Source organism: Curtobacterium sp. NPDC090217, assembly GCF_044746705.1.
Classification (GTDB): Bacteria; Actinomycetota; Actinomycetes; order Actinomycetales; family Microbacteriaceae; genus Curtobacterium.
The window spans coordinates 793,403-849,557 of sequence record NZ_JBIVCR010000002.1 but is presented as its reverse complement, the minus strand read 5'-3'; the positions used below and the strand labels follow the sequence as shown (position 1 = coordinate 849,557).

The 56,155-nt window shown below is 71.4% G+C and carries 53 protein-coding genes (2 of these 53 cut by a window edge); 23 read left to right on the top strand and 30 right to left on the bottom strand.

Going from position 1 to position 56,155, the window contains the following annotated elements; genetic code table 11:
* On the top strand, positions 1-596 hold the 3' portion of the coding sequence (locus tag ACIPJ2_RS11675) for a sigma-70 family RNA polymerase sigma factor (protein WP_402728941.1). It extends 274 nt beyond the left edge of the window; 596 of the gene's 870 nt are visible here — the last part of the coding sequence; its start codon lies beyond the left edge, outside the window; its stop codon occupies positions 594-596.
* A complete protein-coding gene (locus tag ACIPJ2_RS11670) occupies positions 593-835 on the top strand; it encodes a zf-HC2 domain-containing protein (RefSeq protein ID WP_281264820.1) in 243 nt (80 codons plus the stop codon). Before ACIPJ2_RS11675 ends, ACIPJ2_RS11670 begins: the two co-directional genes overlap by 4 nt.
* An 11-nt stretch (positions 836-846) precedes the next feature.
* On the opposite strand, the gene ACIPJ2_RS11665 is transcribed toward ACIPJ2_RS11670, so the two are convergent.
* On the bottom strand, positions 847-2,262 hold the full coding sequence (locus tag ACIPJ2_RS11665) for a LamG-like jellyroll fold domain-containing protein (RefSeq protein ID WP_402728940.1): 1,416 nt from the start codon (positions 2,260-2,262) through the stop codon (positions 847-849).
* A 62-nt stretch (positions 2,263-2,324) separates the two neighbouring features.
* The gene (locus ACIPJ2_RS11660; protein ID WP_402728939.1) at positions 2,325-2,906 is read right to left on the bottom strand and encodes a hypothetical protein; all 582 of its coding nucleotides are present in this window, start codon (positions 2,904-2,906) and stop codon (positions 2,325-2,327) included.
* A 111-nt stretch (positions 2,907-3,017) separates the two neighbouring features.
* Between ACIPJ2_RS11660 and ACIPJ2_RS11655 the strand changes: the two genes are divergently transcribed.
* Entirely contained in the window at positions 3,018-3,458 is a 441-nt protein-coding gene (locus ACIPJ2_RS11655) for a GNAT family N-acetyltransferase (protein ID WP_402728938.1), read from the top strand.
* 25 nt (positions 3,459-3,483) lie between these two features.
* Here the strand turns inward: ACIPJ2_RS11655 and ACIPJ2_RS11650 are convergent, their stop codons facing one another.
* A complete protein-coding gene (locus ACIPJ2_RS11650) occupies positions 3,484-7,242 on the bottom strand; it encodes a multifunctional oxoglutarate decarboxylase/oxoglutarate dehydrogenase thiamine pyrophosphate-binding subunit/dihydrolipoyllysine-residue succinyltransferase subunit (RefSeq protein ID WP_402728937.1) in 3,759 nt (1,252 codons plus the stop codon).
* A gap of 144 nt (positions 7,243-7,386) precedes the next feature.
* Here ACIPJ2_RS11650 and ACIPJ2_RS11645 point away from each other — a divergent pair, with 144 nt between their 5' ends.
* The gene (locus tag ACIPJ2_RS11645) at positions 7,387-8,826 is read left to right on the top strand and encodes a GuaB1 family IMP dehydrogenase-related protein (RefSeq protein WP_402728936.1); all 1,440 of its coding nucleotides are present in this window, start codon (positions 7,387-7,389) and stop codon (positions 8,824-8,826) included.
* Between the two features lie 149 nt (positions 8,827-8,975).
* Here ACIPJ2_RS11645 and ACIPJ2_RS11640 read toward each other — a convergent pair whose 3' ends face one another.
* The 4 genes from ACIPJ2_RS11640 to ACIPJ2_RS11625 form a co-directional block, all read right to left on the bottom strand.
* Positions 8,976-10,016, bottom strand: a complete 1,041-nt coding sequence (locus ACIPJ2_RS11640) for a hemolysin family protein (protein ID WP_281264814.1) — start codon at positions 10,014-10,016, stop codon at positions 8,976-8,978.
* A complete protein-coding gene (locus ACIPJ2_RS11635; protein ID WP_402728935.1) occupies positions 10,013-11,383 on the bottom strand; it encodes a hemolysin family protein in 1,371 nt (456 codons plus the stop codon). Before ACIPJ2_RS11635 ends, ACIPJ2_RS11640 begins: the two co-directional genes overlap by 4 nt.
* 160 nt (positions 11,384-11,543) lie before the next feature.
* A complete protein-coding gene (locus ACIPJ2_RS11630) occupies positions 11,544-12,626 on the bottom strand; it encodes an NADH:flavin oxidoreductase/NADH oxidase (protein ID WP_281264812.1) in 1,083 nt (360 codons plus the stop codon).
* Entirely contained in the window at positions 12,623-13,255 is a 633-nt protein-coding gene (locus ACIPJ2_RS11625) for an HAD family hydrolase (RefSeq protein ID WP_402728934.1), read from the bottom strand. Before ACIPJ2_RS11625 ends, ACIPJ2_RS11630 begins: the two co-directional genes overlap by 4 nt.
* A gap of 24 nt (positions 13,256-13,279) precedes the next feature.
* Between ACIPJ2_RS11625 and ACIPJ2_RS11620 the strand changes: the two genes are divergently transcribed.
* Together ACIPJ2_RS11620 and ACIPJ2_RS11615 are read left to right on the top strand one after the other, a co-directional pair.
* The gene (locus ACIPJ2_RS11620; RefSeq protein ID WP_402728933.1) at positions 13,280-14,125 is read left to right on the top strand and encodes an NAD(P)H-hydrate dehydratase; all 846 of its coding nucleotides are present in this window, start codon (positions 13,280-13,282) and stop codon (positions 14,123-14,125) included.
* A 769-nt stretch (positions 14,126-14,894) separates the two neighbouring features.
* The gene (locus tag ACIPJ2_RS11615; RefSeq protein WP_402728932.1) at positions 14,895-15,677 is read left to right on the top strand and encodes a family 16 glycosylhydrolase; all 783 of its coding nucleotides are present in this window, start codon (positions 14,895-14,897) and stop codon (positions 15,675-15,677) included.
* A gap of 15 nt (positions 15,678-15,692) precedes the next feature.
* On the opposite strand, the gene ACIPJ2_RS11610 is transcribed toward ACIPJ2_RS11615, so the two are convergent.
* Positions 15,693-16,406: a YceI family protein gene (locus ACIPJ2_RS11610; protein WP_402728931.1), complete on the bottom strand. Its 714-nt coding sequence runs from the start codon at positions 16,404-16,406 to the stop codon at positions 15,693-15,695.
* A 61-nt stretch (positions 16,407-16,467) separates the two neighbouring features.
* Here ACIPJ2_RS11610 and ACIPJ2_RS11605 point away from each other — a divergent pair, with 61 nt between their 5' ends.
* The 5 genes from ACIPJ2_RS11605 (at position 16,468) to ACIPJ2_RS11585 (ending at position 21,140) form a co-directional block, all read left to right on the top strand.
* Positions 16,468-17,817, top strand: a complete 1,350-nt coding sequence (locus tag ACIPJ2_RS11605; protein WP_402728930.1) for a hypothetical protein — start codon at positions 16,468-16,470, stop codon at positions 17,815-17,817.
* A complete protein-coding gene (locus ACIPJ2_RS11600; RefSeq protein WP_402728929.1) occupies positions 17,814-18,122 on the top strand; it encodes an MTH1187 family thiamine-binding protein in 309 nt (102 codons plus the stop codon). The genes ACIPJ2_RS11605 and ACIPJ2_RS11600 overlap by 4 nt, the downstream gene beginning before the upstream one ends.
* 191 nt (positions 18,123-18,313) lie before the next feature.
* Positions 18,314-19,333: a hypothetical protein gene (locus ACIPJ2_RS11595; RefSeq protein WP_402728928.1), complete on the top strand. Its 1,020-nt coding sequence runs from the start codon at positions 18,314-18,316 to the stop codon at positions 19,331-19,333.
* Positions 19,334-19,402: 69 nt separating this feature from the next.
* On the top strand, positions 19,403-19,621 hold the full coding sequence (locus tag ACIPJ2_RS11590) for a hypothetical protein (RefSeq protein WP_402728927.1): 219 nt from the start codon (positions 19,403-19,405) through the stop codon (positions 19,619-19,621).
* A 253-nt stretch (positions 19,622-19,874) separates the two neighbouring features.
* On the top strand, positions 19,875-21,140 hold the full coding sequence (locus ACIPJ2_RS11585; protein ID WP_402728926.1) for an MFS transporter: 1,266 nt from the start codon (positions 19,875-19,877) through the stop codon (positions 21,138-21,140).
* Between the two features lie 245 nt (positions 21,141-21,385).
* Here ACIPJ2_RS11585 and ACIPJ2_RS11580 read toward each other — a convergent pair whose 3' ends face one another.
* The 6 genes from ACIPJ2_RS11580 to ACIPJ2_RS11555 all read right to left on the bottom strand — a co-directional run bounded on the left by ACIPJ2_RS11580 (position 21,386) and on the right by ACIPJ2_RS11555 (position 28,906).
* A complete protein-coding gene (locus tag ACIPJ2_RS11580; RefSeq protein ID WP_402728925.1) occupies positions 21,386-22,057 on the bottom strand; it encodes a response regulator in 672 nt (223 codons plus the stop codon).
* Positions 22,058-22,147: 90 nt separating this feature from the next.
* Positions 22,148-23,470 carry a hypothetical protein gene (locus ACIPJ2_RS11575; RefSeq protein ID WP_402728924.1) on the bottom strand — a complete coding sequence of 441 codons (1,323 nt, stop codon included), beginning with the start codon at positions 23,468-23,470 and terminating at the stop codon, positions 22,148-22,150.
* Positions 23,467-24,624, bottom strand: coding sequence for an ATP-binding protein (locus tag ACIPJ2_RS11570; protein WP_402728923.1), 1,158 nt, complete (start codon positions 24,622-24,624; stop codon positions 23,467-23,469). Before ACIPJ2_RS11570 ends, ACIPJ2_RS11575 begins: the two co-directional genes overlap by 4 nt.
* Before the next feature lie 163 nt (positions 24,625-24,787).
* A complete protein-coding gene (locus ACIPJ2_RS11565) occupies positions 24,788-25,987 on the bottom strand; it encodes a homoserine O-acetyltransferase (protein WP_402728922.1) in 1,200 nt (399 codons plus the stop codon).
* A 355-nt stretch (positions 25,988-26,342) separates the two neighbouring features.
* The gene (locus ACIPJ2_RS11560; protein WP_281264797.1) at positions 26,343-27,674 is read right to left on the bottom strand and encodes a bifunctional o-acetylhomoserine/o-acetylserine sulfhydrylase; all 1,332 of its coding nucleotides are present in this window, start codon (positions 27,672-27,674) and stop codon (positions 26,343-26,345) included.
* A 140-nt stretch (positions 27,675-27,814) separates the two neighbouring features.
* Positions 27,815-28,906 carry an acyltransferase family protein gene (locus tag ACIPJ2_RS11555; protein WP_402728921.1) on the bottom strand — a complete coding sequence of 364 codons (1,092 nt, stop codon included), beginning with the start codon at positions 28,904-28,906 and terminating at the stop codon, positions 27,815-27,817.
* Between the two features lie 86 nt (positions 28,907-28,992).
* Between ACIPJ2_RS11555 and ACIPJ2_RS11550 the strand changes: the two genes are divergently transcribed.
* The 5 genes from ACIPJ2_RS11550 (at position 28,993) to ACIPJ2_RS11530 (ending at position 32,475) form a co-directional block, all read left to right on the top strand.
* On the top strand, positions 28,993-29,769 hold the full coding sequence (locus ACIPJ2_RS11550) for an SDR family oxidoreductase (RefSeq protein WP_402728920.1): 777 nt from the start codon (positions 28,993-28,995) through the stop codon (positions 29,767-29,769).
* 91 nt (positions 29,770-29,860) lie between these two features.
* Complete coding sequence (locus ACIPJ2_RS11545) at positions 29,861-30,391, top strand: phosphoribosyltransferase (protein ID WP_281264794.1); 531 nt, start codon at positions 29,861-29,863, stop codon at positions 30,389-30,391.
* Positions 30,388-31,107: a Type 1 glutamine amidotransferase-like domain-containing protein gene (locus ACIPJ2_RS11540; protein WP_402728919.1), complete on the top strand. Its 720-nt coding sequence runs from the start codon at positions 30,388-30,390 to the stop codon at positions 31,105-31,107. Before ACIPJ2_RS11545 ends, ACIPJ2_RS11540 begins: the two co-directional genes overlap by 4 nt.
* Before the next feature lie 8 nt (positions 31,108-31,115).
* Positions 31,116-31,802 carry a uracil-DNA glycosylase gene (locus ACIPJ2_RS11535; RefSeq protein WP_402728918.1) on the top strand — a complete coding sequence of 229 codons (687 nt, stop codon included), beginning with the start codon at positions 31,116-31,118 and terminating at the stop codon, positions 31,800-31,802.
* 58 nt (positions 31,803-31,860) lie between these two features.
* Complete coding sequence (locus ACIPJ2_RS11530) at positions 31,861-32,475, top strand: GNAT family N-acetyltransferase (RefSeq protein ID WP_402728917.1); 615 nt, start codon at positions 31,861-31,863, stop codon at positions 32,473-32,475.
* A 116-nt stretch (positions 32,476-32,591) separates the two neighbouring features.
* Here ACIPJ2_RS11530 and ACIPJ2_RS11525 read toward each other — a convergent pair whose 3' ends face one another.
* Positions 32,592-33,296 (bottom strand): FadR/GntR family transcriptional regulator, encoded by a 705-nt coding sequence (locus ACIPJ2_RS11525; protein ID WP_402728916.1) that lies wholly within the window; start codon positions 33,294-33,296, stop codon positions 32,592-32,594.
* A 202-nt stretch (positions 33,297-33,498) separates the two neighbouring features.
* On the opposite strand from ACIPJ2_RS11525, the gene ACIPJ2_RS11520 reads away from it, so the two are divergent.
* Together ACIPJ2_RS11520 and ACIPJ2_RS11515 are read left to right on the top strand one after the other, a co-directional pair.
* Complete coding sequence (locus ACIPJ2_RS11520; protein WP_402728915.1) at positions 33,499-35,001, top strand: GntP family permease; 1,503 nt, start codon at positions 33,499-33,501, stop codon at positions 34,999-35,001.
* Complete coding sequence (locus ACIPJ2_RS11515; protein WP_402728914.1) at positions 34,998-35,519, top strand: gluconokinase; 522 nt, start codon at positions 34,998-35,000, stop codon at positions 35,517-35,519. Before ACIPJ2_RS11520 ends, ACIPJ2_RS11515 begins: the two co-directional genes overlap by 4 nt.
* Here ACIPJ2_RS11515 and ACIPJ2_RS11510 read toward each other — a convergent pair.
* A complete protein-coding gene (locus ACIPJ2_RS11510; RefSeq protein ID WP_402728913.1) occupies positions 35,512-36,414 on the bottom strand; it encodes a L,D-transpeptidase in 903 nt (300 codons plus the stop codon). The genes ACIPJ2_RS11515 and ACIPJ2_RS11510 overlap by 8 nt on opposite strands.
* Positions 36,415-36,434: 20 nt before the next feature.
* Positions 36,435-38,078, bottom strand: a complete 1,644-nt coding sequence (locus ACIPJ2_RS11505; protein ID WP_402728912.1) for an ABC-F family ATP-binding cassette domain-containing protein — start codon at positions 38,076-38,078, stop codon at positions 36,435-36,437.
* Positions 38,079-38,092: 14 nt separating this feature from the next.
* On the opposite strand from ACIPJ2_RS11505, the gene ACIPJ2_RS11500 reads away from it, so the two are divergent.
* Both ACIPJ2_RS11500 and ACIPJ2_RS11495 read left to right on the top strand, forming a co-directional pair.
* Positions 38,093-38,977 (top strand): oxidoreductase, encoded by an 885-nt coding sequence (locus ACIPJ2_RS11500; protein WP_402728911.1) that lies wholly within the window; start codon positions 38,093-38,095, stop codon positions 38,975-38,977.
* A gap of 21 nt (positions 38,978-38,998) precedes the next feature.
* Positions 38,999-39,736 carry a sulfite exporter TauE/SafE family protein gene (locus ACIPJ2_RS11495; RefSeq protein ID WP_402728910.1) on the top strand — a complete coding sequence of 246 codons (738 nt, stop codon included), beginning with the start codon at positions 38,999-39,001 and terminating at the stop codon, positions 39,734-39,736.
* Between the two features lie 87 nt (positions 39,737-39,823).
* Here the strand turns inward: ACIPJ2_RS11495 and ACIPJ2_RS11490 are convergent, their stop codons facing one another.
* Together ACIPJ2_RS11490 and ACIPJ2_RS11485 are read right to left on the bottom strand one after the other, a co-directional pair.
* Positions 39,824-40,696, bottom strand: a complete 873-nt coding sequence (locus tag ACIPJ2_RS11490; RefSeq protein WP_402728909.1) for a phosphotransferase family protein — start codon at positions 40,694-40,696, stop codon at positions 39,824-39,826.
* A 114-nt stretch (positions 40,697-40,810) separates the two neighbouring features.
* A complete protein-coding gene (locus ACIPJ2_RS11485) occupies positions 40,811-41,476 on the bottom strand; it encodes a YigZ family protein (RefSeq protein ID WP_402728908.1) in 666 nt (221 codons plus the stop codon).
* 77 nt (positions 41,477-41,553) lie between these two features.
* On the opposite strand from ACIPJ2_RS11485, the gene ACIPJ2_RS11480 reads away from it, so the two are divergent.
* On the top strand, positions 41,554-42,993 hold the full coding sequence (locus ACIPJ2_RS11480) for an amidase (protein ID WP_402728907.1): 1,440 nt from the start codon (positions 41,554-41,556) through the stop codon (positions 42,991-42,993).
* A gap of 377 nt (positions 42,994-43,370) precedes the next feature.
* On the opposite strand, the gene ACIPJ2_RS11475 is transcribed toward ACIPJ2_RS11480, so the two are convergent.
* The 6 genes from ACIPJ2_RS11475 to ACIPJ2_RS11450 form a co-directional block, all read right to left on the bottom strand.
* On the bottom strand, positions 43,371-44,150 hold the full coding sequence (locus ACIPJ2_RS11475) for an ABC transporter ATP-binding protein (protein WP_402728906.1): 780 nt from the start codon (positions 44,148-44,150) through the stop codon (positions 43,371-43,373).
* Entirely contained in the window at positions 44,147-44,965 is an 819-nt protein-coding gene (locus ACIPJ2_RS11470; RefSeq protein ID WP_402728905.1) for an ABC transporter ATP-binding protein, read from the bottom strand. Before ACIPJ2_RS11470 ends, ACIPJ2_RS11475 begins: the two co-directional genes overlap by 4 nt.
* Positions 44,962-45,882 (bottom strand): ABC transporter permease, encoded by a 921-nt coding sequence (locus tag ACIPJ2_RS11465; protein WP_402728904.1) that lies wholly within the window; start codon positions 45,880-45,882, stop codon positions 44,962-44,964. Before ACIPJ2_RS11465 ends, ACIPJ2_RS11470 begins: the two co-directional genes overlap by 4 nt.
* The gene (locus ACIPJ2_RS11460; RefSeq protein WP_402728903.1) at positions 45,879-46,829 is read right to left on the bottom strand and encodes an ABC transporter permease; all 951 of its coding nucleotides are present in this window, start codon (positions 46,827-46,829) and stop codon (positions 45,879-45,881) included. Before ACIPJ2_RS11460 ends, ACIPJ2_RS11465 begins: the two co-directional genes overlap by 4 nt.
* 84 nt (positions 46,830-46,913) lie before the next feature.
* Entirely contained in the window at positions 46,914-48,428 is a 1,515-nt protein-coding gene (locus tag ACIPJ2_RS11455; protein WP_402728902.1) for an ABC transporter substrate-binding protein, read from the bottom strand.
* 57 nt (positions 48,429-48,485) lie between these two features.
* Positions 48,486-49,427, bottom strand: coding sequence for an alpha/beta fold hydrolase (locus tag ACIPJ2_RS11450; RefSeq protein WP_402728901.1), 942 nt, complete (start codon positions 49,425-49,427; stop codon positions 48,486-48,488).
* A gap of 98 nt (positions 49,428-49,525) precedes the next feature.
* Here ACIPJ2_RS11450 and ACIPJ2_RS11445 point away from each other — a divergent pair, with 98 nt between their 5' ends.
* Positions 49,526-50,386: a siderophore-interacting protein gene (locus ACIPJ2_RS11445; protein WP_402728900.1), complete on the top strand. Its 861-nt coding sequence runs from the start codon at positions 49,526-49,528 to the stop codon at positions 50,384-50,386.
* Positions 50,387-50,406: 20 nt separating this feature from the next.
* Entirely contained in the window at positions 50,407-51,198 is a 792-nt protein-coding gene (locus ACIPJ2_RS11440) for an ABC transporter ATP-binding protein (RefSeq protein ID WP_402728899.1), read from the top strand.
* Between the two features lie 288 nt (positions 51,199-51,486).
* Here the strand turns inward: ACIPJ2_RS11440 and ACIPJ2_RS11435 are convergent, their stop codons facing one another.
* The 5 genes from ACIPJ2_RS11435 to ACIPJ2_RS11415 form a co-directional block, all read right to left on the bottom strand.
* The gene (locus ACIPJ2_RS11435) at positions 51,487-51,843 is read right to left on the bottom strand and encodes a Fe-S oxidoreductase (RefSeq protein WP_402728898.1); all 357 of its coding nucleotides are present in this window, start codon (positions 51,841-51,843) and stop codon (positions 51,487-51,489) included.
* 3 nt (positions 51,844-51,846) lie between these two features.
* The gene (locus tag ACIPJ2_RS11430) at positions 51,847-53,250 is read right to left on the bottom strand and encodes a dihydrolipoyl dehydrogenase family protein (protein WP_402728897.1); all 1,404 of its coding nucleotides are present in this window, start codon (positions 53,248-53,250) and stop codon (positions 51,847-51,849) included.
* 58 nt (positions 53,251-53,308) lie between these two features.
* A complete protein-coding gene (locus ACIPJ2_RS11425) occupies positions 53,309-54,130 on the bottom strand; it encodes an arginase family protein (protein WP_402728896.1) in 822 nt (273 codons plus the stop codon).
* 55 nt (positions 54,131-54,185) lie between these two features.
* The gene (locus ACIPJ2_RS11420; RefSeq protein ID WP_402728895.1) at positions 54,186-54,911 is read right to left on the bottom strand and encodes a PspA/IM30 family protein; all 726 of its coding nucleotides are present in this window, start codon (positions 54,909-54,911) and stop codon (positions 54,186-54,188) included.
* A 64-nt stretch (positions 54,912-54,975) separates the two neighbouring features.
* Positions 54,976-56,155 carry the 3' portion of a TPM domain-containing protein gene (locus ACIPJ2_RS11415; protein WP_402728894.1) on the bottom strand. Its footprint extends 812 nt past the window's final position, so only the last 1,180 of its 1,992 coding nucleotides appear in the window; its start codon lies beyond the right edge, outside the window; it ends in the stop codon at positions 54,976-54,978.

Here is a 56,155-nt window from a genome sequence, read left to right as displayed (position 1 = left end):
ACCAGCTCTACGGTGCCGCGATGCGCATGACGCGCAATCCCGCCGACGCGTCCGACCTGGTGCAGGAGACCTTCGTCAAGGCGTTCGCCGCGTTCCGGCAGTTCAAGCAGGGCACGAACCTCAAGGCCTGGCTGTACCGGATCCTCACGAACACGTTCATCAACACGTACCGCAAGAACCAGCGGAACCCGTACCAGGGCACGATCGACGAGCTCGAGGACTGGCAGCTCGGCGGCGCGGAGAGCGTCACGCAGTCGATCTCCGCCCGGTCCGCCGAGGCCGACGCCATCGACCACCTGCCGTCCTCCGCAGTGAAGGACGCGCTGCAGGCCATCCCCGAGGACTTCCGGATGGCCGTCTACTTCGCCGATGTCGAAGGGTTCTCCTACCAGGAGATCGCCGACATCATGAAGACCCCAGTGGGGACGGTCATGAGCCGCCTCCACCGTGGTCGCCGGCTCCTCCGTGGGCTCCTGGCGGACCACGCACGTGAGACCGGCATCGTCCCGGACGCAGCGTCGACGGCGACGATGCGCGGGCGGGGCCGGAAGGTTGCTGCGACCACCGGTCGCGACGGACGGAAGGAAGCGCGATGAGCGGCTGCGACTGCTCGAAGGCCAAGGCGGAGCTCGAGGAGTTCCTGCACGACGAGCTCTGCCGCGAGGACGCGGCGGACATCCGCGAGCACATGGACGGCTGCGAGGACTGCACCACCGAGCACCGCGTCAACGTCGTGCTCATGGAGACGGTCCGTCGTGCCTGCAAGGAGTCCGCTCCTGAGCAGCTCCGGAGCGAGATCCTCGCGCGCATCCGGGTGGAGCAGGCGACGCACTGACCTCGGGACGGTCACCGGCCGGCTGCGAAGCGAGCCGTGATCTGCGCAGGACTGAGGATGCCGTGGTGGACGCGTACCGAGTCGATCGCGCCGACGAACGTCGGGTCGGTCGGCGGGTTGGGCCACGTCGATTCGATCCTCCCGTGGCCTGCCCGCCAGTACCCGTTGTAGGACACGGCGGTCAGCACGTCTGTCCGTGACGCCGCGAGGACGCCGTCGACGTGGAGTTCGAGCCGGCCCGCGGTGAACTGCCCCACCGCGTGGTGCCAGGTGCCGTCGTCGATCCGCCCCGGGCTCTGCACGACCTTCGCCACGGACGTGTCCCACACGCCGAACACCAGGCGCCCGTCTGCGCCGACGTAGAAGTTGCGGTCGTACGCGCCCGTGGTCCCCGTCGGTGTCCCGGTGAACCCGAACAGCCTGCCATGGGGGCGGTCGGTCCGGAACCACAGCTCGGCAGCGAACGTCGGCGGCGCTGCCCTCGAACTCGTCGTGTGGACGACGGCGGACTGGGGCGAGCCGTCGGAGAACGTGACGAAGGGGTTCTCGGTGCACGAGCCGTTCGTGCGTGCAGCACCGGCACCCAGGAGTCCGTCGCGGCCGTTGCCGGAGGAGTCCAGCGCCGTCGAGCCGCCGCGTTCCGCGAAGTCCCACGCCAGGGCGGCACCCGCGACACCGCGGTGGAAGCACGGGAACGAGTCCGTCGTGCCGAGTGCGGCATCAGTCGTGGTCGACCCGCTGAACCCGGCGCCGGCCGTGGTCGCGGCGATCGCGACGAGTGCCACGGTCGCGGCGAGAGGGAGCGCGAGCGACGTCCCTCCAGGCGCGTCGGGGCCGGTTCGCACGACGGTCGTGTGCAGGTCCCAGCGGGGCGTCCCGCAGCGGCGGCAAGGAACTCCGGTCCGGAGGTCACGGTCGACGCGCCCCAGCAGGACGAGCGCGATCACCCCGAGGCCCGTCGTGGCGAGCTGCACCCAGTCGCCGGAGCGGAGCCACACGCTCGGGAGCCCGACGACCGGGAAGCGCAGCACGCCGACGCCGAGGACGGTGTCCGCATCGACCGCGGTCCGGTCCGGCTCCGGGTTGGCGTCCCCGCGGAGTCGCAGGGCGCCGTCGGTCTCGATGCGCTCGAGACGGTGGAGTCGCTGGCGGTCCTCGTGGTCGGGGTCCTCGACCAGGAGCACCTGCCCGACGGAGGCCGTCCCCGGTTCGATCGGCATCGCTGCGACCACGTCTCCGGTCCGGATGGCCGGGGCCATGGAGTCCGAGACGACGGTGGTCACGCGCCAGTCGAGTGCGGCTGGGAGCGCGGCCCAGACAGCGAGCAGGAACACGGTGGCGAGGGTCGTGCGTGCTGCGATCCCGAGGAGCAGGAGGACGAGGTCGCCGGTGCACCGGGTGGTGCGACGAGCGGACGTGTGTGCCATCGGGTGCTCCTCGGGATCGTCGGGTCTGGCCGTCGACTTCGGGTCTGGTCGTCCGCTCCGGGTCAGTCGGTCTGCGCTTCCCAGACGAACGTGGTGCCGACCGCGGAGTCCTGCGCGGTGTTCGGGGTGTCCGCGTCGAGGGCGTACGAGAACCGGTAGGTCGTGGAGGACGTCCCGGTCGCCGGCTTCCAGTCGTCGACGCCGTCGCCGAACGACCCGGCGGTGAGCAGTTCGGCGAGCGTGCCGTCGTGCACGGTCGACGCACCCGTGAAGGTGGTGCAGTCCCCGGCGGTGGCGAGGGCGCCGCGCTCGACCGTCATCTGGAGGTGCTGGCCGATGGCGTCCTCGTCCGACTGGGCTGCGGTGTAGAGCCGGACCTCGGACGGGTTCGACGTGGTCGACGTCACCGTGATGCAGTTCGAGCCGGTGCTGCCGGGAACGAGGTCGTCAACGGTGAAGAGCGCCGCTCCGCTGTCGTCGTCGGTGAGCGACACAGCACCGGTGCGCCAAGAGTTCGCGGCGTTGTCGGTGGTGGCGGAGAAGGCGGCGTACGAAGCGGTGGCGATCACGGCCCCGCTCGCGACGACGGCCAGGGGCAGGGCGATCCACGCGGCGGTGCGGCCGTGACGTGTGGTGAGGTGCATGTCGGCTCCAATGGGTTCGAATGGTGCTTGATATGCCAACATTGTATATGAATATCAAGGGTCGGCACAACCGAGTCGTCACGATGCGCGACCAGTCGATAGGGTCGCGGCATGACCCTCTCCGTCGAGTCGATGACCACCTGGTCCGACGCGGACGTCGCTGACGTCACCGCCCTCGTCCGTCTGCTCGGTCACACCGTCGACGAACCCGCGATGCGATCGCGGCTCGCACGGCTCACCCCGGAAGCCGGCCACCGCACGTGGCTGGTGCGTGACGACGACGGCCGAGCCGTCGCCGTCGCCGGTGCGCAGGTCACGTGGGCGTACGCCTCGGACGAGCCGACGGCGCAGCTGTTGCTGCTGGTGGTCGACCCGACGGCCAGGAGGCTCGGTACGGGTTCCGCGCTCATCGGCACGTTCGAGACGTGGGCGAGCGAGCAGGGCGCGCGTCGCCTCTCCGCGGTGAGCGCCGCGGCGACGGACAGCGCGCACCGGTTCTACCAGAAGCGTGGATACCACGAGGCCGGGGTGCGCTACACGCGGATCGTGTAGCGCACCCCGGCCTCGTGGTCGTGGTCTAGCCGAGGGTCTTCGTGATAACCTCGGTGGCCTCTTGTGCGGAGCGCTTCGACGAACCCGTCGCCGGTGCGGCACTCGCGGGGCGGGCAGCCACCGACAGCGGCCGGCCGTCCAGGTGCGGCGAGAGGTTCATGCACACGAACGGCCACGCGCCTTGGTTCTCGGGCTCTTCCTGGGCCCACACGACATCGGCGTTCGGGTAGCTCGCGAGCACCGCGAGGATCCGCTCGAGGGGGAGCGGTGCCAGCTGCTCGAGCCGGACCAGGGCGACGTCGGTCAGTTCACGCTTGTCCGCCTCGGCGCGCAGGTCGTGGTGGACCTTGCCGGAGTGCAGCACGACGCGGCGCACAGCACCCTTGTCGGTGACCTGCACGTCGTCGATGACCTCTTCGAAGGTGCCGCTCGTGAACGCCTCGACCGGGCTCGTCGCCTGACGGAGCCGGAGCATCGCCTTCGGGCTGAAGAGGACGAGCGGCCGCTGCGGGCGTTCCCACGCCTGACGACGCAGCAGGTGGAAGTACGACGCCGGGGTCGACGGGCGGGCGACCACCATGTTGTCCTCGGCGCAGAGCTGCAGGTAGCGCTCGATGCGAGCGGACGAGTGGTCGGGTCCCTGGCCCTCGTAGCCGTGCGGCAGCAAGAGGACGAGGCCGGAGCGTTGCCCCCACTTCTGCTCGGCGGAGGAGATGAACTCGTCGATGATCGTCTGCGCGCCGTTGGCGAAGTCGCCGAACTGCGCCTCCCAGAGCACGAGCGCCTCCGGACGTTCCACCGAGTAGCCGTACTCGAAGCCCATCGCCGCGTACTCACTGAGCAGGGAGTCGTAGATGTAGAAGCGCGCCTGGTCCTCGGTGAGGTTCGACAGCGGCAGCCACTCCTGGCCGTTCACCCGGTCGTGGAACACCGCCTGACGCTGCACGAACGTGCCCCGACGGGCGTCCTGGCCGGCGAGCCGGACCGGCTTGCCCTCGGTCAGGAGCGACCCGATCGCCATGAGTTCCGCCATCGCCCAGTCGACGCCGCCCTTGCGGGTCATGTCGGTGCGCTTCGACAGCAGCGCCTGCAGCTTCGGGTGGATGGAGAACCCGGCGGGCGGGTTGCCGTGCGCGTCGCCGATGAGCTCGACGAGCTCCTTCGAGATCGCGGTCTCGTGGACGTCGTTCTCGGAGTCGTCGCGCTGCGCGGTCGGTCGCTCGAGGCCCTGCACGGCGCCGTCGTCGTCGACGGTGATCACCGGGATGGTGCCGGTCTGCGCCTCGTGCGTCTCCGCGAACGCACGCTCCAGACGGTCCTGGAAGTCGCGGTGCGCCTCGTCGTACTCCTCTTGCGTGATGTCCCCGCGGCCGACGAGTGCCTCGGTGAAGAGCGTGCGGACCGAGCGCTTCGCCTCGATGAGGTTGTACATGAGCGGCTGCGTCATCGAGGGGTCGTCGCCCTCGTTGTGGCCGCGCCTGCGGTAGCAGACCAGGTCGATCACGACGTCGCGGTGGAACTCCTCGCGGTACGCGAACGCCAGGTCGGCCACGCGGGCGACGGCCTCGGGGTCGTCACCGTTGACGTGGAAGATCGGCGCCTGGATCGTCTTCGCGACGTCGGTGGAGTACACCGAGCTGCGTGCCGACTCCGGCGGGGTGGTGAACCCGACCTGGTTGTTGATGACCAGGTGGACCGTGCCGCCGGTGCGGTACCCGCGGAGCTGGGACATCTGGAGCGTCTCCACGACGACACCCTGTCCGGCCATCGCGGCGTCGCCGTGCACGAGCACGGGGAGCACGCCGAACTCGCCGGCGGGCTTCCGGTCCTGCTTGGCGCGGACGATGCCCTCGAGGACACCGTCGACCGCTTCGAGGTGGGACGGGTTCGCGGCGATCGTGATGGGGATCGACGAGCCGTCAGAGGCCTTGAACACGCCTTCGGTGCCGACGTGGTACTTCACGTCGCCGGAGCCCTGGCCCTGCACGGCACCGGGGAGCGTGGTGCCCTCGAACTCGCGGAAGATCTGGCCGTAGGTCTTGCCGGCGATGTTGGTCAGCACGTTGAGTCGACCGCGGTGGGCCATGCCGATCGCGACCTCGTCGAGACCGGCCGCCGCGGCGCCCTGGATCAGGGTGTCGAGGAACGCGATGGTGGACTCGCCGCCCTCGAGGGAGAAGCGCTTCTGGCCGACGTACTTGGTCTGCAGGAAGGTCTCGAACGCCTCGGCCTCGTTGAGCTTGCCGAGGACGCGCAGCTGCTCCTCCTTCGACGGCTTCGAGTACGGCACCTCGATGCGGGACTGCACCCAGCGGCGCTGTTCCGGGTCCTGGATGTGCATGTACTCGATGCCCACGGTGCGGCAGTACGCGTCGCGGAGGACGCCGAGGATGTCGCGGAGCGGCGCGCTCGTGGTGCCGGCGAGCCCACCCGTGACGAACTCGCGGTCGAGGTCCCAGAACGTCAGCCCGTGGCTCTCGATCTCGAGGTCCGGGTGAGTGCGCTGGCGGTACTCGAGCGGGTCGACGTCGGCCATCAGGTGACCGCGGACCCGGAAGCTGTTGATGAGCTCCTGCACGCGGGCCGTCTTGCCGACGCGGTGCGCGAGGTCGACGTTGATGTCGTTCGCCCACTGGATCGGCTTGTAGGGGATGCGGAGCGCCGAGAAGATGCCCTCGTAGAAGTCGTGCTGGCCGATGAGCCGCTCGTGCACCTTCTTCAGGTACTCGCCGGAGCCGGCGCCCTGGATGACGCGGTGGTCGTACGTGCTGGTGAGCGTGATGGTCTTGCCGACGCCGAGCTCGACGAGCGTCTTCGGCGCCGAGCCCTGGAACTGTGCCGGGTACTCGAGCGCACCGGCGCCGATGATCGCGCCCTGGCCCTTCGTCAGGCGCGGGACCGAGTGCACCGTGCCGATGCCACCCGGGTTCGTCAGGGAGATCGTCGTGCCCTGGAAGTCCGTCGGCGTGAGCTTGTTGTCGCGGGCACGCTTGACGAGGTCCTCGTAGGCGGAGAGGAACTGGCCGAACGTCAGCGTCTCGGCGCGCTTGATGCTCGGGACGAGCAGGGAGCGGGTGCCGTCCTTCTTCGGGACGTCGATCGCGATGCCGAGGTTGACGTGCGCGGGCTGCACCACGAACGGCTTGCCGTCGCGCTCCTCGTAGAAGACGTTCTGGCTCGGGAAGTCCTTGAGCGCCTGGACCATCGCCCAGCCGATCAGGTGGGTGAAGGAGATCTTGCCGCCGCGGGCACGGCGCAGGTGGTTGTTGACGACGATGCGGTTGTCGATCATCAGCTTCGCCGGGATCGTGCGGACGCTCGTCGCGGTCGGGACGGTGAGCGAGGCGTCCATGTTCGACGCGAGGGTCTTCGCCATGCCACGGAGCGGGGTGGCCACGTCCTCGTGGGTCTCGTCGTGGTCGTCGGCCTCGTCGTTCGCCTCGGCCGGGATCGGCTGGGGCGACGGCTGCTTGGACGTGGTCTTCGCCTGGATCTGCCCGCCCTTCGCCTCGGCTGCAGGAGCGGCGGGTGCGGGTGCCGCGGATGCGGGTGCTGCGGTCGCGGGCGCCGGTGCTGCTGGTGCTGCGGTCGCGGACGCCGGTGCTGCTGGTGCCGTGCCCGCGCCCTTGCCGGCGGTCTGGTGGTAGCTCTCGAGGACCGGCCACCACGACTTGTCGACCGACTCCTTGTCGGCGAGGAACTGTTCGTACAGCTCGTCCACCAACCACTCGTTCGCGCCGAATTCGCCCGCGGTCTCGTCAGTTCCGGTCAGATGGCTCGACACAGCCGATCGCCCACTCTCCGTCGATTGATGCTCGTGTGTGTCGTGCGGGGCAACCCTGCTCCACACAGGGGTCAAGCGTAGCCGTTTCCACATGTCCGTTCGGTGTCAGACCGAGGCATGTCGCCGAGCCGTACAGTGGGCGGCATGAGGTTCTACGAGACTCGGCCGACGCACGATCTGACCTACTCCGACGTCTTCCTGGTCCCGAGCCGTTCCGCGGTGACCAGCCGCTTCGACGTGGACCTCTCCGCGAACGACGGCAGCGGCGCCACGATCCCGATCGTCAGCGCGAACATGAACTCGGTCACGGGCCCGCGACTCGCGGCGACCCTGGCGCGTCGTGGTGGCCTCGGGGTGCTGCCGCAGGACATGCACCTGCAGGACCTCGACGCCGCGATCCGCTGGGTGAAGGAACAACCGGTGGAGTTCGACACCGCGATCGAGATGGGCGCGGACACCACCGTCGCCGAGACCCTCGAACAGCTCCTGCCGGTCGCCGGACGCGGTGTGGTGGTGCGTGACGGCGAGGGGGAGTACCTCGGGTGCGTGCCGGCCACACGCCTCGGCACGGCCGGCCCCGACGCCACGTTGCGCGACCTGCTGCACGGCGCCTCCACGGGCATCGACGCCGAGGACGCCGGCACCCCGCGCCACGTGTACGACGTCCTCACCGCGGCCGGTGCCGACTTCGCTCCGGTCACCCGGCACGGTCGCGTCGTCGGCACCACGAGCCCGACGAGCGCGATCCGGTCGAGCATCTACCGTCCTGCGGTCGACGCGTCCGGCCGACTCCGCGTCGCGGCCGCCATCGGCATCAACGGCGACGTCGCCGCGAAGGCCCAGGCCCTCGCCGCGGCCGGGGTGGACGTCCTCGTGCTCGACACCGCGCACGGCCACCAGGACGGCATGCTCCGCGCGCTCCGCACCGTCGCGGCGCTCGACCTCGGCATCCCGCTCGTCGCGGGCAACGTCGTCACCGCCGACGCGGTCCACCACCTCGTCGACGCCGGAGCGTCGATCATCAAGGTCGGTGTCGGCCCCGGCGCGATGTGCACCACCCGCATGATGACCGCGGTGGGTCGACCGCAGTTCTCCGCCGTGCTCGAGACCGCCGCGGCTGCGTGGTCCCTCGGCGCGCACGTGTGGGCGGACGGGGGCGTGCGGTACCCGCGCGACGTCGCACTCGCACTGGCAGCCGGCGCGAGCGCGGTCATGATCGGCTCGTGGTTCGCGGGCACGCTCGAAGCTCCCGGGGTCCTCCGTCGCGACGCGAAGGGCGCCGCGTACAAGGAGAGCTGGGGGATGGCGTCGGCCAAGGCGGTGCGCGAGCGCTTCGAACGGCTCGACCCCTACGAGCGGGCGCGCAAGGCGCTCTTCGCCGAGGGCATCTCGTCGTCGACGATCTACCTCGACCCGGAGCGTCCGAGCGTGGAGGACCTGCTCGACATGATCACGACCGGTGTCCGCAGCTCCGCCACGTACGCCGGGGCGACGAGCCTGGCCGAGTTCTCCGAGCGTGCGCTCGTCGGCATCCAGTCCGCCGCGGGGTACGAAGAGGGCAAGCCGCTCCCCGTCAGCTGGTAGCGGCCACGGACGGACGGGAGGCCCGGTGCCAGCTGGCACCGGGCCTCCCGTCCGTCTGTGCGCCCGTCTCTGCCACGAAAGCGACAGTTCGCTGGGACATGCCCGCGTGAATCTGTCGCTTTCGCGGGCGAAACGCGCGGCGCTGGCGGTCAGCGGCGTCTGGTCGCGTCCTCGACGGTGCCCACGAGCTCTTCGAGGATGTCCTCGAGGAAGAGCACGCCCGTCGTTCGACCGTCCGCGTCGAACGCCCGCGCCACGTGGCGCCCGGCCGCGCGCATCGTCGCGAGTGCGTCCTCGAGGTCCATCTCGGTCCAGAGCGAGATGAGCTGCCGGATGCGCTTCGGCGGGACCGGGTCGTCGAACTCGTCCGGACGCAGGTCGATGACGTCCTTGACGTGCACGTACCCGGTCGGCTCGCCCGTCTCACCGATCAGCACGTAGCGGGAGAAGCCCCGCTGCGCGACGGCACGCTCGACGTCGCCGGGCGTGGCGTCCTCGGGCAGGGTGACGAGTTCGGACATCGGCACGGCGATGTCCCTGACCTTCTTCTCGGTGAACTCGAACGCCATCTTGAGCGTGCCGCCGTCGTCGGACAGGGTGCCCTCGCGACGGGACTGCTCGACGATCGTCTGGACCTCTTCGACGGTGTAGGCGCTGACGGCCTCGTCCTTCGGCTCGACCTTGAACAGCCTGAGCACGGCGTTCGCGACCTCGTTCAGGCCGACGACGACCCAGTGCAGGCCGTGCCCGATGTACCAGAGCGTCGGCACGAGGAGCAGGGCGGCGCGGTCGGGCATCGAGAACGAGATGTTCTTCGGGACCATCTCGCCGAACACCACGTGCAGGAACGAGACCAGCAGCAGGGTGAACACGAACGCGACGATGCCGATGACCTCGACGCTCCACCCGGTGAGGTGCAGCGGGACCTCGAGCAGGTGGTGGATTGCCGGCTCGGAGACGTTGAGGATGAGCAGCGAGCAAACCGTGATGCCGAGCTGGGTGGTGGCGAGCATGCGGGTGGCGTGCTCCATCGCCCACAGCGTCATCTGTGCGGCGCGGGAGCCCTCCTCGGCGCGGGGCTCGATCTGGGAGCGGCGCGCGGAGATGACGGCGAACTCGGCCGCGACGAAGTAGGCGTTGCCGAGCAGCAGCACGACGAGCCAGAAGATGCCCCACCAGTCGGAGCTCATCGCGAGGCCTCCTTCTGCTTGTGCTTGGTGGGCGAGTTCGGGATGGTGACGCCTCCTGGCGGGGTGTCGGTCGGGGTCGGGGTCCAGCGGATCCGATCGATCCGGCGTCCGTCGAGGCGTTCGACGCGGAACACGCCGTCCTCGAGCGGGACCTCGTCGCCGACGACCGGCAGCCGGCCGAGCGTCGCCATGATGAACCCACCGACGGTCTCGTACGGGCCGTCTTCGGGGACCTTCACCCCGGCGCGGTCCTCGAGCTCGTCCGGGCGGAGGAGCCCGGGGAACGTCAGCCAGTTGCGGGAGCGGACCACGTCGATGCGTGCCCGGTCGTGCTCGTCGGACACCTCGCCGACGATCTCCTCGATGAGGTCCTCGAGCGTGACGACCCCTGCGGTGCCGCCGTACTCGTCGACGACGATCACCATCTGGTAGCCGCGACCCCTGACCTCGGTGAGGAGGGTGTCGCCCGGCATCGTCTCGGGAACCCGTTCGGCGTCGGTCATGAGCGCCCCGACCGGGACCTCCGCGCGCTTCTCGCGCGGGACGGCGACGGCCTGCTTGACGTGCACGATGCCCACGACGTCGTCCGCGTCCTCCTCGATGACGGGGAAGCGGCTGAAGCCGGTGCGGCGTGCGAGCGCGATGACGTCCTCGGCGGACTCGGACACGCGGATGGTCGAGAGCCGGGGGCGCGGGGTCATCACGTCGCTGGCGTCGAGCTCGGAGAACGACAGCGTGCGCTGCAGGAGCGTCGCGGTGTCCTGTTCGAGCGAGCCCTCCGACGCGGAACGGCGGAGCAGCGAGGTGAGCTCCTCGGCGCTGCGCGCACCGGAGAGCTCTTCCTGGGGTTCGATCCCCATCGCGCGGAGCACGGCGTTCGCGGTGCCGTTCAGCACGGCGACGGCCGGCTTGAACACGGTCGTGAAGGCGATCTGCAGCGGCACGACCAGGCGCGCGGTCTGCAGGGGCAGCGCGAGCGCGAAGTTCTTTGGCACGAGCTCGCCGAGGATCATCGACAGCAGGGTCGCGATGACCAGCGCCACGATCGACCCGACCGTCTCGACGATGCCCTCCGGCAGGTTCATCGCGAGGAACGGGGCTTCGAGGAGCTTGGCGATCGAGGGCTCGAGCAGGTAGCCGGTCAGCAGCGTGGTGAGCGTGATGCCGAGCTGCGCGCTCGACAGGTGCGTCGAGGTGACCTTGAGCGCACCGATGACGGGTGCCAGGCCGGCCTCGCCGCGGTCGCGGCGTGCTTCGACGTCGGCGCGGTCGAGATTCACGAGCGCGAACTCGGACGCCACGAAGACGCCGGTGCCGAGCGTCAGCAGGATGCCGCCGATCAGCATGACGATGTCGACGACGCTCATCGGGTCCACCCCCGCGGGGAAGCGGTGCGGGCACACGACGAGTCAGGGCAGCTCACCGAGTGAGCGCCGGATGAGTGATGGGGCGAAGAAGGATTCGGAGGATCGTCCACAGTGTCTGCAATCGTAGTGCCGCGCCGGGCGGCCTTTCCGAGAATCCGCCCTACTTCGTGACGGTTGCTCGGTGGTACTGCTGCGGCTCGTAGTCGACCTGCACACCGAGCTCGCGGGCTGCCCGGAGCGCGAACGACGGGTCGCGGAGGAACTCGCGCCCGACCATCACGACGTCGGCCTGCCCGGTCGCGACGATCTGCTCCGCCTGGAACGCGTCCGAGATCATCCCGACCGCGATCGTCCCGATGCCGGCGCCCTGCTTGACCGCGGCCGCGAACGGCACCTGGTAGCCGGGGCCGACGGGGATCGGCGCGCTCGCGACGTTGCCGCCGGTCGAGACGTCGGCGAGGTCGGCGCCGTGCTCCGCCGCCCAGCGGGCCACCTGGACGACCTCGTCGAGCGTCAGCCCGCCGTCGGTCCAGTCCGTCGCCGAGAACCGCACGACGACGGGGAAGCCGTCACCGACCTCGGCGCGGACGGCGTCGACGACGTCGAGCAGCGCCCGCGCGCGGTTCTCGAGCGACCCACCGAAGTCGTCGGTGCGGTGGTTACTCAGCGGCGAGAGGAACTCGTGGAGCAGGTACCCGTGCGCGGCGTGGATCTCGATGAGGTCGAACCCGGCCTCGATCGCACGACGGGCCGCGGCGGCGAAGCCGAGCGCGACCAGACGGATGTCCTCGACTCCGAGCTCGCGCGGGACGTCGTAGCCGGGGAACGCGACGGCCGACGGTGCCACGGCGGTCCATCCACCGTCCGAGGCCGGCACGGTGCCCTGCGTCGGCGACCAGCTGCGGTACGTCGAGGCCTTGCGCCCGGCGTGCGCGAGCTGCACGCCGGCGGCGGCGCCCTGCGAGTGGATGAAGTCGACGATCGGCCGGAACGCGTCGCGCTGTTCGTCGTTCCAGAGGCCGAGGTCCTGCGGGCTGATCCGGCCTTCCGGCACGACGCCGGTGGCCTCGACGACGACCGCACCCGCGCCGCCCTTCGCGAACCCGCCGAGGTGCACGAGGTGCCACGGCGTCGGGACACCGTCCTGCTGTTCGACCGAGTACTGGCACATCGGGGAGACCCAGATGCGGTTGCGGACCGTCAGGTCGCGGATGGTGATCGGTTCGAACAGGGCGTGCGTCACGCGGTGGCTCCTTCGGTCTCCGACAGGCGCTCGAGGAAGCTCCGCAGCCCGGCCGGTGAGGTGTAGTGGTGGCCGACCGCACCGATCGCTTCCGCACCGGTGGCGTTCTCGGCCCTGTTGTCCACGAACACCATCTGCGCCGGGGTGATTCCCAGCCGGTCGCACGTGGTGCGGTAGATGGACGGGTCGGGCTTCAGCACGTGCTCCTCCGCGCTGACCACGACGGTCTCGAACATCGACGCCATCGGGGAGCGGCGGTAGGGGTCGCCGAAGTCGAACCCGGCGTTCGACAGGAGGGCGATGCGGGTCCCGGCCTCGTGCAGCTCCTCGACGAGGTCGAGCACGTCGGGGTCGACCTCGAACCAGCCGGTGAAGTCGAGGGCCCAGAAGCGGTGGATCTCGCTGACCGACCAGGTCCGACCGGTGCGGGCGGCGATGGCGCGCCAGTAGTCGAGCACCGAGAGGTCGCCACGGTCGAGGTCGTGACGGAGCTCCTGGTACACGGGGAAGAGCTCGTCGGCGGCGAGCCCCGTCGCTGCGAGCAGGGCGTCCCTGGCGGCGTGCGGTGTCCGGCTGATCACCTCGCCGTAGTCGAAGACGACGACACGACCAGGCAGGAACAGGCTCATGCGCTCCACCGTAACGTGGGGGTGGTGAACGACTTCGTCCCCGTCTCCCCGTCCGATGCCGCCTCGTGGATCACGGTCCCGACCGGCGACACGACGAAGTACCGGCGGGGGGTCCTCGGCGTCGCGACCGGCTCCGCCGCCTACCCGGGCGCCGCGGTCATGGGTGTCGACGCCGCCGTGCACACCGGGGTCGGCATGGTCCGGTACGTCGGGCCGACCCGTGCGACGGACTCCGTGCTCGCGCGCCGCCCCGAGGTCGTGTCCGGTGTCGGTCGTGTCCAGGCCTGGCTCGTCGGGTCCGGCATCGCCGCGGACTCCCTCGACGACCTCGACGAGACCACCGCCGACGCGTTCCGGCACGCATCGGACGACGGAGTCCCGGTGGTCGTCGACGCCGGGGCCATCCCGCTCGTCGACCTCGGCCCGCTCGCGGTGCTGACCCCGCACGCCGGCGAGCTCGCTGCGCTGCTGCAGGTGTCCCGGGATGCCGTCGAGGACGACCCGCGGGGGTCGGCACTCCGCGCCGCCGAGCGGACCGGGAGCGTCGTGCTCCTCAAGGGATCCGACACGCACGTCGTGACGCCGGACGGTTCGGTGCGGCTCGTGGCGTCCTCCGCCACGCCCTGGCTCGCCGCCGCGGGCGCCGGAGACGTCCTCGGCGGGGTGCTCGGTGCGCTCGTCGCCGGCCGGGCCGGTGAGGGCGAGGTCGGTCCTGAGGCGCTCGCGCACCTCGCTGCCGCCGGGGCCGTCGTGCACGGTACCGCGGCGCGGCGTGCGTCCGGGGGCGGGCCCTTCACGATGACCGCCCTGATCGAGGCCCTGCCCGGCGTGGTCCGCGACCTCGCCGTCACCGGGGACGCCACGGCGTGACGCACGCCATCGGCTGATTCGTGCGGGTCGGCTCGCGTGCGCTCGTGTGCACTTGTGCGCTTGTGCACCGATCGGAGCCCGACTCGGAACGACAGCGTCGCTGTCGTACGACGTCCGCGTTGTCGTCGCACCGCGCGCGCAACTGTTGCGGGCGCGGGGTTGCGACAGCATCGCTGTCGTACGACAGCGACGCTGTCGCTCGTTGCGGACGCGACGGGACGCGCGGAGCCGAGCCCGCGAGGGGACGCGCGGGGCCGAGGCAGCGTCGCGGGTTGCGGAGGCGACGAGTGCGCGGTGCGGCGGCGCGCACTCGTCGCGACCACGGCCGGACGGGAGGCTCGGTGCCGGACGTGTGTCGAGCCTCCCGTCCGATGGATGGCGGTGGACGCGACTCGAAACGACAGGATCGCTGTCGTACGACGTCCGCACTGTCGCCGCACCGCGCGCGCAACTGTTGCGCGCGCGGTGTAGCGACACTGTCGCTGTCGTACGACAGCGACAGTGTCGCGGCTCGCGCGCGTCACGGCGCGGTTGCAGCCGCGCGTGCAGGGTCGCGGGAACACGCAACCGCAGCGTGAACACGCACCGCACGTGGGAGCCCGCACCGATCCCGCCAGCGGTGGCGCAGAGCCTCGTGGGACCGCCGGAGAGCGCGTAGACAGACAGCCGAGGGACGACACCCGACCGATCAGACACGGTGGTCCGTCCCCGGAAGGCGATCCACGACCATGCAGTACGCACAGCACCCCGTCCAGCTCCGGGACGACCGATGAAGGTCGCTCGGACGCTGCTCGTGTTCTCCGCCGTCATCGCCGCCGCGGTGACGCTCGGCGCCGTCACGACCGCCGACGCGCGCACGTGGGCCGGGGACCCCGCGTCGCCCGCGCCGACCGTCGCCGGAGCGCCGACGCCCACGCCCCCTGCCGGTGGTGCGGCCCCGACGTTCTCGGAGGACTTCGACACCCCGGCGGCCGCCGGCGGACAGTTCGCCGCCACGTACGCCGGGTCGTGGCAGCCCTACCCGGACGGCATGAGCGGGAAGTACTGGTCGGGCGAGGTGATCAGCGCCCACGACGGGATCATGGACGTCGCGATGGACGGGAAGCGCGGGGCCGCCGGCACGTTCGGCACGCCGGACGGAGCCTGGTCGCACGTCGGCGGGACCTTCAGCGTGCGAGCCCGCGCGAGCGGTGGGGACGGCAACGGCGCCGCCTTCATGCTGTGGCCGACGTCGAACGTCTGGTCGGAGGGGGAGCTGGACTTCCCCGAGGGGACCTTCCAGGGCACCGTCGGGGCATTCAGCCACTCGATGGTGCCCGGTCAGGAGCGGAACGCGATCGGCCTGCACACGGACGCGACCTGGCGGCAGTGGCACACCTACACGACCGAGTGGATCCCCGGCGTCTCGGTCCGGTACTTCGTGGACGGCGAGCTCGTGCTCACGGTCACCAAGCACGTGCCGACCACCGCGCACCGATTCATGTTCCAGATCGGGGACTACGGGAAGCCCGGGCACCTCGAGATCGACTGGGTGAAGACCTGGGACCGGTGAGGCGGGGCGGGTGCTCTACCCGGCGGGTGTCGCATGGACGAGGAACTCGACCGCGCCGTCCGCATCGACCTTCACGAACCCGAGACTCGGTGCCTGCACGCCGTAGTCGGCGAACGTGATCGGGATCGAGCCGGAGATGTCGACGCCGTCGCCGTTCAGGCCGACCTGCAGCGTCGCGGTGACCGACTTCGTCACGCCGTGCAGCGTCAGGTCGCCGGCGGCCTGCACGGTCGTGGTCCCACTCCCGGACGGGACGGCATCCGCGATCGGGCTCGTCAGCGTGAAGGTCGCCTTCGGGAACGCCGCGGTGTCGAGCGCGGAATCGCGGAAGTACGAGTCCCGCTGGGCGGAGTCGGTGGCGATGTCGGCGACCTCGACCTCGATCGACGCCGCCGTGATCGACGAGCCGTCGACCGTCGCGGTCCCGCTGACGCTGTCCGTCCGCCCGGTGACGGTCACGTCGGAACCGTTCAGGACCTCGTGCAGCCGGTAGCCGGCCTCGGAGCCGCTGCCGACGGTCCAGTCGCCGGTGAGATCGCTCGCGTCGAGTGTCGACGGGGCACGACTCGCGGCGACGCTCGGCTCCGCCTCTGCCTTGGCGTTCTCGGTGTTCGAGTACACCGTCGTACCGATCACGGTCCCGACGACGCCGAGGACCACGACGGCTGCCGCGATCGAGATCCAGATGGTGGCCCTGCGCTTGCCGGTGCGCTTGCGTGGAGTGGTCACCCTCAGACGGTGACACGTCATCCTCGGGAAGTCCTGGGGATCGCGCCGCTACGATCCTGGGGTGCTGAGGTCCAGGTGGTTCGAGGTCGTGGGCTTCGCCGTCGCGTTCGTCGCGGTGCACGCCGTGCTGTGGTGGCTGACCGCGACGACCGCGAACCTGCCGCTCGGCGACGTCACGATCACCTACCGACGGTGGATCGAGACCGGGCTCACGTCCCACTACTGGGTCGGCATGGACTCGGACTGGGTGTACCCGATCCTGGCGATCGTCCCCATGGCCGCAGCCGCGATCGGCGGAGCGGCGTCGATCGGCACCGGGTGGCTCGTCCTGATGGTCCTGCTCGACGCCGCCGCGTGCGCGTTCCTCTGGCGGTTCCGGGCGCTCGGCGTGCGGGTCGTCTGGTGGTGGCTCGTGTTCCTCCTCGCGCTCGGGCCGATCGGCCTGGGGCGGATCGACACCGTCGCGACCGCGGTGGCGATGGTCGGCGTGTGCTTCGTCGCGTCCCGGCCGGCGGTGGCCTCTGCCGTGTTCACCGCCGCCGCGTGGATCAAGGTGTGGCCGGCCGCGCTCGTCGGTGTGCTGCTCGTCGTGCGGCGCGGGCACCGGCGCGGGGTCGTCGTCGGAGCGCTCGTCGTCACCGCGCTGGTCGTCCTCGTCGACGTGCTGTTCGGCGGTGCCGCCCACCTGCTGTCCTTCGTCGGACAGCAGAGCGGTCGGGCGCTCCAGATCGAGGCGCCGCTCGCGACGCCGTTCATGTGGGCGGCCGCCGCGCACGTCCCGGGGGCCGCGGTGTTCTACGACCGGGAGATCCTGACCTTCGAGGTCTCGGGGAACGGCACCCACCTGGCCGCAGCCGCCTCCACGCCCCTGATGGCGCTCGTGGTCCTCGGCGGCATCGCGCTCGCCGCGTGGGCAGTCGTCCGCGGCGCCCGTCGAGCCGAGGTCGCGCCGCTGCTCGCACTGGTGCTCGTCGCGGCGCTCATCGCCACGAACAAGGTCGGGTCCCCGCAGTACATCGGGTGGTTCGCGGTGCCGATCGTGTGGGGACTGATCGCCGGCCGGGGGAGTGCACGACGGTTCCTGCCGATCGCGATGGCGGCGCTGCCCATGGCGTTCCTGACGCAGCTGATCTACCCCGCCTACTACGACCAGGTGCTCACCGTGCAGCCGTGGATCCTCGTCGTGCTCACGATCCGGAACGCCCTCGAGGTCGCGATCCTCGTCTGGGCCCTCGTGCTCGTCGTCCGGATCGGGCTCCGGGCGCGGCGAGGTGCGCTCGCCGGGTCCGGGTCGGGCGTCGCTGGGTCCGGGCCGGGCGTCGCTGGGTCCGGGCCGGGCGTCGCGGGGTCCGGGCCTGGCGTTGCGGGGTCCGGGCCGGGCGTCGCCGCAGAGGGCAGGATGGACCCATGATCGTCGCCTTCTCCCTCGCCCCGTCCGGTGGTCCTTCAGCCTCGTCCGACGGGTCCGTCCACGACGCCGTCGCCGCGGCCGTCCGTGTCGTCCGCGAGTCGGGGCTGCCGAACCGCACCTCGTCGATGTTCACCGAGATAGAGGGGGAGTGGGACGAGGTCATGGACGTCGTCAAGCGTGCGACCGAGGCCGTCGGCGCGTACGGCACCCGGGTGTCCCTCGTCCTGAAGGCCGACATCCGCCCTGGCCACACGGGCGAGCTCGACGGCAAGCTCGCGCGGCTCGAGGCTGCGCTCGACTCCTGACGGCGTCGGGTCCGTCCGTCCGCTCCTGCGTCCGTGCCCCGATCTGGGGGCGCTCCGGAGTTGGGTCGGCGTTCAGCCATCTCCTAGCCTCGGCTCGGGGGATCTGGACGCATCCCGGGGGATCTGTCCCCGCTGGCGTCCTGGACGCGTGACATTCGGTCGCGCACGGGATCAGGAAGCGCTGGTGGGGCATGGCCTACAGCAACGACGAGTTCGGCCGGGACATGGGGGCTATCCGCAGCTCGCAGGCGTCGTCCGCGGCATCGCTCCAGACCATCGAGTTCACGAACGCAGCGAGCGCCGTGGCGAACACGTTCACGATGTTCAACACCGCTCGGGCGGCCCGCAGCGCCGCCGAGCAGGTGGCACTCCAGCAGGAGCAGCTCGCGCTGCAGCAGGAGCAGCACGCGCTCCAGCAGGCGATGGCGGAGCAGACCGCCCGGCACGAGTTCTCGATGTGGCGGCAGACGCCGGAGGGTGCGGCGTTCGTCGACTGGCAGCAGCGCGCGATCGTGCTCATCCCGATGCTCCGGCACCGTGAACGGTCCTGGCGAGCGGCATGGTCGCAGGCGATCGGGCGTGCCCGCGCCGAGGTGCCCGCAGACGAGCAGCGTCGGGTCGCGCTGCAGCCGGCGCGACTCAGGCAGACCGCCCTGAAGGTGCTGTCGATCATCGCCTTCGCACTGGCCGTCCTCCCGCTCCTCGGGCTCGGGATGGCCGCGATCTCGTCGTCCTTCGACGACGGACGGCAACAGCAGTACGAGGCGTGCCTGCGCAACGTCAGCGAGATCCTCACCCGCGCGGAGTGCGAGGCGATCAAGCCCGGAAACCCGTTCGTGGGCCCGGTCGTCTGGCTCGTGATCCTGATCGGGCTCGGTGTCCTCTGCACGGTCCTGCGTGTCCTACGTCGCCGATCGGCCCGGACTGACCGCCGGCTCGCGGAGGAGTCGTCCGCGCGCGCTGCGCACTGGGGGTTCGACCCGCTGCACACACAGGGCGCGTGGTACGACTGGCACGAGTCCGATGCCTTCCGCGGCTACACCGACCGCGTCGAGCACATGGTCCGGAACGGGGCCACGACCCGTCCGATGCCGTCACAGCTCATCCAGCTCGGGGTGCCGGTCCCGCGCCAGCCGGGCGATCACCTGCCGGTCGAGGTGAACGACTTCCTCGACGCCGTGCAGCGCGAGAACGCCGCGCTGACGGACTGATCGCTGGGCTCCGCGACACGCCGTCGTCCTCCCGGGGATGTCGGTGGTCGGGTGTGTCATGTTTCGCAGATGGTCGCACCGGGCGGCCACCGACGTGACGAGGAGATCGTGATGATGCACGACGGCTGGTGCCCCGACTGCGACCTGCGAACGGTCGTCATCGACGTGGACTCCGACGACCAGAACGCCTGGGCCACCTGCACCGAGTGCGGTGCCGGGTGGGTGCACCGCGACGATTCCCCCGCGCCCGTGGTCGTCCACCGGCAGCCGGAGCGACGCGCCGCCTGAACGGCGGGCATCGAATCGATTCGGCTCGGCGGGTTCCGTTGATGGTTTGGAGCGGTCTACACTGATCCGACCGGGCCGCGCAGTCGGACCGGTCTCTCCCGTTCACCGTCGAGCGGACCGGCGAACGCCGGTCGCGACGACGCCGTCCCGGACGGGAGGCCCGGCGCGCTCCGCCACGCGCCTCACCTCCAGCCCCTCCTCCGTGAGCTCCGCGGCTGGTCCCGAACCGTCCATCACGTCCGAAACAGGCACCATGTCCCAGCTCTCGCCTGCGCGTCGCGCGCTCGCGCTCATCGCCCTCGCCCTCGGTGGGTTCGCCATCGGGTCGACCGAGTTCGTCGCGATGGGGCTCCTCCCGAACATCGCCGAGGCGCTCCTGCCGACGCAGTACGCCGCGAACCCGGACGCCGGCATCGCCCACGCCGGATGGCTCGTCAGCGCCTACGCGCTCGGCGTGGTCGTCGGTGCGCCGACGATCGCCGCGATGTCGGCGAAGTTCCCGCGCAAGGGGCTCCTCATGGTGCTGCTCGTCGGGTTCGTCGTCGCCACGATCGCCAGCGCGCTGCTGCCGTCCTTCGGGCTGGTGCTCGTCGCCCGGTTCGTCGCGGGCCTGCCGCACGGTGCGTACTTCGGCATCGCCTCGATCGTCGCCGGCGACATCATGGGTCCCGGCAAGCGCGGCAAGGGCATCGCGATGGTGCTGCTCGGCCTGTCCGTCGCGAACGTCATCGGCGTCCCGGCGATCACGTTCATCGGGCAGAACGCCGGCTGGCGTGTGGCGTACGGCGTCGTCGCCGTGCTCTTCGCCGCGACGTTCTTCGCGGTGTCGGCCTTCGTCCCGCGCTCGGCCCGCGACGAGCACGCGTCCATCGGCCGTGAGCTCCGGGCGTTCCGCGTGCCCCAGGTCTGGCTCGTGATGGGGCTCGGCGCGGTCGGGTTCGGCGGGTTCTTCGCGGTGTACTCGTACATCTCGCCGCTCGTCACCAACGTCACGGGGCTGTCGGAGTCCGTGGTGCCTCTGGTGCTCGTGGTCGTCGGCCTCGGCATGGTCGTGGGCGGTGTCCTCGGCGGGCACCTCGCCGACCACAGCGTCAAGCGCACGATCTACGTCGGCATGTTCGCACTCATCGGCGCGCTGCTCGTGACGGTGCTCACCGCGCAGTGGGCCGTCGGCGTGTTCGTCGGGGCGTTCCTGCTCGGAGCGACCTCGTCGGCGATCCCGCCGGCGGTGCAGTCGCGCCTGATGGACGTCGCCGGAGACGCGAAGACGATCGCCGCGGCGCTGAACCACTCGGCGTTCAACATCGGGAACTCGCTCGGTGCTGCCCTCGGCGGCGCGGTCATCGCCGCCGGGTTCGGCTTCGTGGCACCGGGGTGGCTCGGCATCGTGCTCGCGCTGCTCGGTGTGGTGATGACCTCGATCAGCTACGCCGTCGAGCGTCGGTCGAACCGCCGCGCGGCCCTGTCAGCTCCGCACCCCACGACCGGCCCGATCACGTCCCCGATCCCGCTCGTCTGACGCGCGCGGGCCGGGCCCGGGGCACCGAGATCGGGGTACCGGGCATCACATGCACGAGCGAGTGCGCAGAAAGTGTGGCCTCCGGGGGTATCCGGACGCTTTTTCTGCGCTCTCGACGTTGCGGCCCAGCCGGAGCGCCGGAGCGAGTGCGCAGAAAGTGTGGCCTCCGGGGTTGTCCGGACGCATCTTCTGCGCACTCGATGGTCAGGGGATGGCCCGCGCGGACGCCCGCGCCCGACAGGGACCTACAGGCCGTGGGGGCTGCCGTCCTCGAAGATGATGCCGTCGGTGATCGCACGCTTCCGGAGGGCGACCTTCGTGCCGACGTCGAATCCGGCCACGCGGTACTTCTCACGGATGCGCTTGAGGTAGCTCTTCGCGGTCTCCTCGGAGATGCCGAGCTGGTACGCGACGCTCTTCACCGGCTCGCCACCGCCGTAGAGCGCCATGACGCGGCGCTCCTGCGCGCTGAGCTTCGGCACGCCACCGACGTCACCGGAGTTGATCGCCAGGTCGAGCTCGGCGGACACATACTGCTCACCGCGCTGTGCCGAGCGGATCGCCTCGACGATCATCTCGGCGTCCTCGCTCTTCACGAGGTACCCGAGGGCACCGGACCCGAGGGCCTCGCGCACCACGTTCGGCTCGGAGTACGTGCTCATGACGACGGTCTTCACGCCGGCCGTCTTGAGCGTCGAGATCTTCAGCGAGACCGGGATCGAGTCCTTGAGGTCCAGGTCGAGCAGCACCACGTCGACCGGGAACGACGGGCTGGTGAGCAGCTCGGGCCAGGTCGTGACGGCGGCGACGAGCGTGATGTCGTCGGCAGCGCCACGGATCCACTCCGTCAGGGCGCCGAGCAGCATCTTGTGGTCGTCGACGAGTGCGAGTCGGATCGGTTCCTCTGGAGTCGCCATGCTGGCGTCCTTTCTCGTGGTCTGCGTGGCAGAGCCTAGGTGGTGGGCCCACTCGGCGAGCGCAGGCTGGTCAGGGTGTCCGACAACCCGTCACATCGTGGGATGTCGGCTCACGACGCAGTGGGCGACGATGTGCAGCGCCCCGTCCCGCACCGTGTCGGTGTAGCTCCCGATGCGGGCGAGTCCGCTCCAGGCCGTCGGGCCGAGCCGTCGGCGCGGGACGCCGCGGGACTCGATGACGATCGGCACGTCCATCTCCTCGTCCGAGACCGGGTGCCCGTCCGAGCCGACCGGCCCGAGCGTGACGGAGACCATCGGGACGCCGGGCTGCAGCCCGCGGCCGTCGCCGACCATCTGCCAGAGCGCCTGGAGCAGTCCGTCGCGCTGTGCTGGGGAGAGGTGCCCGGCGAGCGACCCGGGGTCGGCGACGCTGACGGCACGGCCGAGGTGGTCCGACTCGGTGATGGCGTGGTACAGCCAGGTCTCGCGGCGGCCCTCGATGAGGTGCAGGCGGAGCTCGGTGGCCAGTGACGCCGCCACCGACGAGGACGCGTCCGAGAGGGGGAGCGGGTCGGTGCCGTTCGCGACGGCGTCGAGGAGCTTCTCGGCGGCGAGGTCGAGTCGGGCGAGTTCGTCGGATGCGAGCATGCCGACGGCGAACTGCGGCGCGGAGACGTTCGACTGCACGAGCACCCGGTCGAGTTCACGCTGCACGAGCTGCCGGAAGCGGTGCGTGACGAAGATCGCCACGGACGGCGGGACGATCACGAGCGCCAGCAGCGAGAACAGCCCGGGGATGGTGTCGGTCGTGATCGGGGTCGACGCGACCGCCATGCCGATGAACGCGAGCCCGAGCACCGTGATCGCCGCGGCGACCTCGCGAGCCGGGCGGAGCGTCGCGACGGGGAGCAGGGCGAACCCGGCGGCGATCGAGGCGCTGGCCGTGTGGGCGAGGTCGTGCTCGGGCCAGATGCCGATGAAGTCGAGGGTGACGACGCATCCGAGGACGACGCAGATCAGCACGAAGGCCAGCCCGGTGAGTCGTTCGCCGTAGCTCAGGACGCTCAGGCCGACGCCGACCGCCGCGATGACGAAGAGCATCCACGCGGCAGCGGGGAGCCAGGGGTCGGAGAAGTCCGTCCAGTGTGCGAGGAAGAAGACGATGCCCGCGATCGCCTCGAGTGCGGTGAGCACCGCCGCGCCGAGCCCGAGGTGCCCGGCGCCGAGCGATGCTCCGGGCTTCGCGGCCTGCCGCAGCGACCGCGCACCGGTGGAGGTGGAGGGGAGGCCGCGCGCCTGCCGACGTTCCGTGCCCCGGTACCGTTCCCGAGCCTCCCGTCGGGTCCGCGGGGCGGGCTGCTGGGTCTCGCCGGGGAGTCCGCGGCCGATCGTGTCCTCGGGGACGCGACTCATCGGGGTGCCTCCAGGACGACGGTGGTGCCCGATCCGGGCGCGGAGAAGAGGCGTGCGTCCCCGCCGACCTCGCGGAGGCGGTTCACCACGCTCTCCTTGAAGCCGAGACGCTCTTCGTCGATGGCGCCGAGTTCGAAGCCGACGCCGGAGTCGGTGACCATCGCGCGGACCATGTCGTTGTCGTGCACGATCGTGACGTGCGCCTCGGCGACACCGGCGTGGCGACGGACGTTCTCCAGGCACTCCGCGAGGGCGAGCAGGAACGCGTCGAGGACGTTCGACGGCAGGAGGACCTGCCCGGTGCCGTGCCAGCTGACCTCGAGTCCCATCCGGCCGAAGCGCTGCTTCACGGACTCGAGCGTCTGGCCGAGCGGTGACTCCTCGGTGCGGGTGAGCGAGTAGTCGCCGGACTGCTGCGGTTGCGGTGTCGCGCCGAGCCGGAGGTGCCGCAGGAGCCTGGCGTCCTCGGCGGCCTGCTCGCGCATCGCCTGCTCGGAGACGCCGACACCGGAGTGGGCGAGGAGAGTGAGCGTGGCGAGGACGGTGTCGTGGAGCAGCCGCGCACCCTGGCGGCGCTGCGCCTCGGTCTCGCTGGCCTGGCGTTCCGCACGGTGCGCGGTGCCGATGCTGTAGATGCGACGCGCGACGCGGGGGATGCTCCGGGAGATCCAGTACGCGACCACGGCGGTGAGGACCCAACCGAGGACGGTCCCGCCGACGGCGTTGGAGACGAGTCCGCCGGCGGCGAAGGCCATCACGATGATCGACGCGACGCCGCCGAGGATGGTCAACCCGAGTCCGACGAGGTGTCCGCGCTGCGCCATGAGGAGCGAGGAGAGGCCGCCGGCGGCGAGGGGGACGAGCGCGCTCGCGAGCACCGTGCGCTCGAGCCCGTCGACGCTCGTCGTGAGGAGGACCATGGCGCCGAGGCCCGCCACGAGCGTGAGTGCGGTCCACCACGTCGAGCCGTTCCAGCCGAACGCGACGAGCGCACCGATCATCACCGCCATGCAGGCGACGCCACCGGCGAGCGGACCGGCCGGGACGGCGAACGAGCAGAGGACGCTGACCAGGCTGATCAGCGTGCAGGCGATCCCGACGACACGGGTCGTGGACCGGAGGAGCCGGTCACGTTCCTGTGCGATGAGTTCCATCGGTTTCCTGGTGCTGTTCTCGTGTGCGTGCAGGGAAGAAACCGACGGTTGATCGGTTCGCAGCCATCATTCCACGGGCGGCACCCGTTGGGGGGTGTTCGGCACGCCCAGTCGTTCCGATTGGAAACGGTTTTGTTATAGCGAATGCGATGAAAAGGTCGGTTCAGCCCAGCAGACGACGGAGGTGCGCACCGACCGCCGCGTGCTCGATGAGGAACCCGTCGTGGCCGAATTCGCTGTCGATGACGGCCGCGTGGTCGCCGTCGAGGGTGTCCGGGATGCCTGCGGCGATCCGGTGCTGGTCCTCGAAAGGGAAGAGCCGATCGCTCGAGATGCCGACGACGAGCGTCCTCGCCGTGATGGCACCGAGGGCGGACGCGACGCCGCCTCGTCCGGCACCGACGTCGTGCGAGTCCATTGCGTGCGTCAGCGTCACGTACGTCGATGCGTCGAAGCGCCTGGTGAACTTGTTGCCGTGGAAGTCGAGGTAGCTCTCGACCGAGAAGCGGCCGTCGTCGCCGAGCGGGGACACGTCCGACTGCCATGAACGGTCGAACCGCCCGTTGAGCTCGTCGGACGCGCGGTAGGTCATCATCGCCATCCGCCTGGCCAGTGAGAGCCCCCTGGACGGCCCGTCGCCGGGTTCGGCTTCGTAGTAGTCGCCGCCCGCGAAGCCCGGGTCCATCTGGATCGCGGCGCGCTGCAGCGAGTTCGCCGCGATCTGGTCCGCCGTGGTCTGGGCCGTGCTGGCCAGGATCGCCAGTCGGGCGACACGGGACGGGGCCGACGCCGCGAACTCGAGCGCGTGCATGCCGCCCATCGACCCGCCGACCACCGCGGCGAACCGGTCGATGCCGAGCGCGTCGGCGAGCTGCACCTGTGCGGCGACCTGGTCGCGCACGGTGACGAACGGGAACCGCGAACCCCACTCCACCCCGTCTGGAGAGACCGACGACGGGCCGGTCGAGCCCTGGCAGCCGCCGAGCATGTTCGGCGCGACGACGAACCACCGGTCGGTGTCGATCGCCCGACCGGGTCCGACGACGTCGCCCCACCAGCCGGCGGTCTTGTGCCCGGGGCCGGCATCACCCGTGACGTGCGAGTCCCCGGTCAGCGCGTGGAACACGAGGACGGCGTTGTCCCGTGCGTCGTTCAGCGTGCCCCAGGACTCGTAGGCGATCCGGACGCTCGGCAGCCGTCCGCCGCGGACCCACTGCTCGCCGAGCGCGACGAACTGCCGGGAACCGGGGTGGTCACCGGGTCGCCATGCGCCCGTGACCGGGGGTTTGCCGATCGCCCCGAGCGCGGTCCCCGGGACCAGGGTGGACGGGACGGAGTCCTCGGGAGTCGTCTGCCAGTCCATGGTCCGTCCATTGTCCCGGTCCGTGGACCGTCCGGACGCCGTGTTACGTCGGTTGCGTGGCCGAATCGGGGCGGACGGGAGGCTCGGGTCGGCGCCGGCGGCGTCGTTGCGTCGGCAGGGTCGTTGCGTCCGTGGGGGTCGTTGCGTCGGCAGGGTGGTTGCGTCCGCGGGGTAGTTGCGTCCGCAGGGTCGTTGCGTCCGCAAGAGACGACAGGACCGCTGTCGTACGACATCGACGTTGTCGCAAGCAGGCGGACGCAACAGTTGCACACGCGTGGGAACGACGAAGTCGCTGTCGTACGACAGCGACTTCGTCGTTCTGAGTCGGGTCCGGAGGGGCGCCCCGGGCGTGCGCCTATGCGCGCAAACCAGCCTGGGCGACCGCACGAGCTGCTGCGAGCCCGGCCTCGAGGTCCGCCTTCAGGTCCTCGACGTTCTCGATGCCCACCGACAGGCGCACGAGCCCCGGCGTCACACCGGTGGTCAGCTGCTGCTCCGGCGTGAGCTGCGAGTGCGTCGTCGACGCCGGGTGGATCACGAGCGAGCGCACGTCACCGATGTTGGCGAGGTGCGAGAACAGCGTCAGGTTGTCGACGAGCGCACGACCCGCGTCGACGCCGCCCTTCAGCTCGAACGACAGCACCGCCCCGACGCCCTTCGGTGCGTACCGCGTCGCGGCGCCGTACCAGGGGGAGGTCGGCAGGCCGGCGTAGGCCACCGTCGCCACGTCCGGGTGCTGGTCGAGCCACTCGGCGATCTCCTGCGCGTTCGCCACGTGCCGCTCGATGCGGAGCGACAGGGTCTCGATGCCCTGCAGCAGCGCGAACGCGGTGTCGGGGGAACTCGACGCACCGAGGTCGCGGAGGAGCTGCACGCGCGCCTTGATGATGTAGGCGAGCGAGTTGCCGACCGCCTCGGCGAAGACCGCCCCGTGGTACGAGGGGTCCGGCGTGTTGAACTCCGGGAACTTCTCCGGGTGCTGGGACCACGGGAACGTGCCGCCGTCGACGATGACGCCGCCGATGACCGTGCCGTGCCCACCGAGGAACTTCGTCGCCGAGTGCACCACGATGTCGGCGCCGTGCTCGAACGGACGGATCAGGTACGGCGTCGCGATCGTGTTGTCGACGATGAGCGGCACCCCGGCCTGGTGCGCGATGTCCGCGACCGTCGTGATGTCGAGCACGTTGATCTTCGGGTTCCCGATGGTCTCCGCGAAGAACAGCTTCGTGTTCGGTCGGACGGCGCGACGCCACTCCTCGGGGTCGTCCTGGTCCTCGACGAAGGTCGTCTCGATGCCGAGCCGGGCGAGTGTGTACTTGAAGAGGTTGTACGTGCCGCCGTAGATCGACGACGAGGACACGATGTGGTCACCGGCCTGCGCGATGTTGAGGACGGCGTAGGTCTCCGCCGCCTGACCGCTCGCGACCAGGAGCGCACCGGAGCCCCCCTCGAGCGCGGCGATCCGCTGTTCGAGGACGTCGTTCGTCGGGTTCATGATGCGCGAGTAGATGTTGCCGGGCTTCGCGAGGGCGAAGAGGTCACGCGCCTCGTCCGAGTTCGCGAAGACGTACGAGGTCGTCTTGTAGATCGGGGTGGCGCGTGCGCCGGTCGTCGGGTCCGGCTGCGCTCCGGCGTGGACCTGCGTGGTCTCGAACCGCCACTGCGCGGCGTCGTTCTCGGTCATCTCGTGCTCCTGTCCGGTGCGGTCGGTCGTCGGGTCGCCGTGCGCTCGGCCGGGAGGCTCGGCGCGTCGTCACGTCGGAGGCAACGGTACGGAGGTGGCCGGGTCCGCACCACCGCACCCGTCTCGTGACGTAACGAGCGTCAGGCGGGGTCGCGCCGGAAAAGCCAGCGGACGTTCGGCTCGAGGAGCCAGCGCATGCCCCTCCTGACGAACGGCTGCGCCAGGAAGAGGCTCACCGCACAGGCGAACGCGACCATCAGGAGCACGTACGGCCACGCCGAGTGCTGGCCGGCGAGGATGCCGGACTCGCGTACCGGGTAGAGCACGAACGTGTGCAGCAGGTACACGTACATCGTCGCCGCGCCGAACTGCGTGATCCAGACGTTCCGCCGGGGCACCAGCAGGAGGAACGACGCGGTGAGCAGCGCGGCGAGGAGCATCAGGCCGAAGCGCACGGCACCCGCCCACCACGCGTCCTCGCCGAGACCCGAGTACGAGTCGTCGTAGAAGAACCAGTGGTGCAGGTCGAACTCCTTGAACTGCGGGATCCACACCGCGCAGGCGACCGCCCACGCCGCGAACACCGCGCCGGCCACGATCCGGAGCCGGACGACGATCCTCCGTGGTGCCTCGTACCAGCGGTCGAACAGTCCCCACTGCTTCACCTGCCAGCCGACCAGGAAGAACGGCAGCAGGCTGATCGCGCGGGAGAGGGACAGCGTGGAGTCGACGTTGTCGAAGTACCCGACACCGATGCTGAAGACGACCGCCCAGAACAGCGGCCACCGCAGCTGCGCCAGGTACGGCAGGATCAGCTTGAAGATCCCCAGCGCGAGCAGGAACCAGAGCGTCCACGTCGGCTGGGTCGGGTTGAACTTCTTGCCGCCCTCGACGAGTGACTGCACGACGGTCCAGATCGTCTGCATGATGATGTACGGCACGACGATGTCGGTGATCGTCCGACGCATGCGCTTCGCCGTGGGGGTGTCGGCGGACGAGAAGTACCCGCTGATGACACCGAACGCCGGCATGTGGAACGCGTAGATGAACGTGTACAGCGCCAGGGCGTGCTCGCTCGCCGTTGTCTGCCGTTGGATCGCGTGCCCGATGACGACGAGCGTCACGGCGACGAACCGTGCGGTGTCCCACATCGGGATGCGCCGCTTCGCGCGACCCGGTTCGAGGTTCGTGATCGGCGCAGCGGGCGCGGGAGGGGCGGCGTCCATGGTCATCCCTCGTGACGTTACCGGAACGTGACCTTCGCCGTACTGGGTACCGTTGTCGTGACATTCGTCGACGGAGCACTGGAGGCACGGACATGGCAGCACGACGCGGGGTCGTCACGGGAGCGAGCTCGGGGATCGGGGCGGCCACCGTCCGCCTGTTCCGCGAACGGGGCTGGGACGTGCTCGCCGTCGCCCGGCGTGCCGACCGGCTCGACGCGCTCGCCGCGGAGCTCGGGATCGACACGCTCACGGCGGACATCACCGACGCCGCCGACGTCGAGCGCCTGGCGACTCGCGTCGCGGAGCTCGGCGGCGCGGACGTGCTCGTCAACAACGCCGGGGGAGCGTTCGGCTCGGCGACCGTCGAGGAGTCGGACGTCGACGACTGGCGCGCCATGTTCGAGGTCAACGTCATCGGCACCAAGCGCGTGATCGCGGCGCTGCTCCCGCATCTCCGGCAGCGTGCGTCGACCACGGGCGGCGCCGACATCGTCACCGTCACGAGCACCGCCGGGTTCGTCTCCTACGAGAACGGTGGCGGGTACAACGCCGCGAAGGCCGCCGAGCACGCCCTGGTCGGTGCACTCCGCCTGGAGCTGAACGGCGAACCGATCCGCGTCGTCGAGATCGCTCCCGGGCTCGTGAAGACCGACGAGTTCGCGCTCGTGCGGTTCGGCGGGGACGAGTCGAAGGCCGCGGCGGTCTACGACGGTGTCGAGGACCCGCTCACGGCCGACGACGTCGCCGAGGCGATCGTGCACGCGGTGGAGCTGCCGTCGCACGTGAACCTCGACCTCGTCACGATCCGTCCGGTCGCGCAGTCCGCCCAGCACAAGCTGGCGCGCGGACACCTGTCGCCCAAGTCCTGACCAGGCAGCCGTCGGCGGTTCTCCGCTCCGCACGCGCCCGGGCGGGGAACTCGGGTCGCGGGGGCGGGGTACCTGCCGGTACCGTGGACGGATGCCGATCAGCAGCGAACCCGCCGAGCCCTCCTCGCCGGCCGTCGTGACCGTGACGAGCGGGCCCGAGGTGCTCGGCTGGCTCGAGTTCGGGGACGCCGCTCGGCTCCTCGCGAAGGACGTCCTGTCGTCCGGCTTCGAGCCAGAGGTCGTCGTGGCCGTCGCCCGCGGCGGGCTCATCATCGCCGGTGCCGTGGCCTACGCGCTCGGCACGAAGGAGTGCGGTTCGATCAACGTCGAGTTCTACACGGACGTCGAACAGCGTCTGGACGAGCCAGTCGTGCTCGCGCCAGCGCTCGACGCTCCGAGCCTCGCCGGCAAGCGCGTGCTCGTCGTGGACGACGTCTCCGACTCCGGGCGCACCCTGGCGCTCGTCGTCGACATCATCGCGAAGGCCGGCGCCGACGTGCGGAGCGCCTGCCTGTACTCGAAGCCAGGCACCGTGCTCGAGCCCGACCACGTCTGGCGACGGGTCGACGGCTGGATCACGTTCCCGTGGAGCGCCCTCGCACCGGTGACGGCCGAGTCGTGAGCATCCACCTCGTCGGCGGCGGACCGTTCGCCGCCTCCGACGCCGCTGCGCCCTTCCTCGCCGAGGCGACCGCCCGTTCCGCCGCCGTCGGCCGCACCGTCCCGCGCATCGGGCTGCTCTCCGTCGCCGACGCCACGGGCACGAGCCCGTCGTCGACCGCCGACATCGCGGAGGTCCTCGGCGGTGCCCGCGCGGCGGAGGTCCTCGTGACCGAGGTCGCTCCTGGGCAGCCGTTCAGCACGGCGGTCCTCAGCGACATCGACGCCCTGGTCATCGGCGGCGGGCGTACCCCCGACTACCTCGACGCGATCGCGCCGCTCGTCGACCAGATCCGCCTGCTCGTCTCCGACGGCCTGCCGTACCTCGGGTACTCGGCGGGCGCCATGATCGCGTCCGACCGTGCGCTCGTCGGCGGCTGGCGCGTCGGTGGCGTCGAGGTCTGCCCCGAGGGCGCATCGGAGGGCCTCGACGAGGTCGAGCTCCGCGAAGGACTCGGGCTCGTGGACCTGACCATCGACGTGCACGCCGTGCAGGCCGGCACGATCGCACGGCTCATCGCCAGCGCCGAGGCGGAGTTCGTCACCGCCGGACTCGCCATCGACGATGACACCGTCCTGGTCGTCGGTGAGGGGGCGCTCGAGGTCCGCGGGGCCGGCAGCGTCTGGCGCGTGGTCGCCGGCGACGAGTCGGTCTCCGTCGCCACGATGGGTGCGTAGCGACTCCGATGCAGGCTCAGCCGCTCGCCGAACTGGTCGACCCCGGGTGGGCGGAGGCCCTCGCCCCGGTCGAGGACGACGTCCACCGACTCGGTGCGTGGCTCCGCGAGGAGACGGCGTCGGGGCGGCCGTACCTGCCGGCCGGCGCGTCCGTGCTCCGGGCGTTCGAGTACCCGTTCGACCAGGTGAAGGTGCTGGTCATCGGACAGGACCCGTACCCGACGCCAGGACACCCGATCGGCCTGTCCTTCGCCGTCGACCCAGGGGTCCGTCCGGTGCCGCGCAGCCTCGCGAACATCTACCGCGAGCTCCACGACGACCTCGGCGTCACTCCGCCGGCGCACGGCGACCTGCGTCCGTGGTCGGAGCGGGGCGTGATGCTGCTCAACCGCGTGCTGACGGTCGGTGCCGGGGACGCCGGCAGCCACCGCGGCAAGGGGTGGGAGCGGGTCACCGAGCAGGCCGTCCGCGCGCTCGTCGCCCGGGACCGCCCGCTCGTCGCCGTGCTCTGGGGCGCGCAGGCCGGGTCCGTCCGGCCGTTCCTCGGGGACACGCCGATCGTCGCGTCGGCGCACCCGAGTCCGCTCAGCGCGTCCCGCGGGTTCTTCGGGAGCCGCCCGTTCTCCCAGGTGAACGAGCTGCTCGTCGCCCAGGGTGCCGACCCCGTCGACTGGACGCTGCCCGCCCAGGTGTGACGAGCCTCCAGGCCGGTGTCGTGACCGCCTGCCGGACGCGACCCGTAGGCTCGTGATCGTGCTCGAGGAGGAATACCGCCAGCGGCGGGTGCTGCCGCGTCACCTGCGTGCGCCCGCGCCGTCCGAGACCGCGTTCGCCTGGTCGATCCGCGCCGCCGAGCCGTCGGACCTGCCGGACATCCGCGAGATCCACGCGCACTACGTGCGGAACTCGTCGGTGACGTTCGACGGCGCCGTGCTGACGTTCGCGGCGTGGAAGCAGCGGTACGACGAGATCCGCCGGCGGAAGCTCCCGTTCCTGGTCGCGGTGAACCCGTCTGGACAGTTGCTCGGGTACGCGCTCGTCGATCCGTGGAACCCGCGTGACCGGTCGAACCACGTGGTCGAGAACTCGATCTACCTCGGGCCGGCCTCGGGCGGGAAGGGGCTCGGGCGTGCGCTGATGGAGGCGCTGCTCGACGAGTGCCGTGCGGCTGGGGTCCGCGAGGTCGTCGCGGTGATCGCCGACCGGTCAGCCGATGCCTCGATCAAGTTGCACCGACGGCTCGGCTTCGAGGAGATCGGCCGCATGGGCAAGGTCGGGTACAAGTACGACCGGTGGCTCGGGACCGTCACGATGCGGTTGCGCCTGCGGGGTCCGCGGACGCGGCGCGGTGCTCGAAAGTTCCCATAACGAGCGCGATGGGAGGCTGAATCGCGCGTAGGTAGTCGGAAGAACCGGCCTCCTACGCGCGATTCGACGTTCTACGCGCGAATCGACCCGGCAGCGACTGCAGGCACGCGTCAGGCTCAGCGCCCCGCGGCCTCGGCGATGAACTCGTCGCGGGTCACACCGACCATCGCGGTCGCCGCGGCTGCTGCGGCGTCGGCGTCCCCGGCGACCACGGCCCGCCCGACCGCCTCGTGCCGACCGGCCGCGGCGCCCGTCCACCGGGTGATCGTGTCGCGCGACTCCGACGTGCGGGTGCGGAGGAGCGCCTCGACGGTGCCGGCGAAGTGCCCGAACACGGCGTTGCCGGACCCGGTGAGGAGCGCGCGGTGGAAGCGGACGTCCGCCTCGAGGTAGGCGCGGCCGTCCCCGCTCGCCGCCGCGGCGACCATCTCGAGCGCCGCGGCCAGCACCGGGGCGCCGACCTCGGCTCCTCGCCCGGCGAGCAGCGATGCCGCGACGGGCTCGATCCCGAGCCGGAGTTCGAGGAGTTCGCGCTGCTGGGCGAAGTACCCGTCGGAGAGTCCTCGCCACCGGATGACCGAGGGCGAGAGCAGCTCCCACGACGTCACGGGCAGCACCTGGGTCCCGATGCGCTGTCGCGGCTCGACGAGTCCGAGTGACTGCAGGACGCGGAGTGCCTCGCGCACGACGGAGCGCGACACGCCGAACTCGGTCGCGATCTCCTCTGGACGCAGCACGACGCCCGCTGGCGATGCGCCGGACACGATCCGCTGACCGAGGGTGTCGAGCACCTGGGCGTGCAGTCCGCGGGGCGTGGTCATCGTTCCTCCATGCAGTACGGATCGCGCACCGGGCGCGACGTGTGCTCCATCAGACCGGCAGACTGCCCCGACGGGTGTGTGCCGCGCGGAGGACCGACGTATAGTCTGATTAATCAGATTATTCGACGTCGCTTCGAACGGCATCGAAACCCGGAACCAAGGCGACGGAGCCGCGCGGAAGCGTCTCCAGGAAGGGGCGCAGATGCCTCACCTCGCACCAACCAGCGCGAGCACCGTGCTCGCTGCCGGCACCGACACGGTCGATCCGTCCGGTCCGGTCTCGCAGCTCGTGATCGCGGCGCTCATCGGCATCGTCGTGATCATCGTCCTGATCACGTGGCTCAAGATCCACCCGTTCATCGCGCTGACGATCGGCGCGGTCGGCGTCGGCATCGGCGCCGGACTCGCACCGGACAAGGCCGTGACGAGCTTCGGGGTCGGCTTCGGCGCGACCATGACGAGCGTCGGCATCCTGGTCGGGCTCGGGTCGATGTTCGGCAAGATGCTCGTCGACTCGGGCGCAGCGGACCGGGTGGTGGACACCCTCGTCCGGAAGTCGTCGAAGGCGGCGCTGCCGTGGACGATGGCGCTCATCGGTGCACTGATCGGCCTGCCGATGTTCTTCGAGGTCGGCCTGGTGCTCCTCATCCCGATCATCGTCCTGGTCGCCAAGCGCAGCGACGTGCCGATCATGAAGATCGCCGTCCCCGCCCTGGTCGGTCTGTCCACGATGCACGCGTTCGTCCCGCCGCACCCCGGACCGCTCGTCGCGATCTCCACGGTTGGTGCGAACCTCGGCACGACGCTCGCCTTCGGCATCGTGCTCGCGATCCCGGTCATCATCCTGGCCGGCCCGGTCTTCGCCCGCTTCGCGGCCCGCTGGGTCGACATCCCGGCACCCGACCTGTTCGGCTCGCGTGGCAGCGACCCGGCTCACGAAGGACGGGAGGCCCGGCGCGGCCCCGCCACGCAGGACACCGCGTCCCTGCCGAACGGCAAGAGCGACTTCACCCGCGTCATCAGCGAACCGCGCAGCCCGTCGTTCGCGGTCGCGCTGATCGGCATCCTGCTGCCGGTGGTCCTCATGCTCGCGCAGGCGATCCGCGAGGCGACGATGCCCGACGCCGCTGGTGCCTGGGTGAGCCTGCTCGACTTCCTCGGTTCGCCGATGGTCGCGATCGGACTCGCAGCGCTGTACGCGATCGTCTTCTTCGCGATCGGCGGCGGCATGGACCGCTCGGCCGTGTCACGGTCGCTCGAGAGCGCGCTGCCGCCCGTCGCCGGCGTGCTGCTCATCGTCGGCGCGGGCGGTGGGTTCAAGCAGGTCTTGATCGACACCGGGATCGGCGGGGTGATCGCCGACGCGGTGAAGGACTCCGGGATCTCGGTGCTCCTCGTCGCATGGGTCGTCTCGGCGCTGGTCCGTGTCGCCACCGGTTCGGCCACGGTCGCGACCGTCACGGCCGCCGGCATCATGGCCCCGATCGCGCAGGACCTGTCGTCGCCGGTGGTGTCGCTCCTCGTGCTCGCGATCGGCGCGGGCTCGGTGTTCCTGTCGCACGTCAACGACGCCGGGTTCTGGCTGGTGAAGGGGTACCTCAACACCACGGTGGGGCAGACGTTCAAGACGTGGACGGTGCTCGAGTGCCTGATCTCGGTGTTCGGGTTGCTCGGCGTCCTGCTCGCGGGGGTGTTCATCCGATGAGCGAGCTCGACGCCCGCGTCCTCGTCGTGATGGGGGTCTCCGGATCCGGCAAGTCGACCGTGGCCGAGATGGTCGCGGAGCGGCTCGGGTGGGACTTCGCCGAGGGCGACGCGATGCACCCGCAGGCGAACGTCGACAAGATGCACGCCGGGATCCCGCTCGACGACGACGACCGCTGGCCGTGGCTCGAGGTCGTCGCGAGCTGGATCCGCGACCACCTGGACTCCGGGACGAACGGTGTCGTCACGTGCTCGGCGCTGAAGCGCTCCTACCGTGACGTCCTCCGGGCGCCCGGCGTGGTGTTCGTGCACGTCGCCGGCGACAACTCCTTGATCGAGGACCGGATGACGGCCAGGTCGGGGCACTTCATGCCGACGTCGCTCCTGGCGTCGCAGCTCGCGACCCTGGAGCCGCCGCAGGACGACGAGGCGCACATCACCGTCGCCGCCGACCGCACGCCGGAGGAGGAGCGCGACGAGGTGATCGAGCGGCTGGGGCTCGAACCCGGCGTCAGGTGAACTGGATCGGGGTACCGACCGGCAGCGCCGCCAGGGTCTTCGTCATCTCGGCGGAGATCCGCACGCATCCGTGCGAGCTGCCGGTCGGGTCCGGGTAGAAGTGCAGCGCCGTCAGTGCGGCGTTCCCCCCGTACGACGGGATGCGGGAGGAGTGCGCGCCGGTCAGGATGATCGGGTTGCCCTGCGCGTAGGTCACCCGCGCGTCGACGTACGCCGCTTCGACGTAGGTCGCCGTGTCGGTCGGGGTCGGGTCGTCCGGTGTGCCGAGTCGTGCCGGCTCGCTCGCCACGACCTGGCCGCTCCGCGCCACGACCGAGACGGTGTCCGCCGCGACGTCGACCAGGATCGTCCGGTCCGTGTCCACGACGCTGAAGTCGGCGGCGCGGGCCCACGCGAACGTCGCACTCGGGGCGTCGGGCACACCACCGTCACCCGGCGTGCGGTTCCGCGCCGGGGTCGACACGAGCAGCATCCCGCCGTTGACGCCTGCGGAGCGACCCCACACGGCGGTGGCGGCGGGGAGTTCCACCGTCGACACCGTCGCCGAGAGCGTCCCGATGGGTGCAGCGTCGGCGTCCGGGCTGGCGTACAGCGCGACGAGTTGCTCGTTCGGGGTCGCGATCTGCCAGCCGTTCTCGGGGTGGACGTCCGAGCCGTCGAGGAGCCCGGGGATCACCGCGTCGTGGAACGCGAGCGGCAGCGCCGCGAGTTCCGCCGCCGACGGTGCCGCAGGCACGGCGGCGGGGGTCGGCGTCGGCGTCGGCTGCCGGGCGGCGGCGGTCCTCGGTGGGCTCGCCTGGTCGCGGTCCGGCACCAGGGCGAGCCCGACGCACACGACGGTACCGACGAGGGCAGCACCGGCCACACTCGTCACGATCCACGTCCGCCGTCGCACCACGGGCCTCCTGTCCGGTCCTAGCGTTCCGTGACGCGGCCGGCCTCGACACGCCACTGGCGGTCCAGACGGACCGTCTCCAGCATCCTCCGGTCGTGCGTGACGAGCAGCAGCGTGCCATCGTACGAGTCGAGTGCCTGTTCCAGCTGCTCGATCGCCGGCAGGTCGAGGTGGTTCGTCGGCTCGTCGAGGACCAGGACGTTCACGCCGCGGGCCTGCAGCAGCGCGAGGCCGGCGCGCGTGCGTTCGCCGGGGGAGAGCTCGCCGGCCGCGCGGCCCACGTGGTCCGCCTTGAGACCGAACTTGGCGAGCAGGGTCCGGACCTCGGCGGTGGCCAGCTCCGGCACGAGGCCCTCGAACACCGCGGCGAGGGGCTCCGTGCCGGTGAACAGCCCGCGGGCCTGGTCGATCTCGCCGACCGCGACGCTCGACCCGGAGCTCGCCGTGCCCGTCGTCGGCGACTGCTTGCCGAGCAGGGCGCGGAGCAGCGTCGACTTGCCGGCGCCGTTGGGGCCGGTGATGCCGATGCGGTCCCCGCCGTCGACCTGCAGCGACACCGGACCGAGGGTGAAGTCGCCCTGCGTGAACGTGGCGTCGGACAGGGTCGCCACGACCGCGGAGCTCCTCGGCGCCTGGCCGATCGTGAACTCGAGCTGCCACTCCTTGCGGGGCTCCTCGACCTCGTCGAGGCGTGCGATGCGGGACTCCATCTGGCGGACCTTCTGCGCCTGCTTCTCGCTCGACTCCGAGGCCGCCTTGCGCCGGATCTTGTCGTTGTCCGGTGCCTTCTTCATCGCGTTCCGGACGCCCTGGCTCGACCACTCCCGCTGCGTCCGGGCCCGCGACACCAGATCCGCCTTCGTCGACGCGTACTCGTCATAGGCGTCCCGCTTGTGCTGGCGGGCGATCTCGCGTTCTTCCAGGTAGGCGTCGTAGCCACCGCCGAAGAGCCGGTTCGACGACTGCGCGAGGTCGAGCTCGAGGACGCCGGTGACCGACCGCGCGAGGAACTCGCGGTCGTGGCTGACGAGGACGACCCCGCCGCGGAGGCCCGTGACGAACGCCTCCAGCTTCGCCAGACCGTCGAGGTCGAGGTCGTTGGTGGGTTCGTCGAGCAGGACGACGTCGAACCGGGACAGCAGCAGCGCTGCCAGTCCGACCCGTGCGGCCTGACCGCCGGACAGCGACGTCATGAGCGCGTCCGTGTCCACCGTCAGCCCGAGGTCCGCGAGGACGGCCGGGACGCGCTCGTCGAGGTCGGCCGCGCCCGACGCGAGCCACCGGTCGAGCGCGGTGGAGTACCGGTCGGCGGCGTCGGCCGGGGCATCCGGGTCCCCGAGGGCAGCCGCGGCGGTGTCCATCTCCGCGGTCGCCGCGGTGCAGCCGGTCCGTCGTCCGAGGTACCCGGTCACGGTCTCCCCGGCGACCCGCTCGTGTTCCTGGGGCAGCCAGCCGACGAACGCGTCGGCCGGGGCGAGTGACACGGTGCCCGCGAGCGGCTCGTCGACGCCCGCGAGGAGCCGCAGCAGGGTGGACTTGCCGGCGCCGTTCACGCCGACGACGCCGATCACGTCCCCGGGGGTGACCGTGAGGTCGAGCCCCTCGAACAGTGTGCGTGCGGCGTAGCCGCCGGCGAGGCCCTTGACGACGAGCGTGGCGGTCATGGTGCAATCGTCCCATGGACGCATCAGTGGCCGTGGTCGGGCCGGGAGCCATCGGGACCGTCGTCGCCGCAGCACTGCACGACGCCGGTCGGACGCCGCTCTTGTTCGGTCGCACGGCTCGGGACCACCTGGAGCTCGTGGACGTGTCCGGGCGGATCGTGGTGCCAGGGCCCGTCCAGACCGATCCGCGCGCCGTGACGGATCCCGTGGACGTCGTGCTCCTCGCCGTGAAGGCGACGCAGGTACCGGCCTGCGCGCCCTGGCTCGCCGCGCTCTGCCGACCGGGCACCGTGGTCTGTGTGCTGCAGAACGGGGTCGAGCAGGTCCGTTCCCTCGCGCCGCACGTCGCTGGTGCCGACGTCGTGCCGTCGGTGGTCTGGTTCCCGGCCGAGACGCAGCACGACGGCACCGTCTGGCTCCGTGCGACGCCGCGGCTGACCCTGCCGGACGGGCCGGGTACCGGAGCCCTGCTGCGCGCGCTGGACGGCACGCGGGTCGAGGTCGACGTGGCGCAGGACTTCACGAGTGTCGCGTGGCGGAAGCTCCTGCAGAACGCCGTCGCGGGCCTCATGGTCCTCACCGGGCGTCGCGCCGGGATGTTCGCGCGGGACGACCTCGCGCGGCTCGCGCACGACTACCTGCGGGAGTGCCTGCTCGTCGCCCGTGCGGAGGGGGCGGACCTCGGCGACGACGTGCCCGACGCACTCGTCGAGCAGTTCCGTGGCTCGCCCGCCGACATGGGGACCTCGATCCTCGCCGACCGGATCGCGGGGAACCCGCTCGAGTGGGACGTGCGGAACGGCGTGGTGCAGCGGCTCGGAGCGGCCCATGGCATCCCGACACCCGTGAGCGACGTGCTCGTGCCGCTCCTCGCCGCCGCGAGTGACGGACCGGGCTGATCCCGTGGCAGGATCTCCGGTGTGCTGACCGCGGTGTTCCTGCTCGTCGCCGGGGTCCTCGCCGGCGTGATCGGCACCGCTGGCGGCATCACGTCGCTCGTCGCCTACCCCGCGCTCCTCGCCGTGGGTGTGCCGCCCCTCGCCGCGAACGTCACGAACTCGGTCGCGCTGCTCGGCAGTGGTGCGAGCTCCGCCCTGCGCGCCCGAGCGGACCTCGTCGGACACGGCCCGACCCTGCGGCGGTGGATGCCGATCACGGTGATCGTCTCCGCGGCGGGCGCGGTGCTGCTGCTCCTCACGCCGTCGCACCTGTTCGACCGGATCGTGCCGTTCCTCGTGGCGGCCGGGTCGGTGCTGCTCCTGGCGCAGCCGTGGATCGACCGGCGGCGCGGATCGGCCACGATGCGGCCAGGGGTCGCGACGACGAGCGTCTCGGCGGTCTCGCTCTACAACGGGTACTTCGGCGCGGGGTCCGGCGTGCTCATGATCGCCGTGATGCTCCTGGACGGGGAGCCCGTGCTGCACCGGGCGAACGCGCTGAAGAACGTGCTCCTGCTCGCGGCGGACGTCCTGCCAGCGGTGGCGTTCGCCCTGTCCGGGACCGTGGTGTGGGCGATGGTGTGGCCCCTCGGCATCGGGGCGGTCCTCGGTGGCCTGATCGGACCGAGCGTCGCGCGTCGCGTACCGCCGACACCGCTGCGCATCGCGATCGCCGTCTGCGGGTTCGTGCTGGCCGTGTACCTGTTCGTCGAGGCGTGACGCGGGACCGTTCCGTGTCAGCGTCGGGCGTCCGCAGGCTCGCCGGGATCACCGGCTCAGCGTCGGGCGTCCGCCGGCACGCCGGGATCACCGGGTCAGCAGCTCGATCCACTCCGCGCGCTCGGTGAGCAGGCGACGCTGCCGCGCACGACCATCAGCGGTCGAGTGCTCGTCGCGTCGGCTGAACCGCAGGAGGTCGAGGAACACCACGGCCACGCACGCGCGGAACACCACCGGTTCGGCAGCGTCCGTCCCGGTGGCGACGATGCGCACGAGCGCGTCCTGGTCGACCCGGTCGTGGCTCAGCAGCGTCGCGAGGTCGAACGCTCGCGGCCCGCTGCCGATCGCCTCGACGTCGACCACGCCGCTGACCGAGCCCCCGTCGAACAGGACGTTGGCCGGCCGGAAGTCCCCGTGCACCATGTCCGTGCGCGGCCACTTGGCGCGGTCCGCGTCCAGGAGGAGTCGGTCGCAGACGTCGAGCATCGGCCTGGGCGCGCCGGACTCCGCGCGGAGCCGTTCCCGACCCGCTCCGATCTGCTCCTGCAGGAAGTCCGTCCAGCAGTGCTCCGGCGACGGGTCGACCCCGGCCTGCGACTCGACGACCGCGATCAGCGCCTCCGCCGTCGCCGTGTCCACGTCGTCGGTCGTGTGCCCTGGGCACCACTCCTGGATCTGGTAGCCGATGCCCGCTCTGGTCGTCCCGGCGGCGACCCACGCCGGCGTCGGGTAGCCCGCGTACCGAGCGACGTCGACCGCGCGCCGGGCGGCGACGATCCGCGCCGCCCACTCCACGTCCGCCGTCGTCTTCAGGACGGCGGCGGAGGCGTCCTCGGCGCGGACCAGCCAGGCGCCGGTCTGCCGACCACCGTCGAGCCGTTCCGCGAGGTGCCAGCGCCGCCCCGTCACGGCCGACGCGTCGCGGAGCGCTGCCTCGGCCTGTGCACGGTCCGTCGTCATCGGCGCACGCGTTCCACGATCATCCGGGCGACCGCCGGCGCCAGGGTGATGGTCGTGTCGACCACCTCGGCCGCGCCGCCCATGCCGTTCAGCCATACGATCACGGCACCGACGCTAGCGCGACGCGGGTCGGGAAGCCGGGACGTCGACGATCCGCTCGGCACCGACGACCGGGGCGAGCGTGCCGGCCGACGTGGCTGCGAGGTCCGCCACGAGGGTCGGGATCGCCGGGGCGGGGACCCACAGTTCGAAGGTCGCGGCCGTCCCGTACCTGGTCTCCGCCAGCGTCGAGCCGTGGTGCCGCACCCAGTCGCGCAGCACGTTGTCGACCCGCCCGGCATCCGCGTGCCGGACGTCCACGGTCACCGACGTCAGGGCTTCGCGGCGGACGGTCTCGGCACGGTCGAGTGCTTCGGACACCGACGTCGAGTACGCGCGGACGAGTCCGCCGGCACCGAGCTTGACGCCGCCGAAGTACCGCGTCACGACCGCCACGACGTCGGTCAGCTCGCGGCGTCGCAGGACCTCGAGCATCGGCACGCCAGCGGTGCCGGACGGTTCGCCGTCGTCCGAGGAGCGCGCCTGGTCACCGAGGACGCCGGTCACCATCGCGGTGCAGTTGTGCCGCGCGTCCCAGAACCGCTTCCGGACCTCGGCGATCGCCTGGTCCGCCGCGTCCGGGTCGGACACCGGGACGACGGTGGTGACGAACCGCGACTTCGTGATGACGATCTCGTGCTCGACCGTGGCCGCGATCGTGGACGGGTAGCGGCGGCTCACCCGTCGAGCGTACCGGCGCGCGGGTCCCGCTCAGCGGCGGGCAGGGACGAGGGCCAGGGCGAATAGGCTCGGGAACCGTGTTCGAACTCCACCACCTCTCCGCGCAGGAACTCTGGGACTGGATCCGCCGCGGCGACACCACGGCCCGCGAAGCGACCGAGCTCTTCCTCGCCCGCATCGAGCGGTTGGACCCGGGACTCGGTGCCTTCGTGACGGTCACCGCGGACGCTGCGCGCGAACGAGCCGACCGTCTCGGCCACCTGGTGCCGACGTCGAGACCGCTGTGGGGCCTCCCGTCCGGTGACAAGGACCTGTACGACCGCGCCGGCGTGCCCACCGGATCCGGGACGGCGTCGTTGCCGGAGCGGCCGGCGACGGCCGACCACCCGCTCGTGGCCGCGCTCGACGCCGCCGGTGCGGTGAGCCTCGGCAAGACGGCGAGCCCGGAGTTCGGGATGTCGTCGTCGTCCGAGACGGCGCGCGGTGTCACGCGCAACCCGTACGACACGAGCCGGGCTCCTGGTGGGTCGTCGAGCGGCGCGGCGGTCGCGGTCGCGGCGGGACTGCTGCCGGCGGCCGTCGGGTCCGACGGCGGGGGATCGGTGCGGATCCCCGCTGCCGCGACGGGCCTCGTCGGGCTGAAGCCGAGCCGGGGCCGCGTACCGTCGATGCCCGGGCGCTCGGGCGTGGGCGGGCTCTCGGTGGCCGGGCCACTGACGCGCACCGTCGCCGATGCGGGCATGTACCTGGACGCACTCGTGGCGCCGACGGGCCTCGACGAGCCCGCACCGTACGCGCTCGTCACACCGGACGTCGGTGACGGACCATTCACCGCGGCGGCCGTGCGTGGCGAGGGGCGGTTCGTCCTCGGAGTGCTCGACGGGTCGCCGTGGGACGACACGGTCGACGTCGTGGTCGATCCGGCGGCACGTGCGGCTGTTGACACCGCACTCCGGGTGCTCGGCGAGCTCGGCCACGGCATCGAGGACGTCGCGATACCGCGCGTGCCGTACGCGTCGGCGTTCCGGGTCGCATGGGAGAGCTCTGCCGCGCGGCTGCCGTCCGTCCCCGGCATCGACCTGTCCGCGCTCACCCCGCTGGTGTCCTGGCTGGTCGCCAGGGGCCGGGCGCTGACGGGGTCGCAGGTGCTCGACGCGATGACGGCGCTCGACCTGTTCTCGTCGACGCTCATCGGCGCGTTCGACCGCTTCGACGCCGTCGTCACGCCGACGCTCGCGCTCACCCCGCGTCCGCTCGGCTGGTACGGCGAGGACCCCGAGGAGGACTTCCGCCGCCAGTGCGCGTACTCGCCGTGGACGTCGATGGCGAACGTGGCGGGGCTCCCGGCGATCACGCTGCCGGTCGGGGTGACCGAGGACACGCACCCGGACGGTGGTGGGCTCCCGATGGGCGTGCAGCTCATCGGCCGGCCGGGTGGGGAGCGCACGCTGTTGGCGCTCGGCGCGCAGCTCGAGCGGCGCATCCGCTGGCAGCGGAGGCACCCGCCGGTCTGGTGAGGCCGGTCGGCACCGGCCCCGCCCGCGGACGCACCCAGACGGGAGGCTCGTGGCGGCCCCGCGCCGACCCTCCCGTCCGGCCCGTGTCAGGTGCTCCCGCTCTGGTCTCGGCTCCCCGCCGGTCGGGTCGGCTCCCCGCCGGTCGGGTCGGCTCCCCGTCGGTCGGGTCGGCTCCCCGCCGGTCGGGTCGGCTCGTGACTGGTCACGACATCCCGTTGGTTGATCGTCGAGTGGTCGGGGGCCGTCGACTGCGCTGCGCGCGGCCGACGACGTCCGACCACTCGACGTACGTGAGCGGGGTGTTGTGACCAGTGGGCGAGGGACCAGTGGGCGAGGGGCCAGTGGGCGACGCGCCCGCGCGCCCGCGCGCCCGCGCGCTACGGGAGCGTGGGGGCGGCGTCGACCAGCGCGCGGGTCAGCGGGTGCGCCGGGGCGTCGAGCAGGGACACCGGACCGTGCTCGACGATGCGGCCGGCCGACATCACCGCGACCGAGTCACACAGCCGCTGCACCACGCCGATGTCGTGCGACACCAGGACGAGCGTCAACCCGAGCTCGGCGGCGAGCGAGTGGAACAGGTCGATCACCCGCGCGCGGACGACCACGTCGAGGGCACTCATCGGCTCGTCCCCGAACAGGATCCGCGGCCCGTGCACCACCGCCCGGGCGATCGCGATGCGCTGCCGCTGCCCACCCGAGAACTCGTGCGGGTACCGGTCGGCAGCGTCGGGGGGCAGGTCCACCCGCGACAGCGCCGACGCCACGAGCGCCGCGTGCGACCCCGGGATCCGGAGCGCCCGCAGCGGCTCCCCGACGATCGCCCCCACGCGCATCCGCGGGTCCAGCGACGAGTACGGGTCCTGGAACACCACCCCGGTCTCGCGACGGAACCAGCGCATCGCGGCCGCGGACCCGGACGCGACCACCGGACGACCGCCGGCCGACACGGTGCCTGCGGAAGGGGCCTCCAGTCCGGCCAGCAGGCGGACGAGGGTCGACTTGCCGGAACCGGACTCCCCGATGATCCCGAGCCGCGCACCCTCGGGTACCGTCAGGTCCACGCCATCCACGGCGGTGCGGACCGGGCCGGGCTCGAACGGGCCGCGGCGGGGGAGTCGGTACGTGCGGTGCAGTCCGACTGCTTCCAGGGCGGTCACGGGGTCCTCCTCGCGGTGGCGCGGGCGGCATCGACGAGTGCGCGCGTGGCGGGGTGCTGCGGGGCGGCGAGGAGGTCGGCGACCGTTCCCGTCTCGACGACTCGGCCGGCATCGAGCACGACGGCCGTGTCCGCGATCCGGGCGAGCACGGCGAGGTCGTGCGTGACGAACAGCACGGAGACGTCGAGTCCCTCGAGCAGGTCGAGGATCCGCGCCTCGGTCGTGACGTCGAGCGCCGTCGTGGGTTCGTCGGCGACGAGCAGGTCCGGCTGGCCGGCGATCGCCATCGCGATGCAGATGCGCTGCCGCTGCCCGCCGGAGAGCTGGTGCGGGTACTGCCGGAGCAGCGACGCGGGGTCCGGGAGCCCGACCTGCTGGGCGAGTTCGACCGCTGCGCGGTCGGCAGCCCGCCGGTCGAGTCCGCGGTGCAGTCGGAGCGGCTCGGCGATCTGCTTCCCGACGCGACGGAGCGGATCGAGCGCGGTGCCCGGCTCCTGGAAGACCATGCCGATCCGCGCGCCGCGGAACGCGGCACGCGACCGGTCGGGCATCCCGACGAGCTCCTCGCCGTCCAGCCGGATGCTGCCGGTCACGTCGGCGCCGCTCGGCTCCAGGCCCATCAGCGCCAGCGACGTCATGGACTTGCCGGATCCGGATGCGCCGATCACGCCGACCCGCCGGCCGGGAGGCACGGTGAACGACACGCGGTCCAGGACCGTCCGCCCCGTGATGCGGACCGACAGGTCACGCACCTCCAGTCCGCCGGCCGCGGTCGCGTCGGTGGTCGCCGCGCTGGTCGCGTCGGTGGGTGTCATGCGATCCCCTCGGTCCCGGTCACCCGTGCGGAGTCCGTGCCCGGCACGGGTTCGGTGCCCGGTGCACGATCGGCGTCCCGCGCGGCGTCGCCCGTCGTCAGGCGCGGGTCGGAGGCGTCGCGGATGGCGTCGCCGAGCAGCGAGAGCGCCGCCACGACGAGGGCGATCGCCGCACCCGGCCACGTCGCGCTCCACGGGTGCACGCCGATGTACGTCTGCAGGTCGGACAACAGGCTGCCCCACGACGCCGTCCCGGAGCCCGCGCCGTAGCCGAGGTAGGACAGGCCTGCCTCGGCGAGGACCGCGGTCGCCATCGCGAGCGAGAGCTGCACGGTGAAGAGCGGCGCGGCGTTCGGGACGAGGTGCCGGACGAGCACGCCCCACGGGCCGACGCCGGACGCCTTGGCCGCGACGACGTAGTCGCTCCTGGCGATGCGACGGATCTCTCCGCGGGCGACGCGGGCGATCGTCACGCCGAACGCCAGGCCGACGGACACGATGACGACGCCGAGTGACCCGCCGAAGATCGCGGTGAGGAGCATCGCCGTGAGCAGCGTGGGGAAGGCCACCAGGATGTCGAGGAGCACGGCCATGCCCTCGCGCACCCACCGCGCGGTGAGCGCCCCGATCGCCGTGAGCACGATGCCGACGACGCTCGCGATGACCCCGGATCCGACCGCGACGATGACGGTGGTGCGGGTGCCGGCGAGCAGGTAGCTCGCGATGTCGCGCCCGACCCCGTCGGTGCCGAACCAGTGCGCGCCGCTCGGCGGCTCCCACTGGTGGAACGGGTCGGTGCGGAACGGGTTGTCCGGCGTCCAGAACAGGGACACGACGGCGAGCACCACGAGCAGGCCGAGCACGACGACGGCGAACACGCCCGTCGGCCGGGCGACGATGCGGCGGAAGGCCGTCACGACGCCTCCCGCTGTCGGGGGTCGAGCGCACGGTGGACGACGTCCACGGCGAACCCGACCAGGAGCACCAGGCCGGTGAGGACGAGCAGCTCGGACTGCACCTTCGTGATGTCGCGGCGACCGACGTCGGTCACGAGCATCCGGCCGACGCCCGGCAGCGAGAACAGCTGCTCGACGACGACCGCGCCGACGAGGAGCCCGGCGATCTGCACGCCGAGGACCGCCAGCACGGTGAGCGCCACGCTCGGCAGGCCGTGCCGGACGAGCGCGCCGTTCCGGGTCAGCCCGATCGCCGCGGCCGTCCGGACGTGGTCGGCGTCGAGCACCGACAGGGTGGCGGAGCGGGTGAAGCGGAGGATGACGGCGCCCTCGACCGCACCGATCGTCAGCGCGGGGAGCACCAGCGACGAGAACGCCCGTCCGGGTTCCGACCAGCCGTCGAGCGGGAAGCCCTGCGTCGGCAACCAGTGCAGTGTCACCGCGAAGAGCGCGACGAGCAGCATCCCGGCCCACACGATCGGGACCGCGGCGACCGCCTGGGCGACGAAGGCGATGACCGCACCGCCCGCTCGTCGACGGAGCACGGCTGCGACGACTCCGAGCGGGACGCCGAGCACGAGGGCGGCGGCGAGCGACATGCCAGCGAGGGGGAGCGTCACGCCGAGCTTCTCGGTGATCTCCGGGGCGACCGCGCCGTCGGTGACGAGCGACCGACCCAGGTCCCCGCGGAACACGCCGCCGATCCAGTCGAGGTACTGCACCACCACGGGGCGGTCGAGGCCCAGCTGCTGCCGGAGCTCCTCGACCTGCGCCGGGGTGGCCTGCGTGCCGGCGACGATCTGGGCGACGTCGCCGGGCAGCACGCGGAGCGTGGCGAAGATGATGATGCTCGCCACGAGCAGACCGACGACGAGCAGCAGCAGTCGCCCGACGAGGAACCGGGTCACGAGGTGGTCACCGCAGCAGCAGACAGCCGCACTGCACCATGGCGGAGGAACCGGGTCACGGAACGATGCTAGTTGGCTCGGTGCTCACTTCACCGCGAGCTTCGAGAGGTCGAAGCGGGAGTTCGTGCCGTCGAAGGGCACCCCGGTGACGCCCTTCCGGACGGCCGTGATCGACGTCGACGTGTACAGCCACTCGCCGGCCGCGTCCTCGCTGACGATCTTCGCTGCCTTCTTCAGGTCGGCCGCCTTCTCGTCCGCGCTGGTCGCCGCGACCGAGTCTGCGTAGAGCTGCTGCACCTCGGCGTTGTCGTACCCGAAGTAGTAGTCCGGGTTCGCCCAGTTGCCGAAGTCACGGGCCTCGACGTGGTCGACCATCGAGAGCTGGAAGTCCTTCTTCTCGAAGACCTGCGAGAGCCAGGTGGCGAAGTCGACGCGCTTGACCGTCAGGGTGATCCCCACGTCGGCGAGCTGGGACTTCAGCACGTCGCCGATGGTCGACGGGTAGATGTTCGCGTAGGTCAGCGTGAGGTCGAGCTTCGGCGAGCCGGCCTCGGCCAGCAGCTTCTTCGCGTTCGACGGGTCGAACGCATCGATGTCCGTCAGGTCCTCGTAGCCCGGGTCCAGCTGGGGGATCGGGCCGCCCTGCTCGACGCCCGTGCCACCGATGGCCTTGATGATCGCCTTCGAGTCGATCGCCTGCCGGATCGCCTGGCGCACCCGCTTGTCGGTGAACGGCGCGGCCTGGTCGTTGAACGCGAGCGTGTACTTGTCGGTCGTCTTGCCCGTGTGGAGCGTGATGTCCGAGGAGTTCTGCAGCTGGCTCTTCAGCGTGCCGTCGACGGCGGTCTGCACGTCGAGGTCCCCGTTCGCCATCGCGTTCACGGCCGTCGAGGGCTGCGTGATGTACCGGAAGACGATCTTCGCGACCTTCGCCTTCGTGCCCCAGTAGTCCGCGTTCCGCTCGAACGTCAGGGAGTCACCCTGCTTCCAGCTCGCGACCTCGTACGGTCCGGTGCCGTTCGCGGTGTCGGAGCGGTCGTTCTTCGCCGCCTTCTCCAGCACGAGGCCCGAGCGCCCGGTGAGGTTCCAGAGCAGGTCGGAGTCCGGCTTCGACAGCTTCAGGACGACGGTGTCCGCCGAGGGTGACGCGATCGACGAGACGTTCGCGAGCTTCGCCGAGTCGACGTACGACGCGTTGTCCTTGACCTGCTGCAGCGACCAGACGACGTCGTCCGCGGTGACGGGCTTGCCGTCCTGGAAGGTGGTGCCCTTGCGGAGCGTGAACGTGTACGTCAGGCCGTCGCTCGACACCTCGTGCTTCGACGCGAGCACGTCGCGGACGTCACCGTCGGCCGTGCGCCCGACGAGGCCCTGGTACACGTTGTCGATGAGGACCTGGTCGAGCGCAGCGCCCGACTGGGTGCGGATGTCGAGGCTCGTCGGCTCGAGGACCAGGCCGACCCGGACCGTGGCGTCGGTGCCGCCGGTCTCGTTCGACGATCCGGCGCAGCCCGCCAGCGCGATGCCGGTGACGAGCGCCACGGCAGTCGCGACCATCGCGGTGCGACGGCGGCTGCTGCGGGGGAGGGAGAAGCTCATGGGTTGTGGGTTCCTTCCGGCGCTGGAACGACGGTCGTCGCGCGCGCTCGGAAGAGGCTACCGGCGCGCGGGGGTTTCTTCGATCCCGTGCAACAAACCGTTACGAGCCGCCCATTCCCGGATCGCCGCCGCGAGCTCGAGCGGTGCCTGCGTCTGCACCGCGTGCCGTGCCTCGACCGTGACGATCGTCGCGTCGGGGAGTCGTTCTGCGAACGTGGTCACCAGCTTCGGGGACACGTAGCCCCGGTCGCCGCGGACGAGCAGGATCGGCACGTCGAGCGACTCCAGGTCGGGCCAGGCGTCCGCGAACCGACCCACCGACGAGGTCCGTCCCTCCGGCAGGTGTGGGAAGTGGTGCCGTCGGACGAGCGTGCCGTCCTGACCGAGCCGGGTGGTGTGCCGGGCCTCGCGGAGGAGCACCTCGCGGTCGTCACCGACGCGGGCCTCGATCGCCCGGTCGACGACCTCGTCGAGGGACGTGAACGGCGGTTCCGACTCCAGCGCCCGCGCGATCCGGTCCACGGCGCGCTGGGCGAAGTCCGGGGACATGTCGACGAGCACGAGTCCGGTGACGCGTTCCGGAGCGGTGGCGGCGAGGCGCGCCGCGAGGATCGCACCGAGGGAGTGCCCGACGAGGACCCCCGGCAGCACGTCGAGCGCGTCCATCGCGGCGAGGACGGTGGGTGCGGTCGCGGACGCCGCGTAGTCGGCGTCGTCCCGCCATGCCGACCGGCCGTGCCCTGGGAGGTCGAGGGCCACGGCCGGCTGGCCGACGGCGATCGCCGTCTGGTCGAAACTGTGGGCGTCGATCCCGAGCCCGTGCAGGTAGGTGATCCGAGCCTCCTGGCCCGGCACCGCCGGATCCTGCCACCGGATCGCGGAGACGGCGCCTCCCGTCGGGGTCCGGATCTCCTGCCGGGAGGCGCGGAGCGGCTCCGCCACGCCGCTCGCGCGAGCGAGGTCGGCCAGGTCGCGGAATTCGTCGTCGGAATCGGGCACGAGCGTCAGTCTCGCAGGTGGTCGCGGCCCTGGAGTCGTTAGGTAAGGCATGCCATACTCGAATCGTGGCAGCCCGGTACCGTGTCTTCTCAGTCCGCGTGGCAGCCGTCACCTCCCTCACCCCGCACTTCGTCCGGGTGACGCTGACCGGTGACGAGCTCGGCGCGTTCTCCTCGGTCGGGCTCGACCAGCGGATCAAGGTCGTCCTGCCGATCCCCGGGCTCGGGTTCACGGACCTGCCCGACGGCGAGGACTGGTACGCGGCCTGGCGTGCACTGCCCGACGAGGCGCGGAACCCGCTCCGCACCTACACGGTGCGCTCGTTCCGCCCGGACGCCCACGAGCTCGACATCGACTTCGTCGCCCACGGTGACGCCGGTCCCGCGTCGCGCTGGGTGTCGTCGTGCCGGGTCGGCGACGAGCTCCGGATCGTCGGGCCCGCGGTGCCGTCGTCACCGGCGGAGCTGCCGACGGGTGCTGCCGAGTTCGCGCCCGGTTCCGCGAACCGGATCCTGCTCGCTGGCGACGAGACCGCCGCTCCGGCCATCTGCGCGATCCTCGAAGCCCTCGACGTCAGCACCGTCGGACACGTCTTCATCGAGGTGCCGACCGATGCGGACCGGCTGCCGGTCACCGCGCCCGCCGGGGTCGAGGTCCGCTGGATCGCCCGGAACGGCGCATCCCACGGCGTGCGGATGACGGACCAGGTGCACGCGTGGGCGTCGACGGCGGTGGCCGGTGGTGCCTGTTCCTCCTCGGACGAGCTGGTGGACGTGGACGTCGACCAGCAGGTCCTCTGGGACATCCCGCCCGTGACCGACTCGCAGCTCTACGCCTGGATCGCCGGGGAAGCCGGGTGCATCAAGGAGCTCCGGCGGCACCTCGTGCGTGGCGTCGGGCTCGACCGCAAGCAGGTCGCGTTCATGGGGTACTGGCGGCACGGCAAGGCCGAGAACTGAGCGCCGCGGCTCCGTCGGCGGTGGCTGCTCCGGCCACGGCGCTGGGCGCCAGGGGCCTGACACTCGCCTACGACGACCGGGTCGTCGTGGACGGACTCGACGTCGACATCCCTGACGGTGAGCTGACCGTCATCGTCGGACCGAACGCGTGTGGGAAGTCCACGCTGCTGAAGTCGCTCGCGCGGACGCTCAAGCCGACCGCCGGCACGGTCTACCTCGACGGCGCACCCATCTCGTCGTTCCGCCCGAAGGCCGTCGCGCGCCGCGTGGGGATGCTGCCGCAGACCCCGATCGCCCCCGACGGGATCACCGTCCGCGACCTCGTGTCCCGCGGACGCTTCCCACACCAGGACCTGTTGCACCCGACGTCCGGCTCCGACCGCATCGCCGTGCAGCGGGCCCTCGAACAGACGGACACGGTGTCCCTCGCCGACCGGGCGGTCGGAGAGCTCTCCGGTGGGCAGCGGCAGCGGGTGTGGATCGCCATGGTGCTCGCGCAGGAGACCGACATCGTCCTGCTCGACGAACCCACGACGTTCCTCGACATCGCGCACCAGTACGACGTGCTCGAGCTCGCGTCGACGTTGCACGCGGCCGGTCGGACCGTCGTCGCGGTGCTGCACGACCTCAACCAGGCCGCGCGGTACGCCACGCACGTGATCGCGATGCGGGCGGGGTCGATCGTCGCGTCCGGTCCGCCGGCGTCGGTCCTGACGGCGGACCTCGTCGAGGACGTGTTCGGGCTGCCGTGCGTGGTCGTCCCCGACCCCGAGACGGGGACGCCCCTCGTGGTCCCGCGCCGCCCGCGCTGAGGCGCGCTGCGCGCGGTCCCGCCGCGTTCGCCCCGTTCCCGCCGCGGTCCCCCCACGTTCGCCCCGGTCCCGCCGCGGTCCCGCCGCGTCCGCGTCGAGATGCACGGCGGGGTGTGTCCACGTGTGCCCCGACTGGCCACAACACCCCGCTCAGCTTCGGCGAGTGGCCGAAGATCGTCGTCGTACAGCCGGGCGGGCGACAGTTCGTGGCCGCTCGACGAACGCGAGCGGCGAGTCACGACCACTCGCGGGCACTCGCAGGCGCGGGCGGGCGCGGGCGCGGAGGGACTAGCGGTAGCCGCCGTCCTCCAGGCCCGCCTCGATCTCGAAGCGGTTGCGCAGGGGATCGCGGCCGGCGATCGCGTACAGGAACGGCATGAGCATGCCGTACCGGCGCCACTGCGACACGTGGACGCGTTCGTGCCGGAGCACCCGGTCGCCGTCGTTGTCCCTGGTGAGGTACACCGACCCGACGCACGTGCCGCCGCGCCGGAACACCCACCGCGGCAGCCCAGAGCACACGATCAGCCCGTCGACGCGGCGGATCGGGCCGGTCGACAGCGGCACGCCGATCGACAACCCGACGAGTGTCGCGAACGCCCAGCCCGCCCACGACACGGGGGAGTCGAGCAGCGGGTTGCGCATCCGCTACTCCGGGCGGCCGTAGGTCTCGAGGAGGCGCAACCAGATCTCGTTCATCGTCGGGTACGCGGGGACGGCGTGCCACAGGCGGTCGAGCGGGACCTCTCCGACGACCGCGATCGTCGCGGCCTGCAGCATCTCCGCGACGTCCTGGCCGACGAAGGTCATGCCGACGACGACCCCGCGGTCCTCGTCGACGACCATGTTCGCGCGACCCGTGTACCCGTCCGCCTGCAGGGCAGCGCCCGCGATGTTCCCGAGCTCGTACTCGACGGCGCGGACGTTCAGCCCCTGCTGCTTCGCTTTCGCCTCGGTCAGGCCGACGCTCGCGACCTCCGGGTCCGTGAAGGTCACCTGCGGAGCCGCGGCGTGGTCGGCGGTGGCGACGTGCGCGCCCCACGGCTCGGTGTGCAGCGGCGTGCCCTGGTACCGCGCGGCGATCGCCTCGCCGGCGGCACGCGCCTGGTACTTGCCCTGGTGGGTGAGGAGCACGCGGTGGTTGACGTCGCCCACGGCGTACAGCCAGTCCGTCCCCGTCACGAGCATCGTGTCGTCGACGTCGAGCCAGTCACCCGCGGTGAGCCCGACGGACTCGAGCCCGAGGTCGGCGGTGTGCGGCGTGCGCCCGGTGGCCGCGAGGACCTCGCTGGTGATGACCGTGGTGCCGTCGTCGAGGGTCGTGGTGACCAGTCCGTGCTCGTCACGGTCGACGCGCGTCGGGTTCACGCCCGTGCGGACGTCGATCCCGGACTCGCGCATGGCGTCGGCGACGAGTTCCCCGGCGAAGGGCTCCATCCCACCGAGCAGCCCGTGGCGAGCGACGAGGGTGACCTTCGCGCCGAGGGACGCCCACGCGGTCGCGAGCTCGGTGCCGGCGACGCCGCCACCGATCACCAGGAGGCTCTCCGGCACCGACCGGGCGCTCGTGCCCTCCCGGGTGCCCCACGGCTTCGCGTCCGCGAGACCTGGGACGTCCGGCAGCGCGTGCAGCGAGCCGGTGACGACGGCGACGGCCGCACGGGCGGTGTGGGTGGTGCCGTCGACCTCGATGGTCTTCGGGCCGGTGATGCGGGCGTGGCCGCGGACGAGGTCGATGCCGGCGGACTCCAGCCAGGAGACCTGCCCGTCGTCCTTCCAGTCGCTCGTGAAGGAGGTGCGTCGTGCGAGGACCGCCGCGGCGTCGAGCGAGCCCGTGACCGCCTCTGCCGAACCGGCGAGCCGCTTCGCCGCCGCGAGCGCGTGGCCACTGCGCAGGAGCGCCTTCGAGGGCATGCACGCCCAGTACGAACACTCACCGCCCACGAGTTCCGCCTCCACGATCGCGACCGAGAGGCCGCGCTTGTGGGCGTAGTCCGCCACGTTCTCGCCGACAGCGCCGGCGCCGATCACGATGAGGTCGTAGTCCGTCATGCGGCCGAGCGTACGCGGAGCGGCATGGAACCGGACCGAGTGCGGGTCGTCCCCCGGGCTACACCACCCGGGCGGCCGCACTCAGGGCACCGACGGCCCGCAGGATGACGCCCATGTCGTCCACGGCACGGTCCGGGTCGACCGGCGCGAAGCCGGTGAGCGCCGCACCGGCCAGCCGGCGTCCGCGCGTGGCGGCCTGGATCCGCTCGACGAGCGCCGCACCGTCGATGCCGAACGGAACGGGTTCCAGGAGCCCGTCGAGTTCGGACGGGTCGAGGACGTCGAGGTCGACGTGCACGTAGACCGAGTCGGCACCGGTCGCCTCGACCGCGGCGGCGATCGCGTCGGGAGTGGCCGCGTCGACGTCCAGGTGCGCGATGCCCGCCCTGGTGACGGCGTTCGCCTCGGCCTCGTCGATGCCCCGCGTGCCGGCGAGCACAACGGACGCGGGAGGGACGGTCGGCAGCGACGGGAAGAGCTCGGTCGGACGGTCGACCAGGATCCGGAGCGCGGCGGTCTCTGCGGCGATCGGCTGGGCACGGTTCAGCGCCCGGTAGCCGCTCGACCCCGAGATCCGGACGAATGCGGTGCCTGGCTCGAGGGCGACGCTGCCACCGAGTGCGCTCGACCCGTCGCCACCGATGACGAGCACCGGTTCGGATGCGATCGCGGTCTCCTCCGCCACGCGCTCCGCGACGTGGAGCACGGAGGTGTAGCGAGCGAGCGCGGTCTCGAGTCGGTCGCCGGCCCCGGTCGGGACGTCGACGACGGTGGTCGCGGTGCGGGGGAGATCGGCTGCTATGGCTGCGGCACCGTCGCCGAGGCGCATCGCACGCGACGACGCCGAACCCTGCCACTGACCGACGACGAGGAACTGCATCTCCTCAGTCTGTCAGGCGGGTCCGGCGTCGTCCGCAGTGCGTGGCCGGTTCAGCTCAGAGCGTCGACGAGCCGCCGGACTTCAGCGCGGCGAGACGCGCCTCGACCTCGGCGTCCTTGCCGACGTCCTCGAGGCTCTCGAACTGCGAGTCCAGGCTGGACGACTGGAGTTCCTGCTGACCGATGACCTTCGCCTCTTCGCGCCGGACCTTCTCCTCGAAGCGGTTGAGGTCGCTCGTCGGGTCGGTGATGTCGATGTTGCCGATCGCGTCGTTGACCTTCGACTGGGCTTCGGCCGTCTTCGAACGCGCCACCAGGCTGTCGCGCTTGGACTTCAGCTGCTCGAGCTTCTGCTCCATGTTCGTGATGCCGGTCTTGAGCTTCTCGACCTGCTCGTTCTGGGTGGCCAGCGGGGAGGCGTTGTCCTTGACCTCTTGCTCGGCGGCGATCTGCTTGCCGATCGCGATCTTCGCGAGGTTGTCGAACTTGTCGGCGTCCTCGGTCTTGCCCGCTGCGCGGTACTTGTCCGCCGCTGCCGATGCGTTGAGCGCCTTCTGGCCCCACTCCTGCGCGGCCTTGACGTCTTCCTCGTTGTCCTGTTCGAGCAGGCGGAGATTGCCGATGGTCTGGGCGACCGCGCTCTTGGCGTCCGCGATGTTGTTCGTGTAGTCGCGCACGAGCTGGTCGAGCATCAACTGCGGGTCTTCCGCGTTGTCGATGAGCTGGTTGATGTTCGCCCGGACGAGCGTGGAGATGCGACCGAAGATCGACTGCTTTGCCATTGCTGTTTCCCCTTCTTGGGATGGTGGTTGTGCCGTGCGAGGTGGTGCGACTCAGCGGATCAGCTCAGAAGCGACCTCCGCCCGAGAAGCCTCCGCCGCCTCCGCCTCCGCCGCCGCCGAAGCCCCCGCCTCCGCCGCCGAAACCGCCCCCGCCGAACGACCCGCCGCCGTAGCTGCCGCCGCGGCCACCGAGGAGCCCGCCGAGGATGATGCCGGTGACGAGGCCGCCGAGCTGGGCGCCGTTCCCGCCACCACCGCCGCCTGCGCCGGGCCACCCGCCCATGTCGTTGCCGGCTTCGTCCATCGCCGCCGCCGCGTACTGCTCGGCGGCACGGGCCGCCTGCAGCGCCCGCTGCGGGTCGGTGGTGGCGAGCTGGACCGCGTCGTCGAGTGCCCGTTCCGCCTCGGACAGGCGGGTCCGTGCCGTCGGGCCGACGCCACCACGACGGAGCGAGATGAACTCGCGCGCCTGACTGATCCTGGTCCGGGCGTCGCGGAGCGCCGCGTCGAGCGCCTGCATCGCGCGCTGGTTCTGCTCCTCGGCACCGCGGGCCGAGGCGAGCGCGGCGTCGATGGCGGTGTTCGCCTGCGTCAGCGCGTCGACGGCGGCGATCGGGTCCTTCGGGTCGAGGCGTTCTCGCAGGACGGTCTCCGCCGTGACGACGGCCGACGCGAGGTCTGGTCCGCCGGTCTTCATGGCGCGGGCCGCCGCGACGTCGCCCTCGATGTCGAGGCGCATCGCGTCCACCCGAGCGGTCGCTTCGCGGAACGACGCCTCTGCGCCGGTCGCCGACGCGCTGAGCTGCTGCACCTGTGCGAGCGCGTGTTGGGCGTCCCGGACGGCGACGACGGCTTGGCCCTTGTCACCGTTCGCGATGGCGGCGTCTGCTGCCTGCGATCGTTCGGTCGCGTACTCGAGGACCTGACGCGCCTGGTCGACACTGTCGGCGACGGTCGCGAGCGTGCGGCCGCTGTAGGTGCTCCTGATCCGTTCGAGCGATGCAGCCGCCTCGGCCACCGTCGCCGGGGCCGCGCGGACCGCCTCGCCGAGGGACACTGCTGCCGCCTCGACGCCGTCTTCCAGCGATCGGAGCTTGTCGAACGAGTCGGTCTGTTCCTCGATCGCGGCATGGGCCTGCTCGCAGATCGCGATGATCTGGTTCGACCAGTCGGCTCGCTGCTGGGGGGAGTCCGGGATCTCGTCGTCGAGCTGCTGCTGGAACGTGAACGCCTTGCGGACGTTC

Excerpts from the sequence above, each read along its gene's own strand:
- ACIPJ2_RS11435 (WP_402728898.1), bottom strand. The coding sequence starts at position 51,843 with ATGCGCAACCCGCTGCTCGACTCCCCCGTGTCGTGGGCGGGCTGGGCG.
- ACIPJ2_RS11670 (WP_281264820.1), top strand. The coding sequence starts at position 593 with ATGAGCGGCTGCGACTGCTCGAAGGCCAAGGCGGAGCTCGAGGAGTTC.
- ACIPJ2_RS11490 (WP_402728909.1), bottom strand. The coding sequence starts at position 40,696 with ATGACGACGGACCGTGCACAGGCCGAGGCAGCGCTCCGCGACGCGTCG.
- ACIPJ2_RS11560 (WP_281264797.1), bottom strand. The coding sequence starts at position 27,674 with ATGACCGAGAACGACGCCGCGCAGTGGCGGTTCGAGACCACGCAGGTC.
- ACIPJ2_RS11500 (WP_402728911.1), top strand. The coding sequence starts at position 38,093 with ATGGACGCATCAGTGGCCGTGGTCGGGCCGGGAGCCATCGGGACCGTC.
- ACIPJ2_RS11550 (WP_402728920.1), top strand. The coding sequence starts at position 28,993 with ATGGCAGCACGACGCGGGGTCGTCACGGGAGCGAGCTCGGGGATCGGG.
- ACIPJ2_RS11655 (WP_402728938.1), top strand. The coding sequence starts at position 3,018 with ATGACCCTCTCCGTCGAGTCGATGACCACCTGGTCCGACGCGGACGTC.
- ACIPJ2_RS11595 (WP_402728928.1), top strand. The coding sequence starts at position 18,314 with ATGGCCTACAGCAACGACGAGTTCGGCCGGGACATGGGGGCTATCCGC.
- ACIPJ2_RS11525 (WP_402728916.1), bottom strand. The coding sequence starts at position 33,296 with ATGACCACGCCCCGCGGACTGCACGCCCAGGTGCTCGACACCCTCGGT.
- ACIPJ2_RS11425 (WP_402728896.1), bottom strand. The coding sequence starts at position 54,130 with ATGCAGTTCCTCGTCGTCGGTCAGTGGCAGGGTTCGGCGTCGTCGCGT.
- ACIPJ2_RS11570 (WP_402728923.1), bottom strand. The coding sequence starts at position 24,624 with ATGGAACTCATCGCACAGGAACGTGACCGGCTCCTCCGGTCCACGACC.
- ACIPJ2_RS11545 (WP_281264794.1), top strand. The coding sequence starts at position 29,861 with ATGCCGATCAGCAGCGAACCCGCCGAGCCCTCCTCGCCGGCCGTCGTG.
- ACIPJ2_RS11635 (WP_402728935.1), bottom strand. The coding sequence starts at position 11,383 with ATGAGCGTCGTCGACATCGTCATGCTGATCGGCGGCATCCTGCTGACG.
- ACIPJ2_RS11515 (WP_402728914.1), top strand. The coding sequence starts at position 34,998 with ATGAGCGAGCTCGACGCCCGCGTCCTCGTCGTGATGGGGGTCTCCGGA.
- ACIPJ2_RS11575 (WP_402728924.1), bottom strand. The coding sequence starts at position 23,470 with ATGAGTCGCGTCCCCGAGGACACGATCGGCCGCGGACTCCCCGGCGAG.
- ACIPJ2_RS11665 (WP_402728940.1), bottom strand. The coding sequence starts at position 2,262 with ATGGCACACACGTCCGCTCGTCGCACCACCCGGTGCACCGGCGACCTC.
- ACIPJ2_RS11420 (WP_402728895.1), bottom strand. The coding sequence starts at position 54,911 with ATGGCAAAGCAGTCGATCTTCGGTCGCATCTCCACGCTCGTCCGGGCG.
- ACIPJ2_RS11470 (WP_402728905.1), bottom strand. The coding sequence starts at position 44,965 with ATGACACCCACCGACGCGACCAGCGCGGCGACCACCGACGCGACCGCG.
- ACIPJ2_RS11590 (WP_402728927.1), top strand. The coding sequence starts at position 19,403 with ATGGTCGCACCGGGCGGCCACCGACGTGACGAGGAGATCGTGATGATG.
- ACIPJ2_RS11660 (WP_402728939.1), bottom strand. The coding sequence starts at position 2,906 with ATGCACCTCACCACACGTCACGGCCGCACCGCCGCGTGGATCGCCCTG.
- ACIPJ2_RS11600 (WP_402728929.1), top strand. The coding sequence starts at position 17,814 with ATGATCGTCGCCTTCTCCCTCGCCCCGTCCGGTGGTCCTTCAGCCTCG.
- ACIPJ2_RS11615 (WP_402728932.1), top strand. The coding sequence starts at position 14,895 with ATGAAGGTCGCTCGGACGCTGCTCGTGTTCTCCGCCGTCATCGCCGCC.
- ACIPJ2_RS11580 (WP_402728925.1), bottom strand. The coding sequence starts at position 22,057 with ATGGCGACTCCAGAGGAACCGATCCGACTCGCACTCGTCGACGACCAC.
- ACIPJ2_RS11640 (WP_281264814.1), bottom strand. The coding sequence starts at position 10,016 with ATGAGCTCCGACTGGTGGGGCATCTTCTGGCTCGTCGTGCTGCTGCTC.
- ACIPJ2_RS11535 (WP_402728918.1), top strand. The coding sequence starts at position 31,116 with ATGCAGGCTCAGCCGCTCGCCGAACTGGTCGACCCCGGGTGGGCGGAG.
- ACIPJ2_RS11505 (WP_402728912.1), bottom strand. The coding sequence starts at position 38,078 with ATGACCGCCACGCTCGTCGTCAAGGGCCTCGCCGGCGGCTACGCCGCA.
- ACIPJ2_RS11455 (WP_402728902.1), bottom strand. The coding sequence starts at position 48,428 with ATGAGCTTCTCCCTCCCCCGCAGCAGCCGCCGTCGCACCGCGATGGTC.
- ACIPJ2_RS11520 (WP_402728915.1), top strand. The coding sequence starts at position 33,499 with ATGCCTCACCTCGCACCAACCAGCGCGAGCACCGTGCTCGCTGCCGGC.
- ACIPJ2_RS11645 (WP_402728936.1), top strand. The coding sequence starts at position 7,387 with ATGAGGTTCTACGAGACTCGGCCGACGCACGATCTGACCTACTCCGAC.
- ACIPJ2_RS11430 (WP_402728897.1), bottom strand. The coding sequence starts at position 53,250 with ATGACGGACTACGACCTCATCGTGATCGGCGCCGGCGCTGTCGGCGAG.
- ACIPJ2_RS11585 (WP_402728926.1), top strand. The coding sequence starts at position 19,875 with ATGTCCCAGCTCTCGCCTGCGCGTCGCGCGCTCGCGCTCATCGCCCTC.
- ACIPJ2_RS11625 (WP_402728934.1), bottom strand. The coding sequence starts at position 13,255 with ATGAGCCTGTTCCTGCCTGGTCGTGTCGTCGTCTTCGACTACGGCGAG.
- ACIPJ2_RS11555 (WP_402728921.1), bottom strand. The coding sequence starts at position 28,906 with ATGACCATGGACGCCGCCCCTCCCGCGCCCGCTGCGCCGATCACGAAC.
- ACIPJ2_RS11565 (WP_402728922.1), bottom strand. The coding sequence starts at position 25,987 with ATGGACTGGCAGACGACTCCCGAGGACTCCGTCCCGTCCACCCTGGTC.